Source organism: Desulfotruncus alcoholivorax DSM 16058 (genome assembly GCF_000430885.1).
Classification (GTDB): domain Bacteria; phylum Bacillota; class Desulfotomaculia; order Desulfotomaculales; family Desulfallaceae; genus Desulfotruncus; species Desulfotruncus alcoholivorax.
In genome coordinates, this window is record NZ_AUMW01000013.1 from 56013 (window position 1) to 113125 (window position 57113).

The 57113-nt window shown below is 45.6% G+C and carries 63 protein-coding genes, 2 pseudogenes and 2 riboswitches (2 of these 67 cut by a window edge); of the genes and pseudogenes, 33 read left to right on the forward strand and 32 right to left on the reverse strand.

Features of this window, described 5'->3' with window-relative positions:
• From recD2 to H569_RS19595, 5 genes are all read right to left on the reverse strand, one after another.
• Positions 1–1166, reverse strand: the 5' portion of a protein-coding gene (gene recD2, locus H569_RS0107590) for an SF1B family DNA helicase RecD2 (RefSeq protein ID WP_034629873.1). It extends 1009 nt beyond the left edge of the window; only the first 1166 of its 2175 coding nucleotides appear in the window; its start codon is at positions 1164–1166; its stop codon lies beyond the left edge, outside the window.
• Between the two features lie 22 nt (positions 1167–1188).
• Positions 1189–1866 carry a hypothetical protein gene (locus H569_RS0107595; protein ID WP_027364510.1) on the reverse strand — a complete coding sequence of 226 codons (678 nt, stop codon included), beginning with the start codon at positions 1864–1866 and terminating at the stop codon, positions 1189–1191.
• Between the two features lie 199 nt (positions 1867–2065).
• On the reverse strand, positions 2066–3061 hold the full coding sequence (locus tag H569_RS0107600) for an inorganic phosphate transporter (protein ID WP_027364511.1): 996 nt from the start codon (positions 3059–3061) through the stop codon (positions 2066–2068).
• 11 nt (positions 3062–3072) lie between these two features.
• Positions 3073–3687, reverse strand: coding sequence for a DUF47 domain-containing protein (locus H569_RS0107605; RefSeq protein ID WP_027364512.1), 615 nt, complete (start codon positions 3685–3687; stop codon positions 3073–3075).
• Positions 3688–3918: 231 nt separating this feature from the next.
• Positions 3919–4692: a polysaccharide deacetylase family protein gene (locus tag H569_RS19595; protein WP_051273423.1), complete on the reverse strand. Its 774-nt coding sequence runs from the start codon at positions 4690–4692 to the stop codon at positions 3919–3921.
• Positions 4693–4802: 110 nt separating this feature from the next.
• On the opposite strand from H569_RS19595, the gene H569_RS19600 reads away from it, so the two are divergent.
• The 5 genes from H569_RS19600 (at position 4803) to H569_RS0107635 (ending at position 9387) form a co-directional block, all read left to right on the forward strand.
• Positions 4803–5717 (forward strand): hypothetical protein, encoded by a 915-nt coding sequence (locus H569_RS19600; RefSeq protein WP_051273425.1) that lies wholly within the window; start codon positions 4803–4805, stop codon positions 5715–5717.
• 67 nt (positions 5718–5784) lie between these two features.
• On the forward strand, positions 5785–6642 hold the full coding sequence (locus H569_RS0107620; RefSeq protein WP_027364513.1) for a damage-control phosphatase ARMT1 family protein: 858 nt from the start codon (positions 5785–5787) through the stop codon (positions 6640–6642).
• Positions 6643–6764: 122 nt separating this feature from the next.
• Positions 6765–7730 carry an ABC transporter substrate-binding protein gene (locus H569_RS0107625; protein WP_027364514.1) on the forward strand — a complete coding sequence of 322 codons (966 nt, stop codon included), beginning with the start codon at positions 6765–6767 and terminating at the stop codon, positions 7728–7730.
• Entirely contained in the window at positions 7727–8494 is a 768-nt protein-coding gene (locus H569_RS0107630; protein WP_238492494.1) for an ABC transporter ATP-binding protein, read from the forward strand. Before H569_RS0107625 ends, H569_RS0107630 begins: the two co-directional genes overlap by 4 nt.
• 140 nt (positions 8495–8634) lie before the next feature.
• Positions 8635–9387: an ABC transporter permease gene (locus tag H569_RS0107635; RefSeq protein ID WP_027364516.1), complete on the forward strand. Its 753-nt coding sequence runs from the start codon at positions 8635–8637 to the stop codon at positions 9385–9387.
• An 8-nt stretch (positions 9388–9395) separates the two neighbouring features.
• Here the strand turns inward: H569_RS0107635 and H569_RS0107640 are convergent, their stop codons facing one another.
• The gene (locus H569_RS0107640; protein WP_027364517.1) at positions 9396–10316 is read right to left on the reverse strand and encodes a DMT family transporter; all 921 of its coding nucleotides are present in this window, start codon (positions 10314–10316) and stop codon (positions 9396–9398) included.
• A gap of 194 nt (positions 10317–10510) precedes the next feature.
• Here H569_RS0107640 and H569_RS19605 point away from each other — a divergent pair, with 194 nt between their 5' ends.
• Positions 10511–11149, forward strand: coding sequence for a glycoside hydrolase family 25 protein (locus H569_RS19605; protein ID WP_051273427.1), 639 nt, complete (start codon positions 10511–10513; stop codon positions 11147–11149).
• A 145-nt stretch (positions 11150–11294) separates the two neighbouring features.
• Positions 11295–12476: a THUMP domain-containing class I SAM-dependent RNA methyltransferase gene (locus tag H569_RS0107650; RefSeq protein ID WP_027364518.1), complete on the forward strand. Its 1182-nt coding sequence runs from the start codon at positions 11295–11297 to the stop codon at positions 12474–12476.
• Here the strand turns inward: H569_RS0107650 and H569_RS0107655 are convergent.
• Both H569_RS0107655 and H569_RS19610 read right to left on the reverse strand, forming a co-directional pair.
• Entirely contained in the window at positions 12465–13331 is an 867-nt protein-coding gene (locus H569_RS0107655; protein ID WP_027364519.1) for a uroporphyrinogen decarboxylase family protein, read from the reverse strand. The two genes, H569_RS0107650 and H569_RS0107655, sit on opposite strands and share 12 nt — an antisense overlap.
• A gap of 490 nt (positions 13332–13821) precedes the next feature.
• Positions 13822–14829, reverse strand: coding sequence for a sigma-54 interaction domain-containing protein (locus H569_RS19610; RefSeq protein WP_051273428.1), 1008 nt, complete (start codon positions 14827–14829; stop codon positions 13822–13824).
• 161 nt (positions 14830–14990) lie between these two features.
• Here H569_RS19610 and H569_RS0107665 point away from each other — a divergent pair, with 161 nt between their 5' ends.
• From H569_RS0107665 to H569_RS0107675, 3 genes are all read left to right on the forward strand, one after another.
• On the forward strand, positions 14991–15743 hold the full coding sequence (locus tag H569_RS0107665) for an SDR family NAD(P)-dependent oxidoreductase (protein ID WP_027364520.1): 753 nt from the start codon (positions 14991–14993) through the stop codon (positions 15741–15743).
• A gap of 83 nt (positions 15744–15826) precedes the next feature.
• Positions 15827–16627 (forward strand): class I adenylate-forming enzyme family protein, encoded by an 801-nt coding sequence (locus tag H569_RS19615; RefSeq protein WP_051273429.1) that lies wholly within the window; start codon positions 15827–15829, stop codon positions 16625–16627.
• 60 nt (positions 16628–16687) lie between these two features.
• Positions 16688–17512: an enoyl-CoA hydratase-related protein gene (locus H569_RS0107675; protein ID WP_027364521.1), complete on the forward strand. Its 825-nt coding sequence runs from the start codon at positions 16688–16690 to the stop codon at positions 17510–17512.
• A 358-nt stretch (positions 17513–17870) separates the two neighbouring features.
• On the opposite strand, the gene H569_RS0107680 is transcribed toward H569_RS0107675, so the two are convergent.
• Positions 17871–19274 carry a Na+/H+ antiporter NhaC family protein gene (locus H569_RS0107680; RefSeq protein WP_027364522.1) on the reverse strand — a complete coding sequence of 468 codons (1404 nt, stop codon included), beginning with the start codon at positions 19272–19274 and terminating at the stop codon, positions 17871–17873.
• 281 nt (positions 19275–19555) lie between these two features.
• On the opposite strand from H569_RS0107680, the pseudogene H569_RS23575 reads away from it, so the two are divergent.
• From H569_RS23575 to H569_RS0107695, 3 genes and pseudogenes are all read left to right on the forward strand, one after another.
• A pseudogene (locus tag H569_RS23575) lies at positions 19556–19702 on the forward strand (zinc-ribbon domain-containing protein); the annotation flags it as partial.
• Positions 19703–19712: 10 nt separating this feature from the next.
• Positions 19713–19943 carry a hypothetical protein gene (locus tag H569_RS23070; protein ID WP_027364523.1) on the forward strand — a complete coding sequence of 77 codons (231 nt, stop codon included), beginning with the start codon at positions 19713–19715 and terminating at the stop codon, positions 19941–19943.
• The gene (locus H569_RS0107695) at positions 19940–20677 is read left to right on the forward strand and encodes a protein kinase domain-containing protein (RefSeq protein WP_027364524.1); all 738 of its coding nucleotides are present in this window, start codon (positions 19940–19942) and stop codon (positions 20675–20677) included. Before H569_RS23070 ends, H569_RS0107695 begins: the two co-directional genes overlap by 4 nt.
• Positions 20678–20799: 122 nt before the next feature.
• On the opposite strand, the gene H569_RS0107700 is transcribed toward H569_RS0107695, so the two are convergent.
• The 4 genes from H569_RS0107700 to H569_RS0107715 all read right to left on the reverse strand — a co-directional run bounded on the left by H569_RS0107700 (position 20800) and on the right by H569_RS0107715 (position 23332).
• On the reverse strand, positions 20800–21276 hold the full coding sequence (locus H569_RS0107700; protein ID WP_027364525.1) for a LysM peptidoglycan-binding domain-containing protein: 477 nt from the start codon (positions 21274–21276) through the stop codon (positions 20800–20802).
• A 423-nt stretch (positions 21277–21699) separates the two neighbouring features.
• Complete coding sequence (locus H569_RS0107705; RefSeq protein WP_027364526.1) at positions 21700–22530, reverse strand: arsenite methyltransferase; 831 nt, start codon at positions 22528–22530, stop codon at positions 21700–21702.
• A 51-nt stretch (positions 22531–22581) separates the two neighbouring features.
• Entirely contained in the window at positions 22582–22896 is a 315-nt protein-coding gene (locus H569_RS0107710) for an ArsR/SmtB family transcription factor (protein ID WP_027364527.1), read from the reverse strand.
• Between the two features lie 109 nt (positions 22897–23005).
• On the reverse strand, positions 23006–23332 hold the full coding sequence (locus H569_RS0107715) for a lipoate protein ligase C-terminal domain-containing protein (RefSeq protein WP_027364528.1): 327 nt from the start codon (positions 23330–23332) through the stop codon (positions 23006–23008).
• Here H569_RS0107715 and H569_RS22475 point away from each other — a divergent pair.
• Positions 23322–23615 carry a hypothetical protein gene (locus tag H569_RS22475; RefSeq protein ID WP_157833485.1) on the forward strand — a complete coding sequence of 98 codons (294 nt, stop codon included), beginning with the start codon at positions 23322–23324 and terminating at the stop codon, positions 23613–23615. The genes H569_RS0107715 and H569_RS22475 overlap by 11 nt on opposite strands.
• A 407-nt stretch (positions 23616–24022) precedes the next feature.
• On the opposite strand, the gene H569_RS0107730 is transcribed toward H569_RS22475, so the two are convergent.
• From H569_RS0107730 to H569_RS0107745, 4 genes are all read right to left on the reverse strand, one after another.
• Positions 24023–24739: a metallophosphoesterase family protein gene (locus H569_RS0107730; RefSeq protein WP_027364530.1), complete on the reverse strand. Its 717-nt coding sequence runs from the start codon at positions 24737–24739 to the stop codon at positions 24023–24025.
• Between the two features lie 36 nt (positions 24740–24775).
• Positions 24776–25153, reverse strand: coding sequence for an ArsR/SmtB family transcription factor (locus tag H569_RS21250; protein WP_051273431.1), 378 nt, complete (start codon positions 25151–25153; stop codon positions 24776–24778).
• Between the two features lie 59 nt (positions 25154–25212).
• Positions 25213–26277: an ACR3 family arsenite efflux transporter gene (gene arsB / locus H569_RS0107740; RefSeq protein ID WP_027364531.1), complete on the reverse strand. Its 1065-nt coding sequence runs from the start codon at positions 26275–26277 to the stop codon at positions 25213–25215.
• Positions 26278–26598: 321 nt separating this feature from the next.
• Positions 26599–26973 (reverse strand): ArsR/SmtB family transcription factor, encoded by a 375-nt coding sequence (locus H569_RS0107745; RefSeq protein WP_027364532.1) that lies wholly within the window; start codon positions 26971–26973, stop codon positions 26599–26601.
• Positions 26974–27902: 929 nt separating this feature from the next.
• Between H569_RS0107745 and H569_RS0107750 the strand changes: the two genes are divergently transcribed.
• Positions 27903–28277 carry a hypothetical protein gene (locus tag H569_RS0107750; protein ID WP_027364533.1) on the forward strand — a complete coding sequence of 125 codons (375 nt, stop codon included), beginning with the start codon at positions 27903–27905 and terminating at the stop codon, positions 28275–28277.
• 3 nt (positions 28278–28280) lie between these two features.
• Entirely contained in the window at positions 28281–29627 is a 1347-nt protein-coding gene (locus H569_RS0107755) for a 4Fe-4S binding protein (RefSeq protein WP_051273433.1), read from the forward strand.
• A gap of 120 nt (positions 29628–29747) precedes the next feature.
• On the opposite strand, the gene H569_RS0107760 is transcribed toward H569_RS0107755, so the two are convergent.
• Both H569_RS0107760 and H569_RS0107765 read right to left on the reverse strand, forming a co-directional pair.
• On the reverse strand, positions 29748–31205 hold the full coding sequence (locus tag H569_RS0107760; protein ID WP_051273435.1) for a sensor histidine kinase: 1458 nt from the start codon (positions 31203–31205) through the stop codon (positions 29748–29750).
• 2 nt (positions 31206–31207) lie between these two features.
• Positions 31208–31918 carry a response regulator transcription factor gene (locus H569_RS0107765; protein ID WP_081410924.1) on the reverse strand — a complete coding sequence of 237 codons (711 nt, stop codon included), beginning with the start codon at positions 31916–31918 and terminating at the stop codon, positions 31208–31210.
• A gap of 264 nt (positions 31919–32182) precedes the next feature.
• Here H569_RS0107765 and H569_RS0107770 point away from each other — a divergent pair, with 264 nt between their 5' ends.
• Both H569_RS0107770 and H569_RS0107775 read left to right on the forward strand, forming a co-directional pair.
• Positions 32183–32431, forward strand: coding sequence for an SHOCT domain-containing protein (locus tag H569_RS0107770; protein WP_034629878.1), 249 nt, complete (start codon positions 32183–32185; stop codon positions 32429–32431).
• Between the two features lie 179 nt (positions 32432–32610).
• Positions 32611–32976 (forward strand): hypothetical protein, encoded by a 366-nt coding sequence (locus H569_RS0107775; RefSeq protein ID WP_027364538.1) that lies wholly within the window; start codon positions 32611–32613, stop codon positions 32974–32976.
• Positions 32977–33036: 60 nt separating this feature from the next.
• Here H569_RS0107775 and H569_RS21255 read toward each other — a convergent pair whose 3' ends face one another.
• Positions 33037–34404: a sensor histidine kinase gene (locus H569_RS21255; protein ID WP_051273436.1), complete on the reverse strand. Its 1368-nt coding sequence runs from the start codon at positions 34402–34404 to the stop codon at positions 33037–33039.
• A gap of 3 nt (positions 34405–34407) precedes the next feature.
• The gene (locus H569_RS0107785) at positions 34408–35100 is read right to left on the reverse strand and encodes a response regulator transcription factor (protein WP_034629880.1); all 693 of its coding nucleotides are present in this window, start codon (positions 35098–35100) and stop codon (positions 34408–34410) included.
• A gap of 217 nt (positions 35101–35317) precedes the next feature.
• Here H569_RS0107785 and H569_RS19630 point away from each other — a divergent pair, with 217 nt between their 5' ends.
• The 3 genes from H569_RS19630 (at position 35318) to H569_RS0107800 (ending at position 37354) form a co-directional block, all read left to right on the forward strand.
• Positions 35318–35857 carry a PepSY domain-containing protein gene (locus H569_RS19630; RefSeq protein WP_034629881.1) on the forward strand — a complete coding sequence of 180 codons (540 nt, stop codon included), beginning with the start codon at positions 35318–35320 and terminating at the stop codon, positions 35855–35857.
• A 522-nt stretch (positions 35858–36379) separates the two neighbouring features.
• Positions 36380–36991: a phosphatase PAP2 family protein gene (locus H569_RS0107795; protein WP_027364540.1), complete on the forward strand. Its 612-nt coding sequence runs from the start codon at positions 36380–36382 to the stop codon at positions 36989–36991.
• A 72-nt stretch (positions 36992–37063) separates the two neighbouring features.
• Complete coding sequence (locus H569_RS0107800) at positions 37064–37354, forward strand: hypothetical protein (protein ID WP_027364541.1); 291 nt, start codon at positions 37064–37066, stop codon at positions 37352–37354.
• Here H569_RS0107800 and H569_RS0107805 read toward each other — a convergent pair.
• The 3 genes from H569_RS0107805 to H569_RS19635 all read right to left on the reverse strand — a co-directional run bounded on the left by H569_RS0107805 (position 37351) and on the right by H569_RS19635 (position 39605).
• On the reverse strand, positions 37351–38319 hold the full coding sequence (locus H569_RS0107805) for a sulfite exporter TauE/SafE family protein (RefSeq protein WP_027364542.1): 969 nt from the start codon (positions 38317–38319) through the stop codon (positions 37351–37353). The genes H569_RS0107800 and H569_RS0107805 overlap by 4 nt on opposite strands.
• A 94-nt stretch (positions 38320–38413) precedes the next feature.
• The gene (locus tag H569_RS0107810; protein WP_027364543.1) at positions 38414–39235 is read right to left on the reverse strand and encodes an extracellular solute-binding protein; all 822 of its coding nucleotides are present in this window, start codon (positions 39233–39235) and stop codon (positions 38414–38416) included.
• On the reverse strand, positions 39225–39605 hold the full coding sequence (locus H569_RS19635) for a PadR family transcriptional regulator (RefSeq protein WP_051273438.1): 381 nt from the start codon (positions 39603–39605) through the stop codon (positions 39225–39227). The genes H569_RS0107810 and H569_RS19635 overlap by 11 nt, the downstream gene beginning before the upstream one ends.
• Positions 39606–40035: 430 nt before the next feature.
• Between H569_RS19635 and H569_RS23450 the strand changes: the two genes are divergently transcribed.
• Positions 40036–40185, forward strand: a complete 150-nt coding sequence (locus tag H569_RS23450; RefSeq protein ID WP_261339968.1) for a hypothetical protein — start codon at positions 40036–40038, stop codon at positions 40183–40185.
• 19 nt (positions 40186–40204) lie between these two features.
• Here the strand turns inward: H569_RS23450 and H569_RS0107820 are convergent, their stop codons facing one another.
• The 4 genes and pseudogenes from H569_RS0107820 to H569_RS0107835 all read right to left on the reverse strand — a co-directional run bounded on the left by H569_RS0107820 (position 40205) and on the right by H569_RS0107835 (position 44364).
• Entirely contained in the window at positions 40205–41392 is a 1188-nt protein-coding gene (locus tag H569_RS0107820; protein WP_081410926.1) for an SAM-dependent methyltransferase, read from the reverse strand.
• A gap of 119 nt (positions 41393–41511) precedes the next feature.
• Positions 41512–42358: pseudogene (locus H569_RS21735) on the reverse strand (phosphopyruvate hydratase).
• 91 nt (positions 42359–42449) lie between these two features.
• Positions 42450–42512: riboswitch (Fluoride riboswitch) on the reverse strand.
• Between the two features lie 70 nt (positions 42513–42582).
• Positions 42583–43746 (reverse strand): MFS transporter, encoded by a 1164-nt coding sequence (locus tag H569_RS0107830; RefSeq protein WP_027364545.1) that lies wholly within the window; start codon positions 43744–43746, stop codon positions 42583–42585.
• Positions 43747–43830: 84 nt separating this feature from the next.
• Complete coding sequence (locus H569_RS0107835; protein WP_051273442.1) at positions 43831–44364, reverse strand: Chromate resistance protein ChrB; 534 nt, start codon at positions 44362–44364, stop codon at positions 43831–43833.
• 380 nt (positions 44365–44744) lie between these two features.
• A riboswitch (Fluoride riboswitch) is annotated at positions 44745–44802 on the forward strand.
• Between the two features lie 76 nt (positions 44803–44878).
• On the opposite strand from H569_RS0107835, the gene H569_RS21740 reads away from it, so the two are divergent.
• From H569_RS21740 to H569_RS0107875, 7 genes are all read left to right on the forward strand, one after another.
• The gene (locus tag H569_RS21740) at positions 44879–45481 is read left to right on the forward strand and encodes a helix-turn-helix domain-containing protein (RefSeq protein ID WP_081410927.1); all 603 of its coding nucleotides are present in this window, start codon (positions 44879–44881) and stop codon (positions 45479–45481) included.
• A complete protein-coding gene (locus tag H569_RS0107850) occupies positions 45482–47299 on the forward strand; it encodes a dynamin family protein (protein WP_027364547.1) in 1818 nt (605 codons plus the stop codon).
• Positions 47300–47304: 5 nt separating this feature from the next.
• Positions 47305–47766 carry an HAD family hydrolase gene (locus H569_RS0107855; protein ID WP_309294779.1) on the forward strand — a complete coding sequence of 154 codons (462 nt, stop codon included), beginning with the start codon at positions 47305–47307 and terminating at the stop codon, positions 47764–47766.
• Between the two features lie 183 nt (positions 47767–47949).
• The gene (locus tag H569_RS0107860) at positions 47950–49071 is read left to right on the forward strand and encodes a cation:proton antiporter (protein ID WP_034629951.1); all 1122 of its coding nucleotides are present in this window, start codon (positions 47950–47952) and stop codon (positions 49069–49071) included.
• 144 nt (positions 49072–49215) lie between these two features.
• The gene (locus tag H569_RS0107865; protein ID WP_027364550.1) at positions 49216–49644 is read left to right on the forward strand and encodes a universal stress protein; all 429 of its coding nucleotides are present in this window, start codon (positions 49216–49218) and stop codon (positions 49642–49644) included.
• A 37-nt stretch (positions 49645–49681) separates the two neighbouring features.
• Positions 49682–50719, forward strand: a complete 1038-nt coding sequence (locus tag H569_RS19655) for a hypothetical protein (RefSeq protein WP_034629884.1) — start codon at positions 49682–49684, stop codon at positions 50717–50719.
• A 53-nt stretch (positions 50720–50772) separates the two neighbouring features.
• The gene (locus tag H569_RS0107875) at positions 50773–51204 is read left to right on the forward strand and encodes a universal stress protein (protein ID WP_027364551.1); all 432 of its coding nucleotides are present in this window, start codon (positions 50773–50775) and stop codon (positions 51202–51204) included.
• Between the two features lie 182 nt (positions 51205–51386).
• Here H569_RS0107875 and H569_RS19660 read toward each other — a convergent pair whose 3' ends face one another.
• On the reverse strand, positions 51387–51809 hold the full coding sequence (locus H569_RS19660; RefSeq protein WP_051273443.1) for a fluoride efflux transporter FluC: 423 nt from the start codon (positions 51807–51809) through the stop codon (positions 51387–51389).
• 16 nt (positions 51810–51825) lie between these two features.
• Positions 51826–52254, reverse strand: a complete 429-nt coding sequence (locus tag H569_RS0107890; protein ID WP_034629888.1) for a universal stress protein — start codon at positions 52252–52254, stop codon at positions 51826–51828.
• Between the two features lie 514 nt (positions 52255–52768).
• Here H569_RS0107890 and H569_RS0107895 point away from each other — a divergent pair.
• A complete protein-coding gene (locus H569_RS0107895; RefSeq protein ID WP_027364553.1) occupies positions 52769–53779 on the forward strand; it encodes a helix-turn-helix transcriptional regulator in 1011 nt (336 codons plus the stop codon).
• A gap of 564 nt (positions 53780–54343) precedes the next feature.
• On the opposite strand, the gene H569_RS23580 is transcribed toward H569_RS0107895, so the two are convergent.
• Both H569_RS23580 and H569_RS0107900 read right to left on the reverse strand, forming a co-directional pair.
• Entirely contained in the window at positions 54344–54586 is a 243-nt protein-coding gene (locus tag H569_RS23580) for a hypothetical protein (RefSeq protein WP_220427498.1), read from the reverse strand.
• A gap of 27 nt (positions 54587–54613) precedes the next feature.
• Complete coding sequence (locus H569_RS0107900) at positions 54614–55351, reverse strand: hypothetical protein (RefSeq protein ID WP_157833486.1); 738 nt, start codon at positions 55349–55351, stop codon at positions 54614–54616.
• Positions 55352–55596: 245 nt separating this feature from the next.
• On the opposite strand from H569_RS0107900, the gene H569_RS0107905 reads away from it, so the two are divergent.
• The 3 genes in view from H569_RS0107905 to H569_RS0107915 are tightly spaced (each overlapping or abutting the next) and all read left to right on the forward strand, a layout consistent with a single transcriptional unit that may run on beyond the window.
• Positions 55597–56259, forward strand: a complete 663-nt coding sequence (locus H569_RS0107905; RefSeq protein ID WP_027364555.1) for a hypothetical protein — start codon at positions 55597–55599, stop codon at positions 56257–56259.
• Positions 56259–56921: an ABC transporter ATP-binding protein gene (locus tag H569_RS0107910; RefSeq protein WP_034629892.1), complete on the forward strand. Its 663-nt coding sequence runs from the start codon at positions 56259–56261 to the stop codon at positions 56919–56921. The genes H569_RS0107905 and H569_RS0107910 overlap by 1 nt, the downstream gene beginning before the upstream one ends.
• A protein-coding gene (locus H569_RS0107915; RefSeq protein WP_027364557.1) for an ABC transporter ATP-binding protein crosses the window boundary here: on the forward strand, positions 56918–57113 show its start. Its footprint extends 467 nt past the window's final position; only the first 196 of its 663 coding nucleotides appear in the window; the start codon lies at positions 56918–56920; its stop codon lies off the right edge, out of view. Before H569_RS0107910 ends, H569_RS0107915 begins: the two co-directional genes overlap by 4 nt.

Consider the following 57113-nt stretch of genomic DNA (forward strand, 5'->3'; position numbering starts at 1 on the left):
TCCTGCATGCGCTTTGCCGCCCTGCCGGTGGGGGCAGCCAATAAAACTTTTAATTTTAAGGCCATAAACACGCGCATAATTGCCTTTATTATAGTTGTCTTACCGGTCCCGGGTCCGCCGGTAATGACCAATACCTTGTGTTTAACAGACAGGTTAATTGCTTCTATTTGCTTTGCCGCCAATTTTGTTTGTAATTTTTCTTCCACCCAGTTTATCGCTTTATTGGTGTCAATGGGCCGGATAGCTGACTGCTCCGCAATTAAATTTAAAAGCCTGGCAGCCACCCCTGTCTCCGCCACATAAAAAGGAGCAAGGTACACTGCTTTATTATTGGGGGTTAAGCCCTCCTTATAGTCGTTCATATCCTCCAGGACTACCCGCTTTTCTTCAAACAGCACTGCAATGGCCTGAACTACAACAGCCCGGTCAACTTTCAACATTTCGGATGCTTTGGCCACAAGGAGCTCATAGGGGTAGAAAACATGGCCCTCGTTGGTGGTTTCATTTAGGACATAGATAATTCCCTCTTTGACCCTTAATATGGAATTGGGTTCAATACCCATGTTTTGGGCTATTTGGTCTGCTGTAATAAAGCCGATTCCATGAATATCCGCCGCCAGGCGATAGGGGTTGTTTTTGACTATTTCTATGGAAGCGCTGCCGTATTCCTTAAAAATTTTGGCCGAATACCCCGCACTAACCCCGTGGCTCTGCAGAAACAGCATTATTTCCTTGACCTCTTTTTGATCCTGCCAGGCCCTGGTAATCATCTCTATGCGCTTGGAGCCGATGCCTTCCACCCTGGAAAGATCACGGGGGGAATTTTCAATCACGTCCAGGGTATTTAGCCCAAAAACTTTTACTATTCGTTTGGCCATTACCGGGCCGATACCTTTGATCAAGCCCGAGCCAAGGTATTTTTCAATACCATTGACGGTGGCGGGAACAACGGTTTCATACTTTTCAACCTGAAATTGTTCCCCATATTTAGCATTATTTATCCACTTGCCTGTCAGTCTCAAAGATTCTCCCGGATTGATGCCGGCCATGTTGCCCACTATGGTGGTAAGCCCTGCTTTTCCTTTTTCCTGCAGCCGGGCAACGGTAAAGTTGGTTTCCTCGTTATAATAGGTGATTCTCTCCAAATACCCGAAAATTGTTTGCATCAAAGATGCTCCTTAAAGGAAACTATTCTTTAGCTGGTTCCGGCAGGTATGAGTCTACCTGGGCTTCAATTGTTGACATCTCTTCTTCGGTTAATTCCCGGCCAAGAAAATTTTGCAGCGCTTTGATTGATGCTCCTATGGCAACCCTGCGAATATCAATTTCCGTTTTCTTTTCTTCCGCGGGTCTTTGTTGGCTGTCGTATTTAAATGACGGGAGACCAGGGCTTAATTTATTCGCTAAAGCATCCCAATAGACCTCTTGACCTAAACCAGTTTCTTCCCCATCAACCATGGGGCTTGGAGTCCCGAAATCATGTGCCGGCCTTTCACCCGGTGATGGCGATTCTTTTTTATTAATTTCCGCTCCAAACTGGTCCGGCCCATTTTCAAATTTAGCCGGTATTTCATTAACCGACTTCTTTTTGGACAGCCGCTGCTCTCTGGCTGTTTCCTTTTTCTTAACATATTTTAAAAAGGAAACTTCTATTTCTCCCTCAACCTGTAACAGTTCAAGCCTATGCTGCTCCAAGAATACCTTGCTTAATGGCTTGTTGCCTTCCAGCATATCAATCAGCTCTATTTGATTAGCTATCAACGCCTGTAACGATGGGGAGACCTTTATGGGCACCCTGGCCAGGTCCCGGTCCACTTCATGGCCGGATGGGGTTAATAAAATTTCCTGCTTACTTTTCTTAGCCAAGTTACAAACACTTCCCAATATTTAATACCAATTAGTATCTACTCAAGAGTCAGGAGCCAGAATAAAAGAAAGGTTTATCGTCTCGTAATATTCTGAATTATGACTACTGAATTCTGAATACTTGAATAGTAATACCAACTATTTCGACAGGAAATTATTTGATCCCTGTTGCCAAAAAACAAAAAAAGGGCTTAATACCCTAAAAAATAGAAACTATATAGTAGCATATGGCGGCAAGCAAAGCAGTTACGGGTAAAGTTATAACCCAGGCAGTAACCATTCTCTGCGCGGTCAGCCATTTTACCGAGAAGATGCTTTTGGCTGACCCTACCCCCATAATGGCTGACGAAATAACGTGGGTAGTGCTTACCGGCTGACCCAGCATGGTAGCACCAATTATGACCGAAGCCGAAGTAAAATCGGAAGCAAAGCCACTGATGGGCTGAAGCTTAATAATTTTAGAACCTACGGTCTTAATGATCTTCCAACCGCCTGCTGATGTCCCGGCCGCCATAGCCAACGCGCAGATTATTTTTACCCAAATAGGAATGTCCATTGTTTGGTGTAATCCCCCGGCAATAAGCGCAAAGGTTATTATGCCCATAGATTTCTGCGCATCATTGGTCCCGTGGCTAAACGCCTGAAAAGCCGCAGTCACAATCTGCATATACCTAAACCCCCGGTTTACCGACCGGGGATTTGCGTTTTTAAAAAAGAACCTTAAAATATTCATTATTAAGTAGCCAATTGCAAAAGCAACAAATGGTGAAAAAACCAAAGCTTGCAAAATAGTTAAAAACCCCTTAAAATTCACTCCCGACGTGCCGGCAGATGCAATTACCGAACCGGTTAGGGCACCGATAAGGGCATGGGATGAACTGCTGGGGATGCCCCAATACCAGGTAATCAGGTTCCAGGCAATGGCCGCTAATAACGCAGCCAATACAATCATCAGCCCGTTTTCAAGTTCAAAGGGGTTAGCAATCTTGCCGCCAATGGTTTTGGCCACCCCGGTAAAGGCCAGCGCTCCCAACAGGTTCATAGATGAAGCCAATAAAATAGCCATCCGGGGAGTTAGCGCCTTGGTTGAAACTGAAGTAGCAATTGCATTGGCAGTATCATGAAAACCATTGATAAAATCAAAAGAAATGGCCATTAATACTACAATAGCCACTAAAATAATATTAGTATCCATAACAATTCTCCCTATGAATTACGCATTATTAAAGCTTCCAGAATATTGGCCACGTCTTCGCACGCATCTGTAATGCCTTCCAGCATTTCATAGATCTCTTTTTTCTTGATAATCAAGATAGGGTCATCGTGTTCTTCAAACAAAGTCATAACACATTCTCTTACCAGCTGGTCGGCTTCGTTTTCCAGCTCGTTTATTCTATAAATGTGCCTTTCCATCTGCTGCATTTTTTTCTGCGCCAACAGATTTATGGACGTAACTATTTCTTCAGCGCAATTAACAATCATCTGGGCAAACAATTTAATATAATCGTCGGCTTTTGTTACCTTGTATATTTCCAGCCGGTCGGCAACGGCTTCAATCCCGTCGACAACATCATCTAATTTTAGAGCTATACCCAAAATGTCTTCCCTTTCCAGCGGGGTTATAAACGTTTTATTCAAGGCGTGAATAATTGTATGAGTCAGCTCGTCCCCTTTGTCCTCAAGAATTTTTATTCTTTCGGCATAGGCTTCAACGTCTCCAAGGTTACTTACTTCTTCCTGAAAAAGTTTACAGGCTTCCAAAAGATTATCAGCGCTTTGAGAAAGCGTTTCAATAAAAATATCCTTTTTTTTGAAAAACATGCATAATCCCCCTAAATATATTAAGGATATGTAAAGAATATTAAATTTAGCTTGTCCAATTAGAACTATATCACTAATTTTGTTATATGAATATTAAATCCAGATTAATTTTTTTTCACAGTTTTTCCGTTCACTCAGCAGAAAACCCCAAAACCCCCGGTTGGCCGGGGGTTTAATCATAGCTGTCGTGCATAATTAATTCATGCACGGATTAAACATGGTTTTTACCTTCTACCTGATAAATTCCAAACGCATAATAAAATCCGGTAGTAAGTTCATCCCGGATACACGGATTCTTTTTAAGGTATACGGGTCGTCGCCTGGTTTAATGCGCCCTTGTCTGGTAGTAAAAGCATAATTGAAGCCTGCCGCTTTTACGTATCCTTTGATTTGATTATTATACCTGCCGCTGGGATAGCAAAATATTTCCACATTTTTGCCGGTAATCCCGGCCAATCCCGCTTTTGAATCGAAAATCTCTTTTCTGGCCCTTGCCGGAGAAACATCTGTAAGTACAACATGATTACTGGTATGAGCCTGAAAGGATATTTTATGAAACATCATTTCAGCAATTTGTTCCCGGGTGAGCATTTTAACTTCCGCCTTACCCCTTTTAATGTCCCACAGGTTTTTTTCACCCACTAAACTGCATGGCATAAAAACAGTGGCGGGGAAATGGTATTTTTTTAGTACCGGTAGCGCATTAATGTAATTATCCTGGTAGCCGTCGTCAAAAGTAATAGCCACTGTTTTTCGGGGCAGCGGCTCGCCGCTGTTTAACTTTTTTAATATTGTTTCCAGAGACATTACCTGATAGCCCCTTTGATGCAGGTACCACATCTGCCTGTCGAATTCTTTTACCGGCACCGCCAGAGCCCTTCTGTGCGACCAGTCGCTCACCATGTGATACATTAATACAGGTACACCATTACTTCTATAGGATAAAAAAAATAAAAAAGCCATAACCCCTACAATTAGTGCCAAAACCAAAAAAACCCTGCGCAAACCAACCCCTCCAATGATGCTTCCAACTGTATCCCAAACATGTCATCATTATCGTGCATGTTAAATAAATATATTTATGTATGTAGTAAGAACGGTAAAGGATCAGGGTAATGAATATACGTAAAAAGTATTTGTTTATTATTGTTATATTATTGGTTTTAATTGCAGCAGCTTATACAATGGCTGCAACCGGTACCAAGAAAGAAAGCACCCGGCCCATAGTCAAAAAACAGCTGACCGGTGAATTTTTAAGCTGGGAAGAGGTTGATGTTTTGTTTCCCAAATTCGCCAAAGCCACAGTTATTGACCAAAAAACGGGCTTAAGCTTCCGCGTGCAGCGCCGGGCGGGACAATACCATGCCGACGTCCAGCCGCTCACCGCAAATGACACTTACATCATGAAAACCATCTATAGCGGCAAGTGGAGCTGGAACCGCAAACCCATTGTTGTCCAGCTGGATAGCGGGCGCAGAATAGCTGCCTCCATGCACGGCATGCCCCACGGCGCAGGCGCGATTAAAGGAAATAATTTTAACGGTCATTTCTGTATCCACTTCAGGGATAGTAAAACACATGCTTCCGGCTCCGTAAATTATGCCCACCAAATTATGGTCTGGATAGCGGCAAATAATTTGGATAAGCAAATTCAAATTCTAACGCCGGAGCAGGCTATTGAAGTATTCCTTGCCGCCGTTGACCAGAGTAAGCCGGAAATAGCCAAAAAAATAATCGACCCGGAGTCTTATTCCGCCAGTGAATTATTAACGGGGCTTAACGGTTTAAAGATGATAAAGATAATAAAAATTACCAGTACAGAAGAAAAAAATACTTACAAGGTTGACACAGGTGTAGTTTATCAGGATTCGGAAAAAGTATATCAAAAAAACCTGTTGCTTCAGTTAAAATATAAAAAGGATCAAGGTTGGAAAATCAATCCGGAAACAGCTCTGCCCATTTTAGACAAAGAAACCTGGGATAGTGTGCTGCCCTGGGGCAAGGAAATGTTATTAGAAAATGAGGATTAACTAAAATTTCTAATTTCAAACTGCTGTTGTGTTAAACTAAAGCTTAAGCTTGATGAGGAGGGGAATAATGAAAGCTTCCGTAGATTGCGTTCACTGTTATCTTAAACAGGCTGTAAACTGCATGAGCATCGCCGGAGTAGACGAGGACAGGCAGTACCCGGTTTTGTTCAATATTATGGACAACATTAAAACCATGGACCGCCAAAGAACGCCGGCCGAAAACTCCACGGAAATGCTGATCAACCTTTATCAAATGATCAATAGCAACGACCCGTATCAAGAAATCAAAAAAAGACTGAATACCCTTGGTCTGGATCTGTACCCCGGTTTAAAAGAATACATTAATAAGTCTGGTAATAAGCTTTATAATGCTTTAAAAATTGCCGCTTCGGGCAATATTATCGATCTTGGCATCAATAGGGACTTTGACATCAACGCCAGCCTGGAACACAGTTTAAGCATAGGATTTTCCAAAGACGATTACGATAGGTTTATTGAAAAGCTTGGCAGGGTGGATCAGGTGGTTATTGTTGGAGACAACGCCGGTGAAATCGTATTTGATAAATTGCTGGTGGAAGAATTAAACCAAATGGGAAAGAAGGTAGCCTACATAGTTAAAGGCGGCCCGATATTAAATGATGCCACCATGGAAGACGCCGTTGAAGTAGGGATGGACAAAATAGCAGAGGTTATGACCACAGGATCAAATTATTTAGGGGTGCCGCTGAACAAAGTTGCTCCTGAAGTGGTAACCTTGCTGGCAAATTCCGACCTGGTTGTTTCCAAAGGTCAGGCCAATTTTGAGTCACTGGAGCATGAAGAGCTGGCCAGAGACAGGGTATTTTTTTTGCTAAAAATTAAATGTCCCTGGGTGGGTAAAACTGCCGGGGCTAATTTAGGCGATGTTGTATTCTTTGCCAGGTAGACCACCATGCCGCCAACACGGCACCAGCAGAGGATTAACGTGACAAGTACAAGGATTTAATGAATTAAAATAGAATAATTTGAAAGAAAAATAAAGATTGAAACATATGGAGGGGTTAATAATTGTCTTTAAGTCGAAAAAGTGTATGCTTGTGTTTACTGGTGACGGCGCTGGGGATTTTTTTGACCCTAACAGGCTGCAGCTCACCAGCTGCCCCCATTAAGGTTGGGATGATGCCCATTACTGATAATTCACCGTTCTGGGTTGCCGAACAACAGGGTTACTTTAAAGATGAAGGCATCCAGGTGGAGCTGGTGCCTTTCCCCAGCGCCATTGAAAGGGACAGCGCTTTCGCAGCCGGGCAAATTGACGCCGGTATCGGAGACCTGCTGGCAGTGGCAGCCATGAACAATTCCGGCACCAAAGTAAAAGCTGTTTCAGTCGGGCAGGGCGCAGTGCCGGGCGAGAACAGATTTGCCATTCTCTCTGCGCCAAATTCCGGCATTACCAAGCCCGAGCAGCTGGCTAACGTGCCCATAGCCCTTTCCCTCAATACCGTCAATGAATATATAACAGACAACCTGCTTACAGCCGAGGGTTTGAAACCTGATGAGATTAAAACAACCAACATGGTAAAGCTGCCTATAAGGTTTGAGGCTTTGATCAATGGAAGCGTTAAAGCAGCAACTCTGCCCGACCCTTTTGCCACCCTGGCTGAGATTAAAGGAGCCCGTTTAATTTTGGACAATTCCAAGAACACCGTTGCCCAAACCGTGGTTATTGTCCGCCAAGAAACTTTGGATAAAAACCCCGAAGGTATCAAAAAATTAATGCGGGCTTATGACAGAGCAGTTAAGGACCTGTCCGCAGATCCTAAAAAATACGAACAATTGATAGCGGAAAAAGCAAAGATTCCCGGTGAAGTAATGTCCAGCAAGGAACACCCTTTAAAACTGCACTTTTCCGAACCCCAGGCCCCTGACCGGGCAGGAGTGGAAAAAACAATCAGCTGGATGAAAGACCACGGGCTTTTGCAAAAAGATTTTCAATACAGTGATCTGGTGGACGAGCGTATCATTAAAAAATGAACAGTTTGAACAGCGATAATAACCTGGTTATTGTCCGGGGGCTATCGGTAAGCTATTTTCAGCAAAAAAAGGAAGTGCCGGCCCTAAGCGAAGTAAGTTTTGCCATTCCCCGCGGTTCGACCTGCGCGCTGATCGGACCTTCGGGCTGCGGCAAGTCGACACTATTGTATGTGCTATCGGGCTTAATGCGCCCAAGTGGCGGCAGCGTAATGGTAGGCGGGGAACCGCCAACGGCTCCCCGCCGGTCAACGGCACTGATATTGCAGGATTACGGGCTGCTGCCGTGGAAAAAGGTGGCGGAAAACGTCGGCCTGGGCCTTGAAATCAGGGGTATCAAGCGTGAGCAAAGACTGGACAGGGTCAAAAGGGTACTGCAGGAAGTGGGTTTGTGGGAATTGCGCAACCGCTACCCCTCCCAGTTAAGCGGCGGCCAGCGACAGCGGGTGGGCATAGCCCGGGCCCTGGCCCAGGAACCCGATCTGCTCTTGATGGACGAACCTTTTTCTTCCCTCGACGCACTTACCCGTGAAATGCTGCAGGAACAGCTGCTGCAAATCTGGAAAGACAAAAGGATCACCATTATCATGGTGACCCACAGCATAGATGAAGCAGTTTATTTAGGACAACAAATCATCGTCTTGGCGGGTAATCCGGGCCGGGTACTGGAAATCGTGAACAACCCGGGAGTAGGCAATGAAGGTTATCGTGATACTCCTGAATTTCATCAATTGTCCACAATGCTGCGCAGCAAATTGTCCCATTAAATTTCAATCGTAACTATTCAGCACCTATAACTACTCAGGAGTCAGAATGAGAGAGCCGGACTCGGAGTATTCTCTTCTGAATTCTGAATTCTTACTCCAGAATACTAATTTTAAATCAAATCCTATTAGCAGGTGTGAAATTGGACCAAAATAGCTACCATAAATATTTTAGCACAATTCTATCTATAGCAGCCTTGCTTGCCGGGTGGGAGTTGCTGGCCCTTGCCGTCAACAACCCCGCCCTGCCGGGCCCCGTACAGTCTTTGGACACTTTTATTAATGAAGTACCACGGGGACTCTGGCAGCATTTTTTAATCAGCACCTATCGCGTATTTACCAGTATCGTTCTGTCCCTGGTGCTGGCCTTACCAATCGGCATGCTTCTGGGCAGGGAACAGCATCTGGACCGCTTTGCGGCACCGGTTATTTACCTGGTTTATCCCATCCCTAAAATTGTTTTTCTTCCCGTGCTTGCCACTCTGTTAAGCTACGGAGATATATCCAAAATAACCCTGATTACACTGGTGGTATTTTTTCAAATACTTGTTCCGATCAGGGATGCTTCCCGCAACATCAACGCAGCATTGATCAATTCGGTAAAATCGCTGGGAGCGGTTCGTTTCGACGTATACAAACATGTTGTCTGGCCTGCTGTGCTGCCAGAAATGCTTACATCTCTACGCATTGCCTCGGGTACAGCCATAGCTATTCTATTCTTTTCCGAAACCATATCCAGCCAGGAAGGGCTGGGGTATTATCTACTGGATGCCTGGTCCAGGTTCGCCTATGATGAGATGTTTGCCGGCATTATTGCCATGGGGCTGCTTGGCCTGGTAATTTATTTTATCCTGGATTATCTTGAACATCTTATTTGCCCGTGGAAGTTCGTTTAGAAGTTCATTTAAATGTGTTGCGAATTATCAACCGGCTGAACCGTCGTATCTTTATGCCGGTCTTGCCTCACAGCAGTCACCACCGACACTGCACCACCGAGAACCGCTATCCCGCCAACCAGCTGCAACCAGGACATTCTCTCGCCGAACAACATGGCGGAAAAACCAATCGTGGTAAGAGGTTCAACCATACTTAAAATTGATGCCCTGGTGGATCCAATCAACTCTATGCCCCGGAAAAAAGTAAAAATGGCGATGATGGTCGAAAACAGTGCAAGGCCGGCAACTGCCAACCAGGCCGGCAACGGTAAATGGAAGGTCAGACTGTCTGTTGCCAGCCCAATAACTAAAAATGAAAACGATGCAAATAAAGTCACAAAAGCGCTGGTCACCATAACCGGTAACTGTTTGACCACCCGGTTACCCATGGTGATGTAACAGGAATATACCAGCCCGGCTGCGGCAGCCAACAAAACTCCAAATGCGTCTATCTTTTTAAAAGTTGTGCCCAGTACCATTACCAGGCCTGCCGAAGAAACCAAAATGGCAAATATAACTTGCTTCGTCAGTATTTCCTTATCAATTATTGCAGAAAGGACAGCAACAAAAACGGGGTACGTGTAGAATAACAAAACAGCCAGAGAGGCGGGGATGTATTTTACCGCGGAAAAATAACATACGGATTGCAGCATGTATAGTATGCCTCCCATAAGCAACAAGGATCCCCACTTAATTTTTTTAAGTTCAAAATTTCTGTATTTGATGAATGTGTAAGTCAGAAAAAATACAGCGGCAATGATAAAGCGCAAAAAAAGAAGCGTATTGACAGTCGCCCCTCCCTGGTAAGCGTATAAAGCAAAAATGGGAATCATTCCGAATCCCATTGCTGATAAAAATACCAAACCAACACCCGTGTAAAACTGATTCATAGTTATAACCACCCGTCGCAGGTACTAAGTAAGAGTATTTTATCTCAAATATATAATTATTTAAAGTATAGTTTTATAAACCCCATATGACAACCGCATACGGGATTTTACATATGATAAAGGCATAGAAAACAATTAGGAGATTAAGCGAGATATTTTAAGAAAACCAAAGATTATAGAGGGAGGTTGATCCAATGCAGTTGGGAAACCCCAATAACCTTAAAGGAATAGATGTGTCACACTGGCAGGGTGATATAAAATGGAACCTGGTTAAAAATGACGGCTTCTCCTTTGCTTATATTAAGTCAACTGAAGGTGTGGATTATATAGACCCCAAGTTTTCAACGAATATAAAAGAAGCAAAAAAAGCAGGCCTTTTTGTAGGGGCTTATCATTTTTGCACCCCAAGCAGTTTAAAAGACGCTAAAGATGAAGCCATGCATTTTACCAACGTAATACGGAAGCATGGAGGTTTTGACCAACTTGATTTGCCACCTGTAATTGACATTGAAAAAAATCAAGGTTTAAATAAAAAACAAATTTCAGAGATAGTAGAAACCTGGGTATATACTGTAAAAGAAGAAACCCAAAAGCAACCAATTATTTACTCCTACACCTACTTTATCAGAGATTTTCTTGACAAAAAATTAAATATTATACCACTTTGGCTGGCACATTATGATCAAAAGCAACTACCATTTTCCCTGCCGTGGCAGTCATGGGTGTTTCTTCAATTCACAGATAAAGGCAAGGTGAATGGAATTAATGGGAACGTGGATTTAAACCAGTTTAACGGGGGTATTAAAGAATTGGAGTTAATCTGCCGTAAATAAACACATAAACAAGAATAGGTTTAATATTTTAGTACACGGCATTCATCACCAACTTTATCCACATACACCCGGATGCAGAAGTGGATGTCTTCTGCCTGAAGATGATAATAAACAAAATAAAGGAGTTAAAGCAGGTGAAAAGTACATGTCCGGTGTTGAATTAATCGCCACGGCAACTTTTGGACTGGAGGCAATAGTAGCGCAGGAGGTTAAAGATTTAGGTTACCAAAATGTTTCAGTTGAAAACGGTAAAGTTACTTTTACCGCCGATTTAAGCGCCATTTGCAGGGCCAATCTCTGGCTGCGCACCGCCGATAGAGTGCGCCTTAAAGTTGGTGAATTCAAAGCAACCACTTTTGACGAGCTGTTTGAAAAAACCAAGGCCCTCCCCTGGCCGGAGCTTATCCCGGCTGACGCCAATTTCCCCGTTGAGGGAAAATCTGTTAAGTCCACGCTGTTCAGTGTATCGGATTGCCAGGCCATTGTTAAAAAGGCCGTAGTGGAAAGCATGAAAACCAAATATAAAACGCAGTGGTTTGAAGAGCGGGGCCCGGTTTATAAAATAGAAATCGCGTTATTGAAAGATATTGCAACATTAACCATAGATACCACGGGTCCGGGCCTGCACAAAAGAGGGTACCGCCGCCTGGCCGGCCAAGCCCCGATCAAGGAAACGCTGGCTGCCGCGCTGGTATTGCTGTCGCGCTGGCACCCGGACACTGCTCTGCTGGATCCTTTCTGCGGGTCAGGAACAATCCCCATTGAGGCTGCGCTAATTGGTCAAAATATTGCACCGGGAATGAACCGGGAATTTGTTTCGGAAAAATGGCCAAGCATACCAAAGGAGCTGTGGCGACAGGCGCGTAAAGAAACCCATGACCTGGCAAATTATGACCAACCCTTGGAAATCAGGGGCACCGATGTAGATAACGAAGCTGTTAAAATCGCCCGTAATAACGCTATGGAAGCAGGAGTTGACGAATTTATCCATTTTCAAAGGATGTCCTTTACGGAAATCAGCTCCAAAAAGAAATACGGTAAAATAATCTGCAACCCGCCGTACGGTGAAAGATTGAGTGAATTAAGGGAAATTGAAAAAATGTATAAGGAAATGGGTAGAGTCTTTAGTAAATTTGATACATGGTCTTTTTATATTTTAAGTTCCCATCCAAAATTCGAAAGCTTATTCGGCAAACCGGCATCTAAAAAAAGAAAACTTTATAACGGTGATATTAAAGTTGACTATTATCAATACTTTGGGCCAAGGCCCCCCAAAAAAAGGGACGGCGGCTTGATTAAGGAAAACGGCTACGCTTTAACCACTTAGCATGTCATACAACAGTTTTAAATTATTTAAGCTTGGAACATTACTAAGACCGCATAATGAAGACAGAATCAAACTGCAACCGTCAGACAGGTTTTCCACATAATTCAGTATTTCCTTTTGATTTTTATAAATGATATCGTCTGTACCCATTAACCACTCGGCTTTAATGCCCGACAATAAAGTTATGTTTTCTGGAAGAGCCCGGCTCAAAGTGATTAAATCCATAGCCTCCGGTTCCAAGGAAAATACAGAGTATCCCTGGTCAATCATAAAATCAAGTATTGATTCAACGTTTCCGTCAGAATGAAAACCCATAGCTGTTTCTTTTACTAAATTCCTCAGCCTTTGGTACAGCGGCAATATGTTACTTTTAAACTTGTGAGGCGAAAAATATAATCCCCTGGTATAAGCTATATCGTCACATAGAATCAGCAGATCGGCACCGGCTTTTTCAGCTGCGGCCAATTCGGCAGCAGCCACCGCTGTGTGTTTTTCAAGTTGAATATTTAAGGTTTTTTCATTATAAAATAATTTCATTGTTTCTAAAAAGCCATGCTCTTTAACTATTCGCTCAAAGGGACCGTCTACAGTGACTCCACATAGCAGTTCTAAATCGTGGGCTTTTTTGATGTTAAATTCCATTTCCTTTGACTCAACCGGAAGTTGTTGAACCGGACCGGTGTAGCTTAAAAAACATATGTCAGCATCAATCTCGCTGCTGAGAACAACTATGGACTTCTGCGTTCGTTCAAGTCCCAGTTCTTCTAATATGGTACCTGAAATCCAGAGTTCACCTCGGGGAACTCTGGATTTCTTTTTTTCTTTGAACAAGCGGTTATGCAGTAAATCTTTCATCTTAGACCCTTTCCTTAAAGATTTATGCGATTCTTAATAAACTTGAATTCCCTATCCGCATTATAACCAATCAGACACCACAAAAGTGAACTGCCAGAATATTTTTTAATAAAAATATTCTGTACAAGGTGAACAGCTGAGGAGCGATTTTTACTTTATGGTTTTTAATTAATAAACGTATCGTCCACCAAATCAATATAGTCAATGAGTCCCTTATCAAAGCCAAGTGTGTTACAATAACTCATGGGAAAGAGATCTAGTTGAATTTTCTACCATAATTATGCATCTCGCTTGGTTTTGGGTAATTTTGTCGAGATTATTACCTAGTTCGCCGAGTGAAGGTGCATTTCCTATTTATGTTAGCTAAGTTTTAAACTTTTCGAACAGACTCTAATAATAACAGCTCCTGGTATTTCCTTTTTGCAATGATTTTTACAAAAATGCAAGCTAATAATCTACTACCCAGGGGATTTTACAGCTGCTGCTTTCATTAATGCAAAATTATCTTCATTTTTTTAAGTTTTCGGCAAATGGTAGCTTCACTGACATCTAATGCACGTGCTATCTGTTTAAGTGTTTTATATTTTTCTACGGCCATTTCGAGTAATTGTCTTTCCAACTCTTCATTGGCTTTTTTAAGGGTGATGATGCGGTGAACAGTAACATCTTTCTCATCCGACTTCTGCCTGTTTATGTTTAAGTAATCTTTAATCAGTATTTCCGGTGTGATTACTTCCATAGGATCTGAAATAACATAAATTCTCTCTATCAGGTTTTCTAACTCGCGAACGTTGCCTGGCCAATCATAAGACAGAAATATCTTTACCACTTGGTTAGAACAATCTCTCCTGACATTATATTTTTCTTCAAAAACTTTTTTAAAATAGATAATCAGCGGCATGATATCTTCTCTCCGCTCGCGTAAGGGAGGGACTTTTAAAGGAATAACGTTTAACCTGTAAAAAAGATCCTCCCTGAATTTGCCTTCCAGCACCATTTGCTGCAGGTCCTTATTGGTTGCAGCAATGACCCGGGTATTTATTTTTCTTGCCTCAGTGCCGCCAACACGAACGATCTCTTTGTCCTGTAATACCCTTAAAAGCTTGACCTGCAGGTGCAAAGGCAAATCGCCAATTTCATCAAGAAAAATAGTGCCATTATGAGCCTCTTCAAATTTGCCCGGCTTCCCTTCTTTCCTGGCCCCGGTAAAAGCACCACGCTCGTACCCAAATAACTCAGACTCCAGTAAGCTTTCGGGTATGGCACCGCAATTTATCTTTACCATGGGTTTATTGCGATTGCTATATTGATGAATAATGTTAGCTATTATTTCCTTACCAGTACCTGATTCACCTTGAAGCAAAACAGTGCAGTCAACTTTGGCCACTTGCAGCGCTGTTTTTACCAGTTCCATCATTACAGGGGATTTGGCCACGATACCAAGATTAAACGGGTAATCACAAGATTCAAAATCTTTTTTCAATTTAACACCGGTCAATACGCTTCCCTCCCGGTTTAAATGAATTTAACAATATAATAACAGACAATAACTATGTAAAACATATCCCGTTAAAAATTATCCAATTTAACCAGTTCACATTTGAGGCATGATAATTGCATTATAACCTTATATTAAAAATAGCTAAAAGGGGGATTTCCATGAAGTTGGACCAAAAAGTCGCTGTTATAACAGGAGCAGGCAGGGGAATCGGTAAGGCAATTGCATTAAAATTTGCCCGGGAAGGGGCACGGGTTATTGCCGCGGACCTTGACCATGGTTCTGCAGCCTCCGTTGCCGGTGAGATAGAATCAATAGGTGGTGACGCACTGGCTGTTAAAGTAGATGTTTCAGATAACCTATCAGTTGATAGTATGGTCAAAGAAGCTTTAATTAAATATGGAAAAGTCGACATTTTAATTAATAATGCCGGCTGGGATAAAATCGGGCTTTTTATGGATAGCTCCGAAGATACCTGGGAAAAGGTGATAGCGATTAACCTTAAAGGCACTATTATATGCTGCAAAGCATTGTTGCCCCAAATGATGGAAAGAAAATACGGCAAAATTTTAAATGTTAGTTCCGATGCCGGCCGTGTCGGGTCCTCCGGTGAAGTGGTATACTCCGCAGCCAAAGGAGGAGTTATAGCTTTTTCCAAAGCTTTAGCCCGGGAAATGGCAAGATATAAAATTAATATTAATTGCCTTGCCCCCGGTCCCACGGACACCCCTTTGTTTGCAGAGGTTGCCGCTGATAACCCAAAAATTGCTGAAGCCTTAATCAAATCAATTCCTTTGCGCCGGCTTGGGCAGCCAAATGATCTGGCCAACGCCGCGGCATTTTTAGTATCCGATGATGCCGAATATATTACCGGGCAAACATTAAGCGTCAATGGCGGGCTTAATATGTTATAAAGATTAAAATTCAGGCTAGCTGCCGCCAATAATAATCTAAATTTTTAAAATTATTTGATACTTATACTGGAGGTGCACTAAAAATGCTGCACGATTTACAAGTAAAAGAACCAAGAGATATTAGCATGTTAAAAGGCATTGTGACCATGGGGGCCCCACTGGAAAAAGAAGCCTGTATCAGATATCAAAAGGTGCTTACTCCTAATATTTTTAACGGGTACGGCACAACAGAATCATTCTGGAACTCATTTCTCAGACCCTTTGATTTGCCGCAAAAAGCCGGCAGCGCGGGCAGGTCCTGTACGGATGACGACATCGCAGTGGTTAAGATTTACGAAGACAGGCTGGCCGAACCCAATGACTACGTGGACAAAGATAACCGGGAAGTAGGCGAGGTTATTGTTAAATGTCCCAACAAATGCACATACACCTATATCAACAATCCCGAGCAGAGTAAAAAACGCTTTTATCAAGGGTGGATGTACACAGGTGATCTGGCAACATGGGATAAATACGAATATGTGACAATTGTCAGCAGAAAGGACGATATGCTCATTTCAGGAGGTGAAAACGTCTACCCTGTGCAAATTGAAGAAGCTTTAAATGAAAATCCCAAGGTTGTTGATTCCGCCGTAGTTGGATTGAAGGACGAAAAATGGGGTCAAATAATAGTAGCCTACGTAGTCAAAAGTGACCCTGATCTGGATGTTCAGGAGCTTGACCGCTATTGCCTGGAACATCCCATGCTGGCAAGATATAAAAGGCCGCGCTATTATCGCTTTGTTGATCAATTGCCCATGACTGCAACCGGTAAAAAAGTTCATTACAAATTAGCTGATCAGGTGGAAAGCGACTTTAAACAGGGCTTATTAGAAAAAGTTTAAGACCAAAGTATATTGTTAAACCTAAAAAATTTCAAAATTTCATTAAATATGGAGGTAATCATGGAGTTCAAAGATATCATGATAGAAAAAATTAATGGCCGGGCAAAAATTACAATAAACAGGCCGCAAAAATTAAATGCCTTTACCAATTTAACAATACAAGAAATGATTCAGGCGCTTTTGGACGCCTGGAACGACAAAAACATAGGAGTAATCATAATTACCGGAGCCGGTGACAGGGCTTTTTCGGTAGGGGGCGACCAATCAATTCGCGAAAAAGGAGGCTACACAGGCGCATCGCAAGAGCAAAACGAAAGCCGGGAACCAATGGATAACCTGCCTCTGGCCAACAGCCACGCACTTTTACTGCAGGTAATAAGAATGATACCCAAACCGGTCATTGCCATGGTTAATGGCTACGCCATAGGTGGTGGCCATGTAATCCATGTGGTTTGCGATTTGACAGTGGCGTCAAGCACGGCAAAATTCGGCCAGGTCGGGCCAAGGGTGGGGAGCTTCGATGCCGGTTACGGCAGCGCCTATCTGGCCAGGGTAGTGGGCGAAAAAAAAGCGAGGGAAATCTGGTACCTGTGTCAGCAGTATACTGCTGAAGAAGCCCTGCAAATGGGTTTGGTAAACAAGGTTGTGCCACCCGAAAAATTAGAGGAAGAAGTCAATAAAATCTGCGACACCTTATTATCCTACAGCCCGACTGCTTTAGCGGCTTTAAAAACTTCCTTTAACGCCGACACCGAATCAATCTGGGGCATTCATTCCATGGCCGGGGTGGCCTTAAATCTATATTACGGTACTGATGAAGCCATGGAGGGTAGAAATGCTTTTATGGAAAAAAGGAAACCCGACTTCGGTAAATTCCGCCAATAGACTTCTACATAAGTATGAGCAAAAGAAAAGCGCAGGATCTGAACTGCGCTTTTTTATTTCAGCACAATGAACTCCCTGTGTAATAACCGGCAATGTTTTTAAACTTAAATCAGTCCATTTAAGGCCAATTATACAACCTTAATGCTATAAATTAAAAACCCGATGTGTGAGCTGGATCATAGCTGATACAAATGCATTTAAGGGTATAACGTATTTAAGACGGAAGTTTTAAATGACGTAAAACTGGGTGAAAAAGTGCAGGTCGCCGATTTTTTGGACTTCGGCGGCTACTTTTACAACAGGAGCCATGCCCTGTTCAATGGTTAGAGCAATAGCGGCACCGTAAATTTTTCCTTTATCAAAATACAGCAGCTATAAAATATAAAACCGAGGCAATACCTGCCGCTATCAATGCGGATTTAAGCTTGTATTTGGCGTATTCAAGTACAGGCAAATCCATGATTTTAGTTATGGTGACAGTATCGCCGCTCAAGGGGGAAGCAAAGGAACCGAACGTCCCGCTGGCAAAAACGGCTCCAATAACCAGCGGCAGGGAAGTGTGCGCTACATGTCCCAGGGATATGCCCAGCGGCATCAGGATACCCCAGGTACCCCAGGCGGAACCGATAAAATACGATATAAACGACCCGAGTAAAAATAAAACCGGGGGCACAAAAAGTTGCGGAATCCAGCCGGTATTTTGGGTGACGAATTTAGAAAACCCAAGGTCATCCGTTACTCCCGTCAGCCCCCAGACGATGGCTAACAGAAGTATAACTGTCATTAATTCGTTTCCTCCAATGATAAAATGGCTGATAATTTTAGTTAATGCTATTTTTTGAACCGTAAAAAATATTACAGTAATAAAGAAAGTCACCAGCGCTGCTATAACCATGGCTTCCAGAACGTCAGCATTAAGGAAGGCTTGAAAGATTGTCCTTCCTTTTTTATAGCCGTCCAGCCAGGTAACAAAAAATGTTAATCCCAACAGCAAGAGAAGAGGCACCAGCAGGTTCAACGGTTTGGAGGGAAGATCCTTGGCCACAACCGGGTGACAGTCGTGCCAATCTTCCTTATTTGTATCCTTGCTTTCAGTTGCAGACACTTTATTACCCTCGTCATGGTGGAAAAAACTTAGATAAAGTCCCAGGAGAAGGATAGAAATGGAAAAAAAATTAAAAGGGATACTTTTGATATAAAGGGCATAAGCATCGGATGCAATACCCTGGTTTTTAAGCGAAAGGTGGATAATTGAAGTCATATATCCGACAAAGGCAGTGGCGACCGGTACCATTACGATAACCGGTGCTGAAGTAACTTCAATCATATAAGCCAACTCCCGGGCAGGCATTTTTAACCTGTCCAACAGGGATCTTAAAATTGGTGTAATGGTTACTATGCGAAAAGTTGGAGTGCTGAAGGTTCCCAGGGTGGAAAACCAGGTAAGCACCAGTGCGCCGGTTTTTGTTTTTATTCTTGTAGAAACCATTTCGGCAAAGCCCTTAATTCCCCCGGCTATTTTAATTATCTCCACCAGGCCTGAGAATAAATAAAGAAAGATAATGATCTTTAGATTATTCTTATGGGTTAAGCCCTGGATGATGTAAAACAGCATTTTTTGCAACCCGCCCAGAGGTGACGGGTCGACCAAATAGGCGCCGGTGATTAACCCCAGTGTTAAACCCGGGATTATCTGCTTTGTCCAAATTGCCACGGGTATTACCATTAAAAAAGGAATAATTGAAAGCCAACCGGAATCCACCGTTTAACCACCTCGACTGCCATTTGTAATAGTTTTGCCCAGTTATTGATTATAAGATGATGAAATGTTATAAAAATGCGGGAAAAGCTTGACGTAATCTACCGGACATTGCGCATACCAGCTAAACTTTAGTGAATTTTTTAAAGAAAACAGTAAAATGGGGCTAGTTTGATCTATACAGTGATTGTTGGTTGGTGTTTTTGTGGTATACTTAAAACAATATACAATTTATGAAATAAATTACTAAAGTTTAATGAACTAAATCCAAGGAGGATTGCGTCATGAGTTGCCCAAATTGCCAAAAACAACTACAGGGAGATTTTAAATTTTGCCCTTATTGTGGAATAGAATTAAATAAAAACCTTTCCTGCCCTTCCTGTCATAAACAGCTTCAGCCGGAATGGACCGCTTGCCCCTATTGCGGCAGCAGCTTAAAAGTTGCATTTAACAGACCTGTTTCACGACAGCAGCGGCCATCCCACCAGGAGCCGGATTATCACTATCAGCCTCCATATTCGCATGGCCATTACCACGGTAGTAGTTCAGGCAGGCACCGCCGGCACAGGAAGGGACTCTTGGGGCGTCTTTTTTCTTCATGAAAAGAACATCCATGGATTAGGGATTATAGAATTGAGGAGTATCTGGGCCAGGGCAGTTTTGGCGTTGTGATTAAAGCCAGGCGCAACAACAGTTTATATGCTATAAAGGCATTGATTAACAAAGCTGAAGATGTCGAGCTGTTTTTGGCGCACAAACTGGAAGCCGATATCCTCAGCCGGTTAAACCACCCCCGGATACCGGGGTTCGTTAATGCCTTTACATATAACGATGTCCATTACATTATTCAGGAATATATTGAAGGTCTGCCACTGAGTTACTATATTCACAACGGCTGCAGGTTTGATGAGGGCGAGGTTAAGCCGATACTTTTTCAACTGCTGTCTATTCTTGATTACTTGCATTGTCCTTCCCAAAAGGAAAACGCTGTTGTGCACCGTGATTTAAGGCTGTCTAATATATTGCTTAACAGCAGTAAGATTTATCTTCTAGATTTTGGATTGGCAAGATATCTTGATCCTGCTAAGTTTCCTTATGTACCGGATCCAGTGTCAGGAAACAATTCGGAATGCTTAAATAGTCCGGCCTCCCCCAGAATTCCCGGAGCAGAAACATACCGTCTATTGCGCAGAGATATATCACCCAAAAGTGACCTTTTCGGAGTTGGAGTGGTAGGTGTTGACCTTTTTACAAACCTGGTTGAGAACCCAAATCTAAATGCACCATGGCAGAAAGTGCTTCCACTATCTATAGACTTTATTAACTTCCTTAAAAAACTGCTCAGCCAAAAAAATAACTTTAAATCAGCCTCAGAAGCTATGATGCATTTGGAGTTGATACAGTAGTGAACTAGCATGAAAGGGCCAAGCGATAGCTGGCCCTTTCCATTAATTCTCCTGGTTATTTTTGAAATGTACCACAGGTTTTAAAAAAGCGACCTCCGGCACCACGCCGAAGACCGCTTTTTTTAAGGTTTTTTAGGTATTTTTAGTTTTTGACCCAATTGCAAAATTGATTCAGGTGTTATGCCATTTAACTCGGCTATTTTAGATGCATGAATCTCCGTGCCATAATATGCAATGGAAATGCCAGTTAAAGAGTCCCCCGGCTTCACCTCGTATATTGTGTAATTTTTATCAGTTTGTTTATTCTCCGATTGCTTGCCTTCCGCGGAGTCGCTTTTTGCTTCAGTATTATTTTGTGTACTGTCATTATCCAGATTTTTTAAGTTTGCAACTTCTTCTTGAAGAGTTTGTACCTCCACCTTTAGCTTGCTATTATCTATCATTAAAAAAAGTCTTTGATTATTGACGTACCAGACGCCAGCCAAAGATGCAATTGCAAGCAAGCAAGACAAACATGCAAATATTTTCCAACCAATTTGTTTATTTGTTTTGTTATTTTCCTCGATATCATTTACGTTAATATTCTCAAAATCAGTCATATTTAACAACATCTTTCCGTTTTTCTATATAATTAATATGGTAATTATACCATAAAAACATTAGTAATCCTAACTTAAATGTTTTTCCACACCTATAACAACTTCTCCCAGCACGCGAAAAATAGATGATAAACCCCGGATTAACCATTACTTCCTCAGATGGGAACCGCCACAACAGACAACTTGCCAGCATTTACAAATTGCCATGCAGGTTTATCCATGTTAAAGTGAAATGCTCCCTCATAATCAAAGGGAGGTTTTTTAACTTACATCAACTAATTATGGAAATTACTCCGGTCATACCTCTCCAACCTATGGCAACCCGTTTGACATGATGAAACAGAATTTATTGGTTAAAGCTAATGCCGCCCGTTATGGGCGGCTTTTTTTGCGAAATTGCAGATAAAATAAAGTAAGGATTTATTATCCCGGTATTAATCTTCCGGCAGGTTTTTTGGCACGAATAAAGGCGCTAAGTACTGCACCATTTAATTCCTTCCGTTCTGTCTCCGATAAATTAGGTAAAATTCTTTCTGTCTGTTGACTACTAAAGTCATAAACCCGGGTGACCTGCAACTCCACCTCGTTAAACCCTGAAGCAACGAGCTTATCACGATACTCCTGTTCCTGTAAAGCTCCGGCAATACACCCAGCCCAAGCTAACAAGTCCTGCTGCACTTTTTGTGGCAGCGGCCTTGTCAGTACGATATCGGCCACCGCAAACCTGCCGCCTGGTTTCAACACCCGGAAAGCTTCTTGGAACACCCGGTCTTTGTCAGCCGACAGATTAATGACACAATTGGAGATGATAACGTCCACACTGTTATCCGGCAAAGGAATTGACTCAATATGCCCCTTCAGAAATTCCACATTGCTCAGACCAGCCCGTTTTTGGTTGGCTCTCGCCTCGGCCAGCATTTCGTCAGTCATGTCAAGACCATATGCTTTGCCGTTAGGTCCAACCCGGCGGGCGGATAACAGGACATCCAACCCGGCACCGCTGCCCAGATCCAGCACCACCTCTCCGGGATGCAGTTCTGCCAATGCGGTCGGGTTACCGCAACCAAAAGAAGTTGCCACCAAGTCCCGGGGCAGGTCATCCATTTCATGGTCCTGATACAGGTTTCCGGTAATCATATTAACCTCTAAAGGATCTCCCCCGCAGCAACCGCTTCCAAAACCACAACAACTGCTTTTTTGGGTAATTGCTTGAGCATACTTGAGTTTCACCACTTCACGAATGTCTTCTTGCAAAACCAGTACCTCCTTGGATCAACTTTTTTTGATTTAACAATTTAAAAAAAATTAGTCCAGTTTAAAATCCGCCCGTAATTGTTCAAGAAATTGGTTTAACGTTTTTGTTTTAATGAAATACATTTTCCACTTACCCCTTGGCTCTTCAGCAACTATACCCGCCTCCACCAATTCTTTCATATGATACGAAACACGGGATTGGATCATGCCCAGCTTGGCCATAATTTCGCAATTACAAAGTCCAGTTTTACCTTCCACTTCTCCTGGAACAGGACAGCATTCCTGATTATTTTGGGCAAGCATAAGCATAATTTTGTGACGCACAGGGTCACTTAGAGCCTTGGCAATTTTTACTGTGTCTATCATGGCATTAATCATATCAAATTTATTTGATTGATGCAACAAGAAAAGTAATACATTTTACCTTGCTAAACCGGGTATGGTCTTCGAGATTGTGAAAAGCCCGTTTAAGTACCTAAAATAAGCACGTTAATAACTGTTGGGAGGTCAGCCCGCCGATGTATCGCGAAACGTCCACCTTCCCCAGTAAAGATTGTAGATTTGCCTCTTCATACCGCTGGCCGGTCAATAGAGCCTCAAGTTCTTCCACCGGTTTATGTTCAAAAAAATCTCCGTATATTTTACAGCTTTTGACCATCCCCTGGTTGATATTTAAATTAAGCGTGAGGCTTCCCCCGGCAAAGATCAATTCTTTTTGGAAATTAAACGCGGGAGAGCTGCCGAAATTCCATTCCCACGTGCCGTACTTGGCGCTGCAGCGGGTGCCGGGGGTGCACAACATACATGACGTGCACGCCTGGAGCGTTACCAGCGACATTCCTACCTTCACTATGCACGCCATTGTTGATGAGCATGTGAACGGGCAGCTTTTACTGAATAAGTGCAACCTGATTTTGGCCCAAAAATTCGGCATTTTTCAAAGCACCATTCAACTGGAGCAGCAATGCAGCATGGCCGGGCAGACAACCTGCAATTTGCGCGAATTTTACCGGGAAAGCGATTCAGGCCATGTCCATAAAGGCCACGACCATGAACACTGCTGCGAGCACCATGCCAACGCCTGATATACCTAAAAGGGAGAGAATCCAATCTCTCCCTTTTTTGGCATGTATAACAACATAGACCTATACACAATAAATCTTCTAATTTCATCCACCGCCCATTTTCTTGCCTGGCGGCAATAACGGTTGTTTTGAGCAATGGACGGTAATATGGGCGATACCACCCAGTTGTCCGCCATCACCGTAAAGCCGGCGAGCCCCAGGATTAAAAGTAATTTCTTTTACATAATACAAACTTCCTTATATATTAATATAAATATTTTATAATATGATTAGATTGTAATACTGCGTTTTACTTCTGTCAAGATATAAATTGTTATTTTTTTCACTAACACCTTAAACATCACACAAATGCTTAATATTAAAACACCAGCCGAAATGTACCGGCCGGTGCTGTATAAATTTGTGAATCAACCGATACCCGTCCTTAAAATCGCTGCGAATTCAGCGGGCAGTCCCGCCTTTTCTACGGCCCGGGCCGCTGACTCACAGTCATACGGGACTTTGATAAACTCCACCCGTATATCTTTACCCATGTCTACCAGCGCGTACACCGCCTGGGGGTCTCCGTGTTTGGGCTTGCCCGCGCTGCCGGCGTTGATTATATGCCGTCCATCAACAACCCGGTGGTACGGCAGGTGGGTATGACCGCACACCAGCACATCGGCCTTTGCTTCCTGCAGCATGGGAAGTATACCGGCGGCTGGCGCGTCCTCGTACAGGTACTCGTTTAGCCGCCGCGGGCTGCCGTGTACGAACAGCACCCTGCGACCGTGAATCTCTTCAACAATTCTCTCCGGCAGGCCCAGCAAAAATTCCCTGCTTGCCTCCCCGGTATGTTCCAGCGTCCAGGAAATTGATTTCACCCCCGCCTCCAGCGCCTGCTCATCTTTGTAGTCACAACCGCAGACCATACGCCGGTTGGCGATGGCGTCATCGTAATTGCCCATCACTGTGGGGATGCCGCTCTCACGGACGGCCTGCACCACCGCGTCGGGATAGGCCCCGTAGCCGACCAGGTCGCCCAGGCAGACCACCCGGCCCGGCCCGCGGTTCCGGATGTCGGCCAAAACTGCTTCCAGGGCATGTTTATTGCCGTGCACGTCGGAAAATATTGCAATTCGCATACCTATACCCCCTACCGCCGCCTTACCCGGCCGGCGTTAATTAATTTTCCTGTTCCTTGCTTTAAGGCAGGAGTGCATTTCTTTTTCCATGCGCAGGCAGGCATCGTAATTCCGGTGGGTCTGCCGGTTTTTCAGATTGTCGCATATTTGATCAAACAGGTCTTTATTGACACAGGCCAGCCCTTGGGCAAAGGCTTTTTGATTGATGGAATAAAACACCCAACGCCCGTCTTTGTCATCATTTAATATGCCGCTTTTCCTTAAAAGTCTGAGGTGGTGGGAAACAGCGGGCTGTGACATGCCCAGCTCATCCATGATTTCACAGACACACATATCCCGCCGGGATAACATTAAAATAATTTTCAACCGGGTCTCATCTGCTAAAATTTTAAAGAAATCCAATACAGTATTCATTATTCTTCCCCCAAAAGATACAGCCGGGAGCATGGCCGCATCCCGGCTATTCACTTGCTTTACCTGGTGGTAGTAACCCCGTGGTCGAAATATTTCCTCTTAAAAGAAAGGGCTACGTTGACCAGCCAGATCATCACCGGCACTTCGATCAGCGGGCCGATTACCGCGGCAAATGCCTGCCCGGAATTGATGCCGAACACCGCCACCGCCACCGCGATGGCCAGCTCAAAGTTATTGCTGGCGGCGGTAAAGGAAAGGGTCGTGGCCTGCTCGTAGTTGACTCCCATCTTTTTGCTCATAAAGAACGAAAACAGAAACATGATTAAGAAGTACAGGACCAACGGTATGGCTATCCTAACCACATCAACCGGCAGGGTGACGATATAATTGCCCTTTAAGGAGAACATCACCAGGATTGTGAACAGCAAAGCGATTAAGGTTAAAGGGCCGATTTTGGGCATAAACTGCTTATCATACCATGCCTTGCCTTTTATTGGCACCAGGGTAAAGCGGGTAATAACACCGGCCAGAAAAGGTATGCCGAGGTAAATAAACACACTTTTGGCCACCTCTCCCATCGAAATATGCACTTCCGAAGACGCCAGACCGAACCACCGGGGCATCAGGGTAATGAAAAAGTATGCGTATACTGAAAAGAACAGCACCTGGAAGATGGAGTTTAATGCCACCAGGGCTGCAGCGTATTCGGAATCGCCTTTGGCCAAACCGTTCCAAACAATGACCATCGCAATGCAGCGGGCCAGCCCGATAAGAATCAGGCCTGCCATATATTCCGGATAGCCCCGCAGGAAAATGATGGCCAGAAAAAACATCAGCAGCGGTCCGATGATCCAGTTCTGCACCAGACTAAGTCCCATGACCCTGCCGTTGGTAAACACTTTGCCGATTTCCTCATACTTCACCCTGGCCAGAGGCGGATACATCATAACAATCAGGCCGATGGCTATGGGGATATTGGTGGTTCCCACCTGGAACCGTCCCCAAAAACCGGCGATTTGCGGGTAAATGTAACCTCCCGCCACCCCCACCGCCATCGCCAGGAAAATCCAGAGCGTTAAATACCGGTCCAGAAAATTGAGCTTGCCAGTTACTGAATCGGTCATATCATTTAGCCTCCTATGCTATTATAAGATAACAATTGTTTTACACTCGTTTATAACCAGGTCTAAACCCCAGCATGCCCACCGTGCCGGTATTAATTAAATCTTGTATATTTTAGGCGTTTTAGGCGAGCTGAGGCCAAATCAATCAACCACTTTATCTTCACCCCCTCAACGATATTTATATAAAATTATTTTTATATATTAGGCAAAAAAATAATACATATCATGTACCGTGCCGGTATCAATTTTAACCTTATATACTCCAGGCGCGCTGTGGTCACAGCATTTGGCCGTATTTAATCACCCTTCACAAAATATAAATTATGGCAGTGGCCCGCCTTGTTTGCATAAGACAACATTACAGTCACTGTCCAGCTGTTTCAATCTTGCATATTCCTCTTTGAATTCGGCTAAATCCTCCAAATCTTTTTGGAAAGTGTCGATCAAGCTGTTAAATGTTTCGTCCAAAAACTCCATTTGCAGCAAATAAAAGGTGCGCTGGGCATCTTTTTTTTCTTTGACCAGCCCGGCTTCCCTCATTACTCTCAAATGCTGCGATATCCTGGGCTGGCTTATTTGCAAGATGCCTTCCAGCTCACATACATACATCGGCCTCACCGAGAGCAGTTTTAAAATTTTCAACCTCGTGGGTTCGCCAAGTGCTTTAAAAGTTTTAACCAACCTGTTTATATTCATTTTAAACCCCCATTAGAAACTGTTTATCTTTAGAAACTGTTTATATAATGATAATTTTATTTAATAATAATGTCAACAATATGCCCCCGGCCTAATGGGTAATTGCTTAAATGAAGTTATAATTAAATAATAATACATTTATTATCTTTTAGTTTTCAAAAAATCAGTTTTTAAGGATTGCAGTTATTTTATTGAACCTATCGTTGAAAGCGGCAGTGCCATGACCCCTGAACAACTATTGCTTTTATCCCTGAATGAAATTGCCAGACGCCGGTGAAATGTGATCAAATAGCGCCCGTGTAGCGCTAGCTATGCGGTGACCATTTGCGAACGAATTTAAAAAAGCTAGTACTGTTGGATAACAATGCTGGTTTTTAGCCGAAATGACATAAGAATGCATGGGAATTACGAGTTCGCTGCTATCTATCACCTTTAGAATACCCGCCGATAGCTCTAAAGTATCGCGCGCTTTGAAACAAAAGCAACCCCCATCTTTGCGGCAACCAAACGATTGAACCCCTGCGAAGGACAGGGTATGCCAATGGAGACCAACCCAAAAAATAGATAAATTTTTTGAATTAGACCCGGGTGGGCGGCTGACACCCGGGCCTATTATTTCAGGCCTGATAACGTTAATAATTTAGTTATAGCCAAGGAACCATTATCTATAAAAAGCACGTACAGCCTTATGAATTAATTAATTATTTATTAACGGTGTTATAAATCGCCAGAAGCATTAATACTTTTGTGACACAAATGTGACATTTTTGATAAACCTTTGTAAAACTCATTAGCTATAATCTAAAAGATTAGTTTTGGAAATAGCAAGAAATCCATAAGAAAGGAGTATTAGAAAAAGACAAAACGACTAATAATCCCGGAGCCCAAGGCCCCAAAATTAAAAGTATGAACATGGAGAGTGAGGAACAGTGAGACATACCAAAATATTGATACCGGCACTCATTCTTTTTTTATTTATTTTACCCCTAACTGTTTATGCTGCAGAAAACCATTCCAATCACGGAGTTTCTAATGCAGCGGGTAATCCTGGCGATGTCATGGACATGAGCGGAATGAATCATGACAACACGCAAATGGATGGCATGGATATGGATGGCATAAATATGGAGAGTAATACACAGCATTCAAATGGAGGCAGCCATAATAATTCAGATCATGGCAGTGTTTCGGGCAAAAGCAGTTTGAATCAGTATAAGAATGAGGTAGTTGGCGGTTTCGCAGGGCTTAATGGCATGATAATCGCTGCCGCAGCGTTATTAAGAAGAAACAGGCAGGGGGTATAAGTGATGGCCGGACGCAACTTGCTGGAAATACCAATGGTAAAATCTTTTATCAAAAGCAAACTTTTCCCTGCCCTCTTCCAGTGGCCCACGGCTTTTATCTTTACGGTGGTAATATACCAGCTGTTATATGGGCCGTCTTCCGCTCATGACAACTTCGGCACCGCCATGACCTGGGTGCTCTGGTGGCCGGTAATTCCCCTGGTGTTCCTGCTGTTCGGAAGGTTCTGGTGTGCCATTTGCCCATTTGCCACCTTGAATGATCTAGTTCAGAAATGGGTGGGCAACAACCGTCCGGTGCCGGCCTTTTTGAAAAAATACGGCATCTGGATTATTGACGCCATTTTTATTCTGATTACATGGGCAGACCATGTATTTGGAATAGTGGAATCACCCCGGGGTTCGGGTTTATTGCTTCTAATGATAGTCACCGGGGTTGTTATTTCCGGGGCGTTTTTCGAGCGCAGGACATGGTGCCGTTATCTGTGCTTTCTGGGGGGGCTCTCGGGCAACTACTCCCGGGCCGGTGCGCTGGAACTCAGGGCCGACAGCAAAAAATGCAGTCAGTGTAAAGACAAGTTTTGTTTTAAGGGTAAAGATAATGTAGCCGGATGCCCAATGTTTGAACTGCCCGGTGTCATGGATTCCAGCGCCAAGTGCAACTTATGCGGCAATTGTGTTAAGGTTTGCCCAAATGATTCGGTTACTATCAAGGCCAGAGTGCCGTCCAGGGAACTGTGGTTTATTAAAAGACCCCGGATTGAGGAATCGTTCCTGGCCATAATTATCATGGGGATTGTTTTCGTGCAAAACATTACCATGCTGGAAATATGGAAAAAAGCCCAAACTTTCATCGAAGGTATAACTGGCACCAGCAGCTATGCCGTTACTTTTACCGTAACCTTCATTATTGCAATGTCTGTACCTGTTGCCGTTCTGTATTTAACCAGCTGGTTAGCGGGCAAATTCAACGGAGAGAAAGCAGTTTCCAATTTCATCAAGTTTGGTTACGCACTGATCCCTCTGGACCTGGCAGGCCACCTGGCGCATAACTTGTTCCACCTGCTGGCTGAAGGCAAATCGGTACTCTACACAGCCATAGCCATGTTTTTGCCGGGATATGAAGGGGGTTCCGCAGCCCTGGCGTCTGACGGCACAATACAGGTTATGCAATTTGCTTTAATTGCCATGGGCTTATTAGCATCACTGTTTACAGCCTATAAAATCAGCGGCTTCAATTTTAGCGAAATGAGAAAGATTATTAAGACTTTTTCATCCTACGCAGTGCTGCTGGTCGTTTTAGCCATTTTCAACATTTACCTGTTTACGCTGCCTATGAGTATGAGGATGTAAAAACGTTAGCTTAGCATAAAATAATGTGAGGCTGTACCCATTAGTTACTGGGTACAGCCTCGCCTTTTTACCCACCTTTTGGCACGCCGGCTCACTCCGGATAAGGAAGGCGGGGATTTATTACTTGGGGATGACAAAATAAAAAGTACTTCCCCGCCCCGGCTTACTGCTGACATCTATTGAGCCGCCGTGGGCTTCTATTATATTCTTGGCAATAGCCAGTCCCAAGCCGGTGCCGCCGCCTGTTCTGGCGCGTGATTTATCCACCTTGTAAAACCTCTCCCAGATTAACGGCTGTTCTTCCGGTAGTATTCCCGGCCCCGAATCGGTAACGGAAACTTGTACTGTATCCTTGAATTCCTTTAGGGATACTTTAACCTGGCCTCCCGGCGGGGTTACCCGCACAGCATTGTCAATAAGATTGATCAGAACCTGCTTTATGCGGTCCGGATCGACTTTAACGGTATATGAACCAGGCACGAAATCCAGGGACGCTGTGATTTGCTTATCTTTAGCCAGGGCTTGAAATTGCTTAAACACCTGGCTGGCCAGATGGGCAAGAGAAACTTCCCGCGTTTTCATTTCCAACCGGCCTGCTTCAATTTTGCGCAAGTCCAGAATTTCGGCAACCAGCCTGCGCAGCCGGAGGATTTCTTCATGGATATCCGCCAGGTATTTGTTGCGTTCAGCTTCTGATTCGGCCATGCCGTCCATCAGCGCTTCAGTATACCCCTGGATAATGGAAAGGGGGGTGCGCAGTTCATGCGAAACGTTGGCCACAAACTCACGCCTGGTTTTGTCCAGCCGCTCCAAAGTAGTAATTTTTTCTTGCAATTCAGCCGCCAGGGTATTTAAAGAATTGGCCAGTAAACCGATCTCGTCCTGTGATTTCACTTCGACCCGGCGGGAGTAATCGCCAAAGGCCATTGACCGGGCTGCCCGGTGCATTTTCAGCAAAGGGCGGGATATGGTGCGGGATAACAACAGGCTCAAAACAGTTGCCAGCACAATGCCTATCATCCCGGCATAGAGGGTATTTCTCTGCAGGGTGCCGATACGCTCCTCTATCGGTCCCAGGGGTGAACTTAACATAACTGCGCCGGTTACTTGTCCTTCATTATATAAGGGCACCGCCACAGTTAATACATCCGAGTTCAAAAAATGATAGGCCCCCCGGTAAGAGACGGTCTTTCCCTGCATTATTGCTTGCAAATCGGATTTCTTCCAGGGCAAATCATGATGACCTACCACACTGATTTTTTCGCCGGCAACATTTTTCATGCTCATGCCCATGCCGATGCAATGCACAATATAGCCCTGCTTGTTTATAACCATAATGTTGCCCTTAAACGCTCCGGCCAGGGTAGATAAAAGGTTAACGTTCATGTTTTGGTCATTAATGTTTTTAATAGTCGATATATGCTTGGCCTCGCCGGTCAGCAGTTCCAACTGCTGGTTATAGTATAATTGCCTTAACTTGGCGGTTTGGAGAACGCCGGTAATATATAAAATTATCAATACCAGCGTGACCATAATCAGCCATAGTTTTAACACCACGCTTCTACGCAGAATGTTCATTTTTATTTCACCTCAAATCTATAGCCAACTCCCCATACCGTCGAGATGTAAGACGATTTATTCCCCGATGCTTTGAGCAGTTTATCCCTTAAACGGTTTACATGAGTATCCACCGTACGGGTATCACCCATGTAGTCATAGCCCCAAATGGTTTCCAACAACTCTTCCCGGGTGAATGTGCGCCGGGGCGACCTGGCCAGCCGGTAAAGCAGCTCGTACTCCTTGGGGGTAAGGTTTACGGCCCGGCCATCAACCAATACCAGGCGCAGCTCCGGATTAATGGACAGGCCCGGTAACTGAATAATGTGAGCTCCGTCAGGCTGCTCCGGGAGTGGCGCCATCTTGGTGCGGCGCAGCACCGCTTTTACCCTGGCCACCAGTTCCCGCGGGCTGAAAGGCTTGGCCACGTAGTCGTCGGCGCCCAGTTCCAGGCCAAGTATACGGTCCATTTCATCGTCCCGGGCGGTGAGCATAATGATGGGCATATTGGAGTTTTTTCTTACTTCCTTACAAACCGCCCAGCCGTCAATGCCCGGCATCATCAGGTCCAGGACGATTAAATCCCACTCTTCATCTTTGTATAAATCCAAAGCGCTCTGCCCGTCGGCAGCTTCCCCGACCTCAAAGCCTTCTTTTTCCAAATAAAGCCGCACTAATTCGCGGATTTTTCGCTCATCATCCACAACCAGTATTTTTTTAGTATTTTCCATCATCCTACCCTCCAATTGCGATATCATGTTTAACCTCAGCCAGCTATCTTAATTAACGACATTTTCTTCTATATTACACATTTATTTTATATTCTTTTTCAATTAAATACCAGCATGTGCAGGCTAAAAGACCAGTGCATATGGGCAGCCCCTTCATTGTTACAAAATTGTGATACTTATGCCATACTTCTGTTAAATGTTTAGTTTATAGTAGAGTCAAGCAAGAAAACATAAACAAATAGAACATTCGGAAAGGAGGTTTTGCCCATGATGGGATTTGGATTCGGTGGCGGTTTCAGCAGCCTGGGCTGGGGATTGTCCATGTTGTTAAGCATGCTGCTGCCGGTGGCAGTTCTGGTAGGGATTATTTACCTGGTGCTTGCTTTATGGGACCGCGGACGGAGAAATGTAGCGGCCGGTGGGCCGGAACCGTTGGCTTTGCTGCAGCGCCGCTATGCTAAAGGTGAAATTACCAAAGAAGAATACGAGCGCGTTAAAGAGGAACTCAACCTATAATAAGTAACCCCGGGGGCTTTATATGCCATAAGTTCATAAAGGAGGTTTGAAGCAAATGCTTAGAAAACAATGGATGTTAAGACAAGTGGCTCACTGTAAGGGCGGGTGCCGTAGATGGTCCCGGGCACGACTTTAAACTGCCTGCAAATAATGCAAAAAATTTAAAGGAGGAATTTTTTATGAAAAAAAGGTTTTGGTTTTTAGCCGTTGCAGGTATTCTGGTTTTGGCTCTGGCAATTCCCGCTTTTGCGGCAGTAACAGTGCAAACACCGCAGGGACAGGACACACAGAACCAGCAATGGTTTAATCAGATGTTTGACTGGCACCAAAAGTGGCTGGATAATGCTCAAAAGAACGGCCAATTGACACCGGACCAGGCCAAGGCCTGGAAGGAGCATTTTAACTACATGCGGGACTTTCACAACAAGTATGGCATGGGTATGATGGGTGGCTTTACCGGTGGCTATGGCATGATGGGTGGTTATAACGGCGGTTATGGCGGCATGATGGGTTCCGGGTATGCTAATGGAGCCCAAGCTAAGTAAAAGATAGCTCTTTTGTAATTAAAAACCCGGGTGGCCGGCACCCGGGTTTTTAATGTTGGTTTAGGCTAAAGGTAACACTATTGTAAATATACTGCCGTAATCAAGCCGGCTTTTTACAGTAATCATCCCCCCATGGGCTTCAACAATTTCTTTGGCAATGGCAAGGCCCAAGCCAAAGCCTTTACTTTGGCTGCGTGCCGGGTCCCCTCTGTAAAATCGATCAAAAATCCTTGATAGATCACCTTCAGCTATACCCTGTCCGGTATCAATAACAGAAAGTACTGCTTTCTTTTTTTCTTTTTCAGTAGCAACATTGACGGTAATTTTCCCCCCGGGCCTGTTATATTTAATGGCATTATCAATCAATATCCATAGAACGCGGCGTAAATAATGTTCATCTGCTGCCACCATTGCGCTTTCCACATGCCCAAATTCTATGGTCAGGTTTTTTGCTATAGCTTTGGCCTCCTGCACTGCTTCTTCCGCCAGTTCAATTAAAGAAACAGGCCTGGCAACCAATGGAGGCTTAGTCTGCAAGCGGGCCAAAAGCAGCAGTTCGTTAACCAGTCTTTCCATTGTTCCCACAGCTTTCGTTATCGCCTGAACAGACTCGTTCACAATCGACGGGTCATTTTTCCCCCACCTGTTTAGCAAGTCAGAATAATTTTTAATCACTGTCAAAGGCGTGCGCAAATCATGGGATGCTGCAGTCACGAACTCCTGCTGTCTGTGAAAACCCTGTTCCAAGCGGTCCAACATTTGGTTAAAGGTTTCCGTGAGTGTGTATAGCTCGTCCCGCGGGCTGTGCAAATCAATGCGCCGGCTTAAATCTGTAGTACTTATCTGCCTGGCCGTTTGGGTTATGCTATGCACCGGCCTTAAGGCCGCCCTGGTAATCAAACGTCCTCCGGTTATAGTCAAAACCATCCCGCACATAGCCAGTAACCCCAAAACACCGGCCAGTGTTTTAAGAAACCCGACCTCTCTGTCCAGCGGCTTGGCTACCTGCACCAGCGCATTGTCTGAAAGTATGGCACCGGCCATAAGTATTTTTTTACCATGAAAAACAGCTGTGCCGGGAGGGCCAATATAATCAGAAGGTAGAATATTTTTCCCCAAAGCCCGGGAACTATTCAATACACGTCCTTTACGGGTAGTAATTTGTACCCAGAGAATGCCGTAATCCGCAGAGGAGGTTAACTCGGGGTCATTAAGGTCCATGTGTTCGTAACTTTCGTCATAATTATTGTTTGCAACTTCAGTATCAGTTAAATCTTGCACTTTGGCCACAGCCATTTCCACTTCCCGGCTTGCCTCGGTATAAAGCAAATATCGCATAACCCCCAGGGCCGCCGCACCACAAATAAATAAAATAGCCAACAAAATTGCGGCATACCAAATGGTAAGGCGCCAGGTTACAGAACGCATTAATTACTCACCCCGCAATGTATAGCCTACTCCCCTTACAGTATGCAGCAGTTGCATGGAAAAGGGCTCATCTATTTTAGCACGCAGATAGCTGATATATACATCTACTACATTGGTATTGCCATAGTAGTCATAGCCCCATACATTGGTTAGAATAGTTTCCCGGCTTAAGACAATACCGGCGTTTTCCGCCAGATAGCACAACAGATCAAATTCCCGTCTGGTGAGGGGGATTGCTTCCCCGTTTCTTTTTACCTGTCTTGTATCGCAATTTATAATCAGGTCTTTTATTTTAATTGAAGTTCCATCGCGTCTTGCTGCCGGTGACTGGCGCAAACGCGCCCTGATTCTGGCCAAGAGCTCGTCAACCGCAAATGGTTTGGTTATATAATCATCTGCTCCAATATCCAACCCCTTAACTTTATCAAGTATGGCATCTCTTGCGGTTAACATGATAATTGGAATACACGAATATTCCCTTATACGGCGGCAAACCTCAAAACCGTCCAGACCCGGCAGCATAAGGTCTAAAAGCACCAAATCCCACCTGCCGTCAGTAATCTTACCAAGCGCCTCATAGCCATTCTGTGCCGTTTCTACATGAAAACCCTCGTGATTCAGCTCCAATTGGAGAAAACGGGCCAGACTTTCCTCATCTTCAACCACCAGAATATGTGGTTTGATATTGTTAGCCATCACGTAATCACCCCGTTTATTGTACAAAAAGAAGATTAAAAAAACATTAGAACTGATTCTAATATTATTTTAATTTTTCTTTAATCATTTTCCAAAGTTAAGAGTTTACATTTATAACAGGTTTGAAAAGGGGGTGTTTAAATTTATTTTAGTTTAAAGCTCATCATGGGTTAACAACAGCATTACACTTTAAAATTTGCCAAAGGGAGGAATTAATTTGAACAAGAAATTAATGTCGTATTTGGCTTCCGGTATTTTAATACTAGGAGTAGCTGCAGGTGCGGGCGCTTACAAGGCGCATACGGCCCAAGCTGCCGCTCAAGACACCAGAGCAGCAGTATCAGTAACACAAGAAAATAAACAACAGGATGAGCAACAACCAACATATGAAAGCTCTGTCCGTATGGCAGACTCACAGGACGTAAAAGAAATAAAAGATAAAGGCAACGAAGCAGCGGAGAGTAATGCCCTGAAGCAACTGGCCAAGATTACGGCGGAGCAAGCCCGGGCCAGCGCTATGAAGGCCGTTCCGGGGCAAGTAAACAAGGTATCACTGGACAATGAAAATGGCAATGTAGTATACAGCGTGGAAATTAAAACGGTAAAAGGAACTACGGACGTCAAGATAGACGCCGGTAATGGCAAGGTATTAGCCCGGGATTTTGAACAGGACAATAATCAGGATAAAAACCTGGCAAACGATCGAGAAGAAAGTAATGACGGTCCGGATAACGACAACACTGAACATGAAGATTAAAATAACCTTTTTCCCTTGGATAACACAAGCGGCACTGTTTAGTGCCGCTTGTTAATGAAACTACCAGGAGGTTTTTTTGCCCAAATGGGTATGAACAGGGTTCAGGAAAAGCAGGTATTAGATAAGTGTGAACTACCCCTCCCTTCGCTTCGCTCAGGAAGGTGCTTCCAAGAGCACAAGCAAAGTTGCGGGGCTTCCTGGTTCATAGTAGGCCCTTACTGCAACCTAACTCCCCAGGCATTTGACCGCCGTTCCAGCGGCACAGAATGTTATGCCAAAGCTACGAAGCCTATCTTATTAATGGTTTTGGGTTTGGTTCTTTTATTAGCTAGTTCCATTATATTTGCCGGGTGTTCTGCCGGTAATCACATCCTTGGACAAGGCTCGACCAAGTGTGTCCAGCATGTCCAAATCCATTATTTTTGTTCTACATGTTTAAAAACTAATCAATTCTAAGGAAATTCTAAGTATTAACCGGTACTATATTAAATGTAGGCTATGCCATAATGGGGGGTAAATGATATGAATTGGTTTGATCTGCAATGGTTTCAGTTTTTTAACGGCCTCTCTGGCAGAAGCTCAATGCTTGATTTTCTAATAACCTTTTTTGCAAACTACTCTTTGGAACTTTATGCTCTTTTATTTATTATTGCGTGGGTGACGCTGCCTAAGCGGGAGGTCAACCGCCGTCATGCATTGGTGGTTATGGTTTTATCCGGGGCTCTAGGGCTGGCTGTCAATGCTTTGATTGCCCATATCTGGTTTAGGCCCCGTCCCTTTACTGTGCTGCCCAAAGGGACGTTTTCCCAGCTTATTCAGCACGCTGCCGATACTTCTTTCCCCAGCGACCATACTACAGGCAGTTTCGGGTTTGCTGCCGCCTCATGGGGTAAAGCAAATTATTGGGTTCGCATAAGTTTTACTTTGTTAGCTTTTTGCACTGCCATAGCAAGGATTTGTGCCGGAGTACACTGGCCCACCGATGTTCTTGCCGGAATAGTAATAGGATCTTTAAGTGGGCTATTAATGTGGAAATTCAGTTCGTTTTTGCGGCCGTTAACTAATTTCGGTTTGCGTCTTTTTCGCTATGGCCAATTTGCAAAACAAAATACTTTACCCTCTACCCGCAGTTAAAATTCTTTATTGTAGCTGCTTCGGGTTGCTTAATCGGACGAACCGTTTCATATTGGGCAGGTTATAAATTAGGTGTTCCATTTTTCCCAAAAAACGGTCACCGCTTCCACTTGGGACCGGAAAGGATGGAAAAAACCGCTTGGTGGTTTTGTAATTACGGAAATTTTCAAAGGTTATTCACCATCGCTATCCTCGATAATAGTTGCATTTTTCTTTTCTGCAACCATGCGGGTGCCGGTGGCTATCGCTGCAAACCAACTCTCCCGCACTGTGCTGCAAAATACAATTGGCGCCCACCTGACATTATTTGCAGTAGCCCATCAGTGTGCCATAGCAAAACAGCAAATTGACATTTTTTATTAAATAAAAAACTGAATAATATACTGCAGCGCCAGGAACAGAATCAATGCCGCCATAATGACTTTCACAATGTTCTCCTTGAGATACTTTTGAATATACGCGCCGCAGTATGTCCCGAGCAGGCCGCCAACCCCGAACAGCGCACCCAGCGCCCAGTCGGGCGCTACATTGGCGGATGCGCCCACGGCAGTCATCGCCAAAATGGTATAAAATACCACTCCGGCGATGGAAGTTAGAAACGTCCCGGCCAGGGCCGCCCCGGCTACGGTGTAAACGGGCAAACCCAGAATGGAAACGCAAAAAGGTGCAATGATAGCGCCGCCGCCGATACCGTAAATGCCGCCAATCAAACCCACCGCCAGCGCCAGCGTAAAAATGGTCATGGTGCTGAAGGAATAAGTTTCACCCCAGAATTCATATTCAATTTTGGACAAGGAAAAACTCTTGGTTTTCACAATAGCATCCGCCGGCAGCCCGGCGGCTATTTTTTTGTTGCTCTCCGCTTTAATCTGAGCCACCCGTTCCTTAAACTTTTGCTCCAGCGCTTTGTTTTGCGCCTTTTGTTTTTTAGAGCCACCGGTAAATTCAGTGACAATTTTGATCCCCAAATATAACAATACGCCGCCCATAAATAATTTAAACGAACGGGGGTCGGGCAGGTACTTTATCCTCACCCATGAACCCAAGAAAACCCCCGGCAGAGTGCCCACAACCACCACCCAGGTCAATGGCCGGGCCATCCGCCCCTCTTTGATATACCTGTACAGGCCGCCCGGAATGGCAACGATATTATAAATCAAGTTGGTCGGGCTGACCGAAGGACTGGTGAAGTGCAGCACACTCACCTGAAAAGGCAGCAGTAAAAATGCGCCGGATACTCCGGCGGAGGCTGTAATGGACGAGACAATAAACGCCACCAGCGGGGGAATCAGCGGGTTAATCTCCACACCGGAAACAGGAAAATACAATTAGATGCACCCCTTTTGATAATTTAATATGTATAATCCACATTAAAAATCACATTAAGAACCATCCCCAATGTAAACAATGTGAAATGTTATTCTAACAGGGAATCAGCCCGTTTGCTTCCAATATTTCCTCCCCCCGGGGCCCTGTGAGAATCTCAATAAACTCCCGGGCCAGCTCTTTTTGGTTGGAATTTTTGGGTATAGATACGGCAAATTCTATGGGTGCGCCCAAAATTTCCGTCTCCAGGCCGGGATAGTTGCCTTCTATAATAACCTTTGCCCGGGCGTAATAATCAGCATGACGGGGGTCACTAAGATTAATTTCCACTGGGAACCGGATATATTGCAAATTCATTTGCTTGGACACAGACAAGTACTCAAAGCCATAGTCAATTTTACCCTCCATCAAGGCCACGGCCAGGTCGAGTGATTTGGGGTATAAGTTGCTCCAGCCGTTTTCCAGCGACTGGTATAAACCCGGCCTGGCGTAGTATTGTTCCGCCAGCTGCCACAGCATCAAAGTCCGGTAACCACAGGGGTCAAGACGGTGATCGGAACGCGCGTATTTAATAGTTGGGTTGCCCAGCAGCACATCCATCCAGTTTTGCCCGTTAATTTTGTTGCTGTCCGTTGAAAATTCATCAAAGGCCAGCACCATTTGGTCGGCAGCAAAAACAAAGGAGGTATCCACAAACCGGGGTATTAAAATATCGTTAAACACCTGGTAATCCGCCAGGGCAATCACATCTACAATTTTGCCTTCCGCCACGGCTTTGGCGCAGGCCCGGGAACCTGCGTAATCAAGCTCAACTTTTAAATTAGGGTATTTTTCCCAAAGGATATGGATGCATTCTTTGATAGGCTTTCTTAACGCGCCGGCGTGCAGTATTTTCAGCGCGTTCGGGTCAGTTTTCATCAATATCCCCCCTTGCCGTTAAATCTTTATACTCATTTAAAAAATCTTCAATTTGCTGCTTTTGCTGCTCCAGTTTCAGCACAGCTTCCCGCAGGGCTTTAATCCCATCTTCGGTGATGTCGTACTTTCTCCTGGCCGGCCCGGATTCGGAAGCCTCCCAGCTGGATAAAACAAACCCTTCTTTTTCCATGCGCCGCAAGTTCCGGTAAATAGTGCCCGGCTCCACAATTTCACCTTCATGCAAAGCATTAAAGCTTTGGATCAGTTCATAACCGTGGGTCGGTTTTTTCAAAATAAGCAAAAGAAGCATGGGCTGGATCATTCTGTCCACAGAAACACCGGCACCATTTTCAGTTTTTCCCGCAATCATTTTTACCTCCCCGTTCAAGCGACCGCCCGGTCACCAGATCAAAACCACTTGGCCGTAGTCCGGTTTACAATGAAAGATATCCTTGATTTTGCACAAAACTAGCATCGGATCATTTTGATTAAGCTGGACGATCTATCTTTCAAGGACATGCTTGAGAACATAAACCTATGTGCATCATGCACTTATCAATGCTACAGACATAATAGCATCTTTTCTGTAGTTATACAATAGGGTTTTAATTATTGCGGTGGCTTTAATTGTTTTCTGGCGCAAAGACCGGGAAAAAACCGGCGCAATTTATAAGGAGTATTTTATTGACTAACATGTGAAATATAGTACAATATTGTTAATGAGTATTTTAACTTATTTTTAACATTTTCTTTGCGCTTTTTTAACATAGTCTGGCCCTCAAGGGTGGTGGTGTGCTATATTGGTTAGCCTCACTAATGCGTCCATTATAACCTTAAAACAGTCTTTAGGTTTTATTTTAGGGGCAGGTATCGGCACTACTATTACCAGGGCCAGCATTCAGAGAGATGCGGCTTGGTGCCAGGCCGCATCACCATATAGCGGCATGTGATTTGGCCAGCTGTTCCAGTTTAAGCATATACCTGCTCCAGCGTTAGCGGCAGGCTGTTATTAAGTCCCTTGGAAAACAGCATCTGGTAGACATCCAATCCCGATGTCCTGAAGGAAGCGGCGCAGCTGCGCAAGTATAAACTCCACATGCGTACGAACCGCCGGCCGAATTTTTCTTCAACGTCGGCAATATGGTTGCAGAAATTCTCATACCACCGGTCCAAAGTCATGGCATAGTGCATGCGCAGGCTTTCTATGTGCAAGGTATGAAAATCATATTCCGGCAAAAGCCACACTGTTTCCCGCAGGGAAGGAATATAGCCGCCGGGGAAAATATAAGTGTCTATCCAGGAATTGACGGGGTTTTCATTCACCCCGGAAATGGTATGCAGCAGGGACAGCCCGCCGGGAACAAGCAACTTGTTTACTTTTTCCATGTATACGGGCAAGTTTTCTTTACCCACATGTTCAAACATGCCGACGCTGACTATTTTGTCAAACTGGTATTCTTTTTCATCCAGGTCCAGGTAATCAAGCAGTTTGACTTCGACCCGGTCACTTAAACCCAATTGACTGATACGCTCTTTAGTGGCCCGGAATTGTTCTTCGCTGATCGTAATGCCCAGTGCCCGCACGCCGTACTGTTGGGCCGCCCGGATAATCAGCCATCCCCACCCGCTGCCTATATCCAGCAGGCGCTCCCCGGGCTGCAGCTGCATCTTTTTGAGGATATGGTCTATCTTTTGTATTTGGGCCTGGTGCAGCGAGTCCTGGGGGGTTTTAAAATAAGCGCAGGAATAGCTCATGGTTTCATCCAGCCACAGGGAGAAAAAGTCATTGCCCAGGTCATAATGGTGACGGATGTTTTGTTTTTGCTTAAGCCTGGCGGCCGCGCCGCCAAGTGTTTTGATGGCGGAAAACGCTTTACCTTTGAGTCCGTTGGAGGTAAAATTATGCTTGTTTAATTCCGCAATGCGGATTATCTCCTCCAGGCTGCCTTCGAAATCAATAATTTCGTCCATATAGGCCTCACCAAAGGATAACACTGGGTCTTCCAGATTAAAGGACAGGGGCAGCGGCTTGTGGAAAACCAGCTTCACCCGGGGGATACCCGTACCATACCGCACCTCTTCGCCGTCCCAATATTTAACCTCGAAATCACCTTCGCTAATTTTCTCAAAAAATGATTTAAGCAATTGTTTTCTCATTATAAAACATCTCCTTGCGTTAGCTTGAAGTCTTTCATTGCGAGGAGCGAGATTGCTTCGCCACGCTCGCAATGACAGTGGCTGATGATACCCCGGTTAAAGCACAGTGTCGCCAATAATTATCTATACGCTTTATATATGTTGCCCCCGCTGAAGGTAGAATAGCTTAATGACTCCTCTATTCTCAATAGCTGGTTGTATTTGGCCACTCTTTCGGATCTTGAAAGAGAGCCGGTCTTGATCTGGCCGGCGCTTGTTCCAACAGCGAAATCAGCAATAAAAGTGTCTTCGGTTTCCCCCGACCGGTGGGAAATAACCGTGGTGTATCCTGCTTTTTGGGCCATAGACATGGTTTCCAGGGTTTCTGTTATAGTTCCGATCTGGTTAAGTTTAATTAAGATGGAATTGGCGATGACTTTTTTTATTCCCTCATCAAAAATCCTTAAAGCTGGGCGCTCCCGCGGGTACAATTAAGAACTCCTGGGTATCAATATTATTATCGGCGTGCTTGCCGCCATTAAGCACATTCATCATGGGAACGGGCAATTCATAAGCGGTCACCCCGCCCAGGTAGCGGTAGATGGGTATCCCGAGCATGGAGGCGACGGCCTTGGCGGTGGCGATGGAAACGCCTAAAATGGCGTTGGCCCCCAGTTTGCTTTTTTCCGGCGTGCCATCAAGTTCAATCATGGCATAATCCACGGCAGACTGGTCAAAGGCATCCATGCCGGTTATCTGCGGGGCAATAATGGAATTGACGTTATCAACCGCCTGTAAAACGCCCTTGCCCCCAAACCGGTCGGGGTCTTTATCGCGGAGTTCGAGCGCCTCCCTTGTTCCCGTCGAGGCGCCCGAAGGTATGGCGGCCCTGCCCATAAAAGCGTCTTCCAGAGTTACTTCCACTTCTATGGTCGGGTTTCCGCGGGAATCAAGGATTTCCCTGGCTGTTACAGCAGTGATTTTCATAAAAAAGATTCCTCCTTGGTAAATAGGTTTTGAGCTTAACTTTTGAAGAAATTTTATTACCTATGTATAAACACAAAACAGCTCCTACCACAAGTTGGTAGGAGCTGTTAGCCTGACCGGCGGTTCTACGGCGGGCCCCATCGCCTGACTATTTTTTGGTTATTTTATATTACCTTGGTTTGGATAGTCAAGAAATTCACTTGATATTGAATTTATTAAAAAGCTTAACCGGCCTGCCTGGTGTCCTCCAATTTCAACACCGCCGCCAGGCCCAGCGCCGCCAAAAGGCCCATCACGCTCCCAAAATAAAACGTATAGGCAGCGCCAAAATAGTTCCAGATCAAGCCGGCCAAAAGGGATGCCGGCAGCAACCCTATGCCCACTAAAGTAGCGTGCAGTCCCAGCATGGTGGCCCTGTGCTGTTGCGGCGCCACATCGGCCACCAAAGCTTTTTCCACGCCTTCCGTAATCCCGTTATACAGCCCGTAAATAATGAATAGCAGCCAGAGATGGCCGGCATCGTGCACCCGGGCAAAACCAAGGTATACGGCACTATAAATTAAATACCCAGCAATCAATAACCGCCGGCGGCCGATTTTATCCGATAACGCGCCCGCCGGGAAGGAAACAAGGGCGTAGCTGACGTTAAATACCAGGTACAGCAAAATAACCTGCGCCGTACTCATGCCCAGGTCCGAAGACCGCAAAAGCAAAAACTGGTTGGACGAATTGCCCAGGGCGAAAAGAAATACCACAATTAAAAAACCTTTTAAACGGGGGTTTAAGGATTGCCAGTTCAGCGATAAATCCTTGGACCCGGTTTTCTGCATTTTCCCTTTGGCCTCCCGCACCAGCGCCAAAACCAGCACCCCGAGGAAAGCCGGAACCAGTGACCAGATGAATACATGGCGGTAATTCCCATGATATGATGTAAACAAGTAATAAGCCAGAGCAACACCGGTTACTGCTCCGGCGGTGTCCAGCGCGCGGTGCAGTCCAAAGGATTTGCCCTTTTTATCCGGGTCGGTGGAATCAGCTATAATGGCATCCCGGGGGGCGGTCCTGACGCCTTTGCCGAAACGGTCCCCGATGCGCCCCGCCAGCACCCAACCCCAGGAAACCGCCGCAATGATGAGAATTTTGGCTACCGCGGAAGATGCGTATCCCGCTATGGCCAGCGGCTTGCGGCGCTGCAGCTTATCCGATACCCGGCCGGAGTACACTTTAAGCAGGGAAGCCAGGCTTTCGGCAAATCCCTCGATTAACCCGACAACGGCCGGGGTAGCCCCCAGCTGCTGCACTAAAAACAACGGGATTAAAGGGTAGACCATTTCGGAGCCTATATCGGTTAATAAACTGGTCAGGCCGAGGATAATTATGTTAAACATTTAAAACTATACCACCTTTCCGTCATCATGGTTTCCATCATATGTTATTGTTATTGGCGTCAATTCCAACCGGCCCAGCCAAAGCTAATTATCTTGCTCCATATCCTCCCGGGCGAACACCCGGTCACCGAAGTCATCCAGGCAAGCCCGGCACGTTGCCAACAGCTGGTAGGCTTTTTCCTGCAGGAATGAAGTGAAATAATCCCGCCCCCGTACTTTTTCAAACCAATTGTATAGTTTTTTCAAGTCCTCTTCATTTTCTTCCAGCTCGGCATAGGTAAAATGCATCGCCTTTGTTTCAGCATCTATTTCATAGAAAAAATCAAAGCACTTCTCTATTACCTCGGCGTATTCTTCGTCCCTGATATCGTTAAACAAACTAATGATTTTGTTTTCCGGGCCGATAAAATCAGCCTTGATTAAATATCCCTCACCGCCGTAATTCTCAATTTCATTTTTAATCTTACGGAAAATCCGTTCGGTTTTTTTGTTAAAAGGTAGGATACAAACTGAATTTTGCAGGTAAACCGCCCCGATTTCTTTAATTTTTCTCCAAACCGAAGCCCTGTACCGGGAGGGCTCAGCCGGTATTTTGTAGATTAAAATCAACCATTCCACAATGCCACCTCCATAAGTTGGGGACTTTCCTTTTGCGGCGGCCGGACAGGGCCGTCCACCCCTACAAATTTGCGTATGGCCTTATTATTTCATTAACAATAGTTATAAACATTATTAAACCATTGCACACAATTGTCAATACTATAAAAAATTCAATCCATCGCGTGATAATTCGTGATAATTGAGGAGTGAAACGATGTAGCAACCCATAGCGCAAAGGGCAGTTTAATAACAATTGTTAAATGACAAATTAAACATTACAAATCAAAGAATGGCACAGAATTACCGAGCACAATTATATGGGATGGTTATAATCATTATTATTTGCAGAATATAACAATTGACTATTTCTTTCCGGGCAATTACATTTGTTATAAGTTAAATATTACAGCGATGGAGCTCGCTTAACGCTGCAAAGCTAATAGCTCCTACCACCCTTGCCGGGTTTGGTAGGAGCTTTTTAATTTACCGCACAAGCCGGGTATGTAATTGGTTGGCTTTACCGGAGCATCATGTGAAAGGTGATTTTATGCAAACATTCGGCAGTTACCTGAAACAGCTCCGCAATAAAAACAACTTGACCCAAAAGGAGCTGGCCCGTTTAGCGGGGATAGACCCCAGCACTTTATGCAGGCTGGAGCAGGGCAGCAGAAAACCAACCCCGCGCATGGTCAAAAAACTGGCCAGAGCGCTGGAACATCCGCTGGCGGAATTGACGGCCCGGGCGGAACTGGAGCAAATTCCTGAAAACCTGCCTGTGTTTGCAGAACGGCTGCACCGGCTGCGTAAACTATCCGGCCTGACCCAAGAACAATTGGCGGAAATACTGGACTGCCATAAATCCGTGCTGGCCGGCTGCGAATCCGGGCGCAGGCCGCCAGGTTACCTGCTGTCTTTAAAAATTGCCAGGTATTTCAATGTCAGCCTGGATTATTTGTTTGGGTTGACGGAAAGCAATAAAAACGGCAATCAAGCCGGGTTAACCGCGGAGCAGGAAGCAGTCTTGAGCATTTTAAATAACCTCCCGTTATTAGCCCAAAAAAAATTTATCTTCGATTTAAAGTGGTGGCATGACTTTTTTAAAAAACACAATAGCGGTCAAAGGGGTGATTTATAAATGGCAGTGGAATACGCCCGCGCTAAACAGGAAACTGTAAGCGCCCTGAAAGTGTTGGAGAAGCTCTCCGCAGGCCGGGGCAACCAAGTTTTAGCCGCTTACCTGGAAGAACAGCAGCAAAAACTGGTCAAAGACAGGTTTCATTTGGTTGTCCTGGGACAGTTCAAAAGGGGCAAAACAACTTTTTTAAACGCCCTGCTGGGCGATGAGGTGCTGCCCACCGGCGTGGTGCCGCTCACATCCATTGTGACTTTAATTGAATACGCGGAGCAAATGCAAATTACCATTTATTTTGAAAATGGCGCAACCAAGCCAATAACCCCGCAAGAGCTACCGGAATACGTAACAGAAGAAGGCAACCCGGGCAATAGTAAAAATGTGCGCCATGTGACCCTGGCCTACCCTTCCGCTTACCTGAAAGACGGTGTGCTGTTAATCGATACGCCGGGCGTGGGCTCGATCTATAAGAACAACACAGATGAAACATACAAATACTTGCCTATGGTCGACGCCGCTATTTTTCTGCTTTCATCCGACCAGCCCATCAGTGAAGCGGAATGTGAATTTCTTACCAAAATCAGCCGGTATTCCGCCAAAACCTTTTTTATTCTGAACAAAATAGATTACCTGAAAGGCAGCGACAGGGAAAAAGCCCTGGATTTTACTAAAAAAACGCTGGCGGAGCAGCTGGGCTATCACCGGGTGCAGGTTTACCCCCTGTCCGCCAAGCTGGCGCTGGAGGGCAAAATAACCGGCGACCGGGTAAAACTGCAAAACAGCCTTTTGCCCCGGTTTGAGCAGGAGCTGCAGCATTTTTTAATGCGGGAAAAGGGCCAAACCGTGCTGGCGGCGGCCATCACCAAGGGCATCAACGCTTCCGGCGAACTGAAACTGAACCTGGAATTGGAGCTAAAAGCGCTGGGAATACCGCTGCAGGACCTAAAGAAAAAGGTTGAACTATTTGATCAAATGGTGCGGCAGCTGGAACAGCAGCAGCTGGACAACAGCTACTTATTGAAAGGAGAAGTCGACCGCCTGTTGGCCGCAATGGAACAGGAAATCACCAGGTTTCGCGCAACCCGCCGCGAGCTGATCGAGGCGCAAGTCAACCGGGCCTGCCGGGAATGCGGACTGGGAGGCCGGCTGCTGATCGGCCACCTGGAAAATATGATCTATAATGCTGTGGAAAAAAATTTAAAGGAATGGTACCCGGAGCTGGACCAAAAGGTCAGCCAGGGATTTGACGACCTGGTGCAAAGGTTCACCGGCAAAACCAACGAGATAGTGGAAGAGCTGCTCAAGCATTCCGCCAGCATTTTTGAGATTAGCCTGGAGGGCTTTACCAAGGTGGAACGGCTGACGTCCGAAAGCAAACTCTACTATATTTTAGGCGATGAGCCGGGGCTGCTGCTGCCCGACCCCATCCAAATCACCGCCGCCGTTCTGCCCCGGTTCATTTCCGGTCCCATCATCCTGCGGGAAATGACGGCCAAGGTGGATAAGGAGCTGGACCGCAACTGCGGCCGGGTGCGGTACGACATGCGGGAGCGGGTGGAAAAAAGCGTGCGCCTGTTCGCCAGGGCTCTGGAAGAAAAGTTCCAGGCGGTGGTCAGCCAGACGCGGGCCGTGCTGGAACGCGCCCTGGCCCAAAAAGAATCGGGCGAAAAACATACCGGCGCGGCCGCGGCGGAAATTCAAAAGCAGCTGTTAATCGTCGAGCAGGTTAAAAAAGACCTGGTTAACTTGCAGAGCTTAATTAAGTTGGATGAGAGCGCCGGCGGGCGAATCATCCCCATCGAAAGGAGGTGTGAAGCTTGATTTCCGTGGATATACCCGGCCGCGGCACGCTGCAGCTAAAATATATTGTGCTTGATTACAACGGCACGATGGCCAAAGACGGCATGCTGCTGCCCGGCGTTGAGGAAAGGTTGAACCGGCTCAGCGAGAGTATTGAAGTACATATCCTGACTGCCGACACCTTCGGCAAGTGCCGGGGTGAGTGCAGGGGCATCAAAGGCGCCGTTCAGATTCTGACCCAACCGGTCGGGGGCAAAGAAAAAGAAGCCTTTGTGGAAAGTCTGGGGGCGGAGCAAACCGTGGCGGTAGGCAACGGAGCCAACGACAGGTTGATGCTGGCGAAAGCGGCCCTGGGCATTGTGATTTTAGGGCCGGAGGGAACCTCCGTGCAGGCGCTGCAAAATGCCGGTGTGGCGGTAAAGGATATCAATGAAGGACTGGAGCTGCTGCTGCAGCCCAAACGATTGATTGCAACCCTGCGTTTATAATGAGTGTTATAATGTAGTGTTAAGTTAAGTTGCGGGTGTCTGACATTGCCCGGCTTTGCTCACAATATAAACATCACCGGAGGCAATTGATAGGTTAAATTTTTTTTACCTATTCTTTTATTCTGACTTCTGACTCCTGACTTCTATTAGCTATAGCTATTTTAGGGGGGAATACCGGTGAATATGTGGTTGGACGCGTCACTTTGGGTGGGCCTGGCTCTGGTTGCGGCGCTGTTTTCCGTGCGGCTGGGCATATCCGTGGCGCTTACTGAGATTATGGCCGGCGCTATCGGCGGCAATTACCTGGGCTTACACATGCTTCCCTGGGTGGAATACGTGGCGGGCTTCGGAGCAATATTGCTCACCTTCTTGGCGGGTGCGGAAGTAAACCCGTCAGATCTTAGATATAAATTCAAGGAAACTGTTTTAATCGGTTTTATTTCTTTTCTGTTTCCTTTCCTGGGGGCGTTTGCCTTTGCTTATTATGTAACCGGCTGGACGTTGAACGCTGCTTTAATAGCCGGCATCGCCCTTTCCACCACTTCCGTGGCCGTGGTTTATGCGGTGATGGTGGAAACCGGCCTCAACGAAACGGAGTTGGGTAAAATCATTCTCGCCGCCTGCTTTATCACCGACCTGGGCACGGTGGTGGCTTTGGGCATCTTTTTTGCCAATTACGACTGGTGGCTGGCCGTTTTTCTGCTTGTTTCCTTGATCGTCATCGCCCTGACACCCTTTACAACCAGGTGGTTCATTCAAAAGTTCGGCAACCAGGTCAGCCAGATGGAGGTTAAATTTGTCTTTCTGTTGCTATTCGGCCTGGGCGGCCTGGCGCTCAAGGCCAACAGCGAGGCGGTGCTTCCCGCTTACCTGCTGGGCTTGGCCGTGGCCAAAATTTTTATGCAAAACAAGCAGGTGATGGTTAAAATGAGGGCGATGGCCTTTGCCATGCTGACCCCGTTTTATTTTCTTAAAGCCGGGCTGTTTATATCTTTTTCCGCCGTGATAGCCGGTTTCGGCTTAATCCTGGTGCTGCTGGCGGTAAAAATGGCCGCAAAATTCCTGGGGGTGTGGCCGTTGACCAAAGCGTTCGGGTTTACTTCCCGGGACGGCATGTACACCACCCTGCTCATGTCCACCGGGCTTACCTTCGGCACCATTTCCGCCCTGTTCGGGCTCAGCCATAAAATAATCGACCAAAACCAGTATACTATATTGGCCACGGTGGTGGTGTCCAGCGCTATAGTGCCGACGTTGATCGCCCAGGCCTTTTTCAGGCCCAAAACAGAAATGGCTTCTCAATAACCGCAGGGGGATACCCCATCCCCTTCCCCATCCGGTTTGCGCTGATCAAGCCCTACCTAGCGGCAGCCGTAGTTGTGGCAAAATATATCTTCGACCTGTTTGTTGATGGGCTAAAGTTTAGTTTTTCCCAAAAGGGGGAAGACAATGATTAATCAACTACTATTAGCCGTGGACGGATCGGAAAACGCCTACCGGGCTGCCCAATTTGCCGTTAACCTGCTGCAAGCCATCCCCAAAGCCCAATGCACAATTTTAACCGTCCTGACTTTTACTGAGGAGGAGGCCCGGTTCCTGGGCGCACCAGCGGCAGAGTATAATTTATCCGCCGGCCAAAAGGTTGATGGCCAGCTTGGAAAGATAAAACAATTATTTCACCGGGCCGGACTGCAGCCGGAAATTGCGGTCCGGCAGGGCGATGTGGCCGGGAACATTCTGAATTATGCCCGGCAGAACAATTGCGACTTAATTGTTGTCGGCACCAGGGGGCGCGGCGTCTTTAAAGGTGCGCTGCTGGGCAGCGTGAGCCGGAGGGTGATCCGGCAGTCGCACTGCCCTGTATTGGTGGTTAAATAGTCGAAAAATATAAAATTTTAGGGGGCAGGTGTAATATATGGGCTTGAAGTTGAACTTAGTGCGGGAAGAAGCGGTTTTGCTTGACCCCGGGTCAAATTTTGCGCCTAAAAAAATAATAGTGGAAAAGCGTTTCGACCCGTTGACCGGTGATATGAGCAGAGTCGTCAGCTTTAAAAAATTTCAGCTACCAATTGTTGATTGGTCCCAGGCAGTGCAACGATCATTGCAAAACCCCTGCCCGTTTTGCGGGGAAAACCTGAACCAAATGACACCACAGTTCCCCAAAGATTTTATTGAAGAAGGTCGGCTAGGGGTAGGCCGGGCCACGGTGGTGCCGAACCTTTCACCCTATGACCGCTATTCCGCTGTGGTGGTTATGGCTCCCGACCATTACGTTTCCCTGGAGGAAATTAGTTTTGATTTGGTTAATGATTCTTTTGGAGCCGCCGTCTTATTTTTGCAAAAGTGTGCCGCTAAAGACGCCGCAGGGGCGGCTTACATGACCGCCAATTGGAACTACATGCCTTACTCCGGCGGCACCCTGGTCCACCCGCACCTGCAGGTGCTGGCCGGGCCTTCCCCGGGCAATTACCACCGCCGGTGCACCGCCGGGGCGGCAAGCTTCGCCCGGCAAACCGGCAAAGATTTTTGGGCTGAATTGATTCATTATGAAAAAACTGAAGGGGTGCGGTACTTGGGCCAAACCGGGGAGGTGCACTGGCTGGCCACGTTTGCCCCCCGGGCCCTGTGCGACGTGACCGCAGTTTTGCCGGCCCGCAAACTGGATGAGCTTAATGGTGAATTAATGTCAGACCTCACCGGCGGCATTATCAATATGGTTCTTTTTTTTCAAGCAGTCAATATTGCTTCTTTTAACGCGGCACTGTTTGTCAGCAACCAGGCGGTGCCCGGCGCGCGGGTTTTCCTGCGCATGGTGGCCCGGTTCCCGCTGATTTATCCGGCCGGCAGCGACATGAGTTACCTGCAGGTTATTCATGCCGACCCCTGGACGGTGTGGTCGCCGGAATATGTTTGCTCAATGGCTCAAAAATTTTTCAGCCATAGCAATTATTAGTTGCGACCACCGTTTTGATAGTATTCTAATTCCAGGAATGGAGGTCCTGTGAAATGTTCAAGAAAATATTAGTGGCCTATGACGGTTCGGCGCATGCCCAAAATGCCCTAGAGGTTGCCATTGACCTGGCGCAAAAATACAGCTCATTCATCGGAGTTGTTTCCGTAATTAATTTGCCGGACTTTGCCGGCACCGTGAGTGAGGTCGATGATATTATGATGAAAGCCAATGAGTTTTACCGGGAGCACCATGCGCAGGTAGCAAATTTGCTGCAGCAAAACCAGGTGCCTTTTCAGCTACATATTGAATACGGCCATTCCGGCAACAAAATTGTCAAATTTGCCGGTGAAAACAAGTTTAATCTAATTTTAACCGGCGCGCGCGGCCATAATAAAATTCAGCAGATTATCCTCGGCAGCACTTCCAGCTATATTGTCCAGCACGCTCCCTGCGCGGTGATGGTTATTAAACAGTTACAACTGTAGTCTCCCCAATATACGGCTCAGAACAAAGTCAAGTCAGACCGGGCTGTTGAGATCCAATTTAAAAACAGTAGATGGCACACCAGCAAGCCAAGGGCAAAACTGCCCAGCATATTAACCACAAAAGTACCCAGCGGAAAATCTTTGTGGCGCCCAAAAACCAGCCGGCGCCGACTGCAACCAAATCAACCATTTCTCTCTTCCTTTACACTCAAGCCGGTCCATCTTTCACCCCAGCCGGTGGTTAAGATGTATTGCCCCGTGGCATAACCGGACCAGGTAAAAATAAGTCCTGCCAGAAGGGTCAGCCCCAGGTAAAGCAACGCTAAAAAAGCTGACGATTGAAAAAGCATGATGCCTTCCACACTGAGTGTTGAAAAAGTGGTAAAAGATCCGATAAAGCCTGTGGCAACGGCCAGTACAAAATATGACTGGCCGCTTAATTTATGCATCACCAGGGTGAGAAATAAGGCAATAAAGAAACACCCCGCCATATTTACGGCAAAAGTCCCCCAGGGCAGCAAACCATTGTTATTTAATAATAAACTCACGGCATAACGGGCCAGCGCGCCTAAAATTCCGCCCATACCAACGCTGATAAAGCGCAATTGCATCACCTTGTTTTTATTTTACTACGGTTACCGGGCAGTGCGCCAAGTGCATAACCTTATTGCTGACACTGCCCAGCAGCATCCCTTTTACATTACCCAGCCCACGGGTACCCATGACTATAAGATCAAAACCATTTTCCCCGGCATATTCAACTATACTTTTGGCTGCGTCCCCCTGCAATATAACCTTATCCACTGCTAAGCCCGCGTTATTAAATAATTCCACAGCACCCTGCAGGATACGCCCGGCATTGATTTGCAGCGCGTTGTCAAATTCCGCGTCGCTGACACCGAGGAACTCCGCCTCATCCCTGGTGAAGGACGCCACTATTATTATGGCACACCGGGCCTGAGGTATGCTTTTATGCAAATCAACAGCAAACTCAGCCGCCCGCAGCGCATTTTGTGATCCATCAAAGGCGAGAAGAATTTTTTTAATCAAATACAATTCACCTTCCCACAAGTTACAACAGCTAAAATATAATGAGTAATTGATACATATTGATTATATCATGCGGTCCCCCAAAGTCCACCTTCCAGAGGCAGAAGCGGCAAGACCCGCACCCATTGCTTGCGCTGCCGGCACAAAACAGCCGCCGGTTTTATTTTGCTTGGGATTCCAACAAAATTTCTACCTCAAATGAAATACCTTGATTAACAGGTACCATTTAACCGGCATTTATTCGTTATCCAAAAGGAATAATATTTTTAACAAAAAATGAGGAGTTGGAAATAATATGGTGCAACTTGGCAATTTTCATTTCGGAAGAGCTGAAACCGCTAAGCCGAGAAAACCCGGAAGAACACTGGTCGGGCCGGGTACCGGGATGAGAAAGACGTGTTTATTGTAAATAGCAGTCGATAAAGGAGGATAATGCAAATACCTGGTCGTATTTCCCTTTGCAGGAACAATATTACTGAGAATAGATTCCACCAAGTGCAAAGGGGGACAACAAATGGCCGGTTCCAACCCGGAAACCACAAAGGCGCTGCGGGTAGCCAAATTACTGGACCTGCTGAACAAGAAGAGCCCTTATGGGGGCGTTTCCTGCAGGGAGATGGCTGAGGCTTGCGAAGTCAGCACCAGGAGCATTCACCGCTACCTGGACCATATTGAAAACGACTTGAGAATTCCGCTGGTCAGGCCGGAAAAAAACACCTCCAGAAAAGAGGGGCTGTACCGCCTGGACGCAGGCTACCTGCCTCCAATCAGCCCGGAAAAAGCCCTGATTATTTTCTTGAGCTTGCTACAACAAAAGGGCTCCGCCCTAGCCGGCCACATCAGTGAAATAAAGGACGTTCTGTTGGGTACGCTTTTCAAATACAAGTATTCGCCCCAAAGCCTGCCGGTGGAGCAGCTGCAGGAACGGATCCATATAGTGGAGGAGCAACTGGTGGACCCGGCCGGCGTTGGCCGGATTTTTGCCGTGCTGGCGCAGTCACTCCGGGAATGTTACCGGGTAAAGCTGTTTTACTTTTCTGCCCACAGCAATCAGAATACAGAGCGAGTCGTAGAGCCCTACGGCTTAATCTGCAAGCGGCATAACTGGTACCTGGTGGCCCGCTGCCTCACCAGGAAAGCAATCCGCGTCTTCCGGGTGGACCAGATCAATGACGTATTCCCTTATTCATCGGAGCGTTTTGTATACCCAACGGACTTCTCCTTGAAAGAATACATGGCCCGTAGCTGGGGCGTGATCAATGACGGGGAAAGCTGTAAAGTCAGGCTGAAGTTCAGACCGGAAGTGGCCCACCGGGTTAAAAAGCTGGTTTATCACCCCTCACAGGTGATAGAAAAGCAGCTTGAAGACGGGTCGGTGATAATGTCCTTTGAGGCCTGCGGCCTAGCTGAGATGAAAACGTGGATTGTACAGTGGGGTGAGATGGTGGAGGTACTGGAACCGGATTGGCTCCGAAAAGACATGCGGGAGAGTGCCCACAGGCTGCTGGCACTATACAAAGTGTAGGGGCGGTGGAGATCCCGCCTCATTGAGCTATTAATTGTAACATAATTATGACATAATTATATGCAAAATACAAGATAACTGGATTTACAAGGAGCGGAGGAATACATCAGAACTCACATCAAAGCAGCAGGAGAAAGTAATGAGATTTTCACCGGTGAGGCTGTCAGGGAAATCCATGCCTACTGTTTATTTTGGGAAATTCCCGGCAGTTTATCGTGAGAAGCAACACTCTGGCCATATGCTGATTCCATAACCACCCCTCCCATCTAATAACATTTATTTACTACATTGTATCTTAATCCTTTATTAAAAAACAATGCCTGAAGCTCCAAACCGGTGAGTTCATTTTGCCGCCTCTCTTCCGGTTGGAGTTTGAGTTTTTCTATTTATAGGCATAGCCTTTTTTATTCACACCCGCATAGCGGGTGGTTTACTAAAACATACAAAAAAATCACAAGCGGCACTGGGCCTAGTGCCGCTTGTTACTGATTTGTTGCAAATAATAGCGTAAAGAGAGTTTTATTCATTTAAATCATAATACACTAAAGTCAAAATGAGAAGAACCTATTTGCCATTGATAGTCAACACTTTACTAGTGCTAATTCCATAACTATTGGTTGCCACTATAGTTATGGAATTATTACCTTGAGATAAGTCTACCGTAGACTGAAACTTACCTGTTTTATCTATAGTGGTCTGGTAAACATGGCTTTTCATTTTGGTGCTAGCATTGGATCCGTTTAGGAATACCTGTACCAGGTTGCCCGGTTGAGTTATACCTTGAACTGTTACCTGATTGGTTTTGATCGCGCCGGAGTTGTATTGGGGTACTGTTCATTGAATAGTGGGTGGCGGCGGGTTGAAAGTAATAATTTTAGTTTGGGTGTATTGCATATTGTTGTGTTCTACTACAAAATCAAACTTGTTTTTGCCTGGCTTTAAATATTCATATAACAGGAAACTACCGTCCTGGTCTACCAACGCTTTTACCCCGTTAATATAAATAACGCTGTTGGGTAAAGTAATCCCACTTAATTTTACCTGGGGTGAGCTAACAGTAGATGGAGTAAGAATATTTATCGACAATGGTTGGCTGTAATTTATTGTTCTGGTCTCGTGGGCTAGCAGTAAATCATTGTTACCGTAGTATTTTAAATCTATCTGGTTGGGACCGGGTTGTAACGTAATTGTTTGCTTGTAATTGCCTTTGGCATCAGTATTTACGGTAATATTGTTGATCATTAGTTTATTGCCGGCTGGGATGGTACCCTGGGCGGTAATACTGTTGTTTGCTGATATGTTTGGTAAATTAACAGGTATGCTGGTCGGTGCCAGACTAGTTTGTGTTATTTTATTTGAGATTGGCGGCTTGGCTGATTGTGTGCCGTTAGCAGTCGGAGTGGGAAGATTATTGATTTTATGCGTATTGGCGTTGGCGCACCCCGCTAGCAGAAAAATAACTGTAATAATACCCAAAATAAATTTATTTCGATTAACCAAATTAAGTCCTCCTTTGTATTTAAACGCACCACCAGGATATTTGTTTGATTCAGCTTTCCATGTTACCACCACCCTGCTTTATTCCTTTCTAATTGTAAGTCCCAAAAATTAAAATATGATTAAATTTTTTTCTAATCTTATTTTAATGTAACTCTAATAATTATCTAAATCTTCGTGGTTAAAGTATGGATAGATGCTAAAAAGACAGAAATAGCAAGGGAGGGGTTTTGTTTGTTTCAATAGGCTTTAAATTGTTTTGCTAGTAAATCCTTTAAATTTGAGCTTGATGTAAATTTTAAAATTTCGGAGGTCTTAGAATGGCTAAATTAAACAAATTCTGGCTGCTAACGCTAACCATAGCTGTTATAGTAGCCTTTGCTGCCGGCTGTGGTTCCGGCGGTTCGGTGCCCACACAAAATAACGCGGTTCCCCAGCAACAACAACAGCAACGGCAACCGCAGCAGCAGGCGGCAGCCTCGCAGGGCGTTGAGCAGCCGGTGGCACCGGAAAAGAACCCCCCCGGCGATATACCGGATACCCAGGTATTCGTCAATTACAGTCCGGCTTCGGGGATATATAAAATAGACGTGCCTGAAGGCTGGGCGCGCACTGTTGCCGGTGATAATGCAACCTTTCAGGATAAGCTGGACGGTTTAAGTATTGAAATTACCAAAGCTGCCGGTCCCATTACCGAGCAAAGCGTGCTGAAGGACCAGGTGCCGGCACTGAAAAAAGCGGAACACGCGGTACAGGTGCAGAGCGTAAGTAATGTCAAGCTGGCCGGCGGTCCGGCTGTGCTGGTGGTATACACCTCTAATTCTCTGCCTGACCCGGTAACCGATAAGAAGGTACGACTGGAAAACAACCGCTACTTCTACTATCAAAAGGGAAAGCTGGCTGTGTTAAACCTCTATGCTCCCCAGGGCGCCGACAATGTTGACCAATGGAAGCGTATTTCCGACAGCTTCAGGTGGCAATAATGGATAAGGTTCTGGAGGCCTTTGACCTTTATCGTTTTTACCACGCCGGTGAAGAGGAAACCCTGGCTTTACGGGGGGTAAGCATTCATCTGGCGCCAGGAGAGCTGGTGGCGGTGATGGGGCCGTCCGGCAGCGGCAAATCCACACTGCTGGCCTGTCTGGCAGGACTTGACGAGCCAGACGGGGGCTATGTGCAGCTGCTGGGCCGGCGACTGACCCGCCGGCCCCAAACCGAGCGTGCGGCCATGCGGGCCAGGAAAATGGGTATTATGCTGCAGTCCGGTAATTTATTTGATCACCTGACGGTGGAGGATAATATCCGTCTATCCATGCAGCTGGCCGGTAAAGTCAACCAGCAGCGCGTTGGTGAATTGCTGCAGTTGGTGGGGCTAAAGGAGCGCAGTCGAGCGCGCCCCGCGCAGCTCTCCGGCGGGGAGGCGGCCCGGGCGGCGCTGGCGGTGGCGCTGTCCAATACGCCGCCGGTGCTGCTGGCGGATGAGCCCACCGGCGAAGTGGACGTGGAAACGGAGAAATATTTGCTGGCCCTGCTAGAGGATTATACAAAGGGCGGCGGCGCGGCGCTGGTAGCCACCCATAGCGCCAACCTGGCGGCCCGGGCCGGTCGCATCGTGCACCTGCTGGATGGGAGGACTACTGGATGATTAGTGAGGTATTGGTACGTATGCAAAACCTTAGCCGCACCTATTGGCGAGGCAAGATGTCCGTGCAGGCTCTGGTTGATGCCACGGGTCTGGTCAGGCCCGGGGACCGCATTGCCCTTGTGGGCCCGTCGGGCAGCGGCAAATCGACATTGCTGCAGCTGATGGCCGGCCTGGATAAGCCAACTGATGGCG

Bases quoted from the DNA above. Each gene is read 5' to 3' on its own strand.
- H569_RS0107600 (WP_027364511.1), bottom strand. From the start codon at position 3,061: ATGGATACTAATATTATTTTAGTGGCTATTGTAGTATTAATGGCCATT.
- H569_RS0107605 (WP_027364512.1), bottom strand. From the start codon at position 3,687: ATGTTTTTCAAAAAAAAGGATATTTTTATTGAAACGCTTTCTCAAAGC.
- H569_RS19600 (WP_051273425.1), top strand. From the start codon at position 4,803: ATGAATATACGTAAAAAGTATTTGTTTATTATTGTTATATTATTGGTT.
- H569_RS0107620 (WP_027364513.1), top strand. From the start codon at position 5,785: ATGAAAGCTTCCGTAGATTGCGTTCACTGTTATCTTAAACAGGCTGTA.
- H569_RS0107630 (WP_238492494.1), top strand. From the start codon at position 7,727: ATGAACAGTTTGAACAGCGATAATAACCTGGTTATTGTCCGGGGGCTA.
- H569_RS0107640 (WP_027364517.1), bottom strand. From the start codon at position 10,316: ATGAATCAGTTTTACACGGGTGTTGGTTTGGTATTTTTATCAGCAATG.
- H569_RS19605 (WP_051273427.1), top strand. From the start codon at position 10,511: ATGCAGTTGGGAAACCCCAATAACCTTAAAGGAATAGATGTGTCACAC.
- H569_RS0107650 (WP_027364518.1), top strand. From the start codon at position 11,295: ATGTCCGGTGTTGAATTAATCGCCACGGCAACTTTTGGACTGGAGGCA.
- H569_RS0107655 (WP_027364519.1), bottom strand. From the start codon at position 13,331: ATGAAAGATTTACTGCATAACCGCTTGTTCAAAGAAAAAAAGAAATCC.
- H569_RS0107665 (WP_027364520.1), top strand. From the start codon at position 14,991: ATGAAGTTGGACCAAAAAGTCGCTGTTATAACAGGAGCAGGCAGGGGA.
- H569_RS19615 (WP_051273429.1), top strand. From the start codon at position 15,827: ATGCTGCACGATTTACAAGTAAAAGAACCAAGAGATATTAGCATGTTA.
- H569_RS0107675 (WP_027364521.1), top strand. From the start codon at position 16,688: ATGGAGTTCAAAGATATCATGATAGAAAAAATTAATGGCCGGGCAAAA.
- H569_RS0107700 (WP_027364525.1), bottom strand. From the start codon at position 21,276: ATGACTGATTTTGAGAATATTAACGTAAATGATATCGAGGAAAATAAC.
- H569_RS0107710 (WP_027364527.1), bottom strand. From the start codon at position 22,896: ATGATAGACACAGTAAAAATTGCCAAGGCTCTAAGTGACCCTGTGCGT.
- H569_RS0107715 (WP_027364528.1), bottom strand. From the start codon at position 23,332: ATGTTGTGCACCCCCGGCACCCGCTGCAGCGCCAAGTACGGCACGTGG.
- H569_RS0107730 (WP_027364530.1), bottom strand. From the start codon at position 24,739: ATGCGAATTGCAATATTTTCCGACGTGCACGGCAATAAACATGCCCTG.
- H569_RS21250 (WP_051273431.1), bottom strand. From the start codon at position 25,153: ATGAATACTGTATTGGATTTCTTTAAAATTTTAGCAGATGAGACCCGG.
- arsB (WP_027364531.1), bottom strand. From the start codon at position 26,277: ATGACCGATTCAGTAACTGGCAAGCTCAATTTTCTGGACCGGTATTTA.
- H569_RS0107745 (WP_027364532.1), bottom strand. From the start codon at position 26,973: ATGAATATAAACAGGTTGGTTAAAACTTTTAAAGCACTTGGCGAACCC.
- H569_RS0107755 (WP_051273433.1), top strand. From the start codon at position 28,281: ATGGCCGGACGCAACTTGCTGGAAATACCAATGGTAAAATCTTTTATC.
- H569_RS0107760 (WP_051273435.1), bottom strand. From the start codon at position 31,205: ATGAACATTCTGCGTAGAAGCGTGGTGTTAAAACTATGGCTGATTATG.
- H569_RS0107765 (WP_081410924.1), bottom strand. From the start codon at position 31,918: ATGATGGAAAATACTAAAAAAATACTGGTTGTGGATGATGAGCGAAAA.
- H569_RS0107770 (WP_034629878.1), top strand. From the start codon at position 32,183: ATGATGGGATTTGGATTCGGTGGCGGTTTCAGCAGCCTGGGCTGGGGA.
- H569_RS0107775 (WP_027364538.1), top strand. From the start codon at position 32,611: ATGAAAAAAAGGTTTTGGTTTTTAGCCGTTGCAGGTATTCTGGTTTTG.
- H569_RS21255 (WP_051273436.1), bottom strand. From the start codon at position 34,404: ATGCGTTCTGTAACCTGGCGCCTTACCATTTGGTATGCCGCAATTTTG.
- H569_RS0107785 (WP_034629880.1), bottom strand. From the start codon at position 35,100: ATGGCTAACAATATCAAACCACATATTCTGGTGGTTGAAGATGAGGAA.
- H569_RS0107795 (WP_027364540.1), top strand. From the start codon at position 36,380: ATGAATTGGTTTGATCTGCAATGGTTTCAGTTTTTTAACGGCCTCTCT.
- H569_RS0107810 (WP_027364543.1), bottom strand. From the start codon at position 39,235: ATGAAAACTGACCCGAACGCGCTGAAAATACTGCACGCCGGCGCGTTA.
- H569_RS19635 (WP_051273438.1), bottom strand. From the start codon at position 39,605: ATGATTGCGGGAAAAACTGAAAATGGTGCCGGTGTTTCTGTGGACAGA.
- H569_RS0107820 (WP_081410926.1), bottom strand. From the start codon at position 41,392: ATGAGAAAACAATTGCTTAAATCATTTTTTGAGAAAATTAGCGAAGGT.
- H569_RS0107830 (WP_027364545.1), bottom strand. From the start codon at position 43,746: ATGTTTAACATAATTATCCTCGGCCTGACCAGTTTATTAACCGATATA.
- H569_RS0107850 (WP_027364547.1), top strand. From the start codon at position 45,482: ATGGCAGTGGAATACGCCCGCGCTAAACAGGAAACTGTAAGCGCCCTG.
- H569_RS0107860 (WP_034629951.1), top strand. From the start codon at position 47,950: ATGTGGTTGGACGCGTCACTTTGGGTGGGCCTGGCTCTGGTTGCGGCG.
- H569_RS0107865 (WP_027364550.1), top strand. From the start codon at position 49,216: ATGATTAATCAACTACTATTAGCCGTGGACGGATCGGAAAACGCCTAC.
- H569_RS19655 (WP_034629884.1), top strand. From the start codon at position 49,682: ATGGGCTTGAAGTTGAACTTAGTGCGGGAAGAAGCGGTTTTGCTTGAC.
- H569_RS0107875 (WP_027364551.1), top strand. From the start codon at position 50,773: ATGTTCAAGAAAATATTAGTGGCCTATGACGGTTCGGCGCATGCCCAA.
- H569_RS0107895 (WP_027364553.1), top strand. From the start codon at position 52,769: ATGGCCGGTTCCAACCCGGAAACCACAAAGGCGCTGCGGGTAGCCAAA.
- H569_RS0107905 (WP_027364555.1), top strand. From the start codon at position 55,597: ATGGCTAAATTAAACAAATTCTGGCTGCTAACGCTAACCATAGCTGTT.
- H569_RS0107910 (WP_034629892.1), top strand. From the start codon at position 56,259: ATGGATAAGGTTCTGGAGGCCTTTGACCTTTATCGTTTTTACCACGCC.